General features: G+C 45.3%; 48 protein-coding genes and 1 tRNA gene (2 of these 49 cut by a window edge). 19 read left to right on the top strand and 30 right to left on the bottom strand.

Annotated features, from left to right (window positions below; translation table 11 throughout):
• From GVO63_RS10605 to fusA, 4 genes are all read left to right on the top strand, one after another.
• Positions 1 to 258: the 3' portion of an alpha/beta family hydrolase gene (locus GVO63_RS10605; protein ID WP_159579744.1), read on the top strand. It extends 450 nt beyond the left edge of the window; the window shows 258 of its 708 coding nt (coding positions 451–708); its start codon lies off the left edge, out of view; the stop codon is at positions 256 to 258.
• Positions 259 to 303: 45 nt separating this feature from the next.
• Entirely contained in the window at positions 304 to 771 is a 468-nt protein-coding gene (locus GVO63_RS10600; protein WP_159579742.1) for a DUF423 domain-containing protein, read from the top strand.
• The gene (rlmM, locus tag GVO63_RS10595; protein WP_159579740.1) at positions 764 to 1,861 is read left to right on the top strand and encodes a 23S rRNA (cytidine(2498)-2'-O)-methyltransferase RlmM; all 1,098 of its coding nucleotides are present in this window, start codon (positions 764 to 766) and stop codon (positions 1,859 to 1,861) included. Before GVO63_RS10600 ends, rlmM begins: the two co-directional genes overlap by 8 nt.
• Positions 1,862 to 2,043: 182 nt before the next feature.
• The gene (gene fusA / locus GVO63_RS10590) at positions 2,044 to 4,131 is read left to right on the top strand and encodes an elongation factor G (protein WP_159494113.1); all 2,088 of its coding nucleotides are present in this window, start codon (positions 2,044 to 2,046) and stop codon (positions 4,129 to 4,131) included.
• 102 nt (positions 4,132 to 4,233) lie between these two features.
• Here fusA and cynS read toward each other — a convergent pair whose 3' ends face one another.
• From cynS to GVO63_RS10560, 6 genes are all read right to left on the bottom strand, one after another.
• Positions 4,234 to 4,683, bottom strand: a complete 450-nt coding sequence (gene cynS, locus GVO63_RS10585; RefSeq protein ID WP_159579738.1) for a cyanase — start codon at positions 4,681 to 4,683, stop codon at positions 4,234 to 4,236.
• 18 nt (positions 4,684 to 4,701) lie between these two features.
• Positions 4,702 to 6,510: a protein phosphatase 2C domain-containing protein gene (locus GVO63_RS10580; RefSeq protein ID WP_159579736.1), complete on the bottom strand. Its 1,809-nt coding sequence runs from the start codon at positions 6,508 to 6,510 to the stop codon at positions 4,702 to 4,704.
• Between the two features lie 127 nt (positions 6,511 to 6,637).
• Positions 6,638 to 7,486, bottom strand: a complete 849-nt coding sequence (locus GVO63_RS10575) for a formate/nitrite transporter family protein (RefSeq protein ID WP_159579734.1) — start codon at positions 7,484 to 7,486, stop codon at positions 6,638 to 6,640.
• Between the two features lie 465 nt (positions 7,487 to 7,951).
• On the bottom strand, positions 7,952 to 10,018 hold the full coding sequence (locus GVO63_RS10570) for a DUF3488 and transglutaminase-like domain-containing protein (protein WP_159579732.1): 2,067 nt from the start codon (positions 10,016 to 10,018) through the stop codon (positions 7,952 to 7,954).
• Positions 10,015 to 11,163 carry a DUF58 domain-containing protein gene (locus GVO63_RS10565; protein WP_159579730.1) on the bottom strand — a complete coding sequence of 383 codons (1,149 nt, stop codon included), beginning with the start codon at positions 11,161 to 11,163 and terminating at the stop codon, positions 10,015 to 10,017. Before GVO63_RS10565 ends, GVO63_RS10570 begins: the two co-directional genes overlap by 4 nt.
• A gap of 58 nt (positions 11,164 to 11,221) precedes the next feature.
• Complete coding sequence (locus GVO63_RS10560; protein ID WP_159579728.1) at positions 11,222 to 12,169, bottom strand: MoxR family ATPase; 948 nt, start codon at positions 12,167 to 12,169, stop codon at positions 11,222 to 11,224.
• Between the two features lie 347 nt (positions 12,170 to 12,516).
• Between GVO63_RS10560 and GVO63_RS10555 the strand changes: the two genes are divergently transcribed.
• From GVO63_RS10555 to GVO63_RS10525, 7 genes are all read left to right on the top strand, one after another.
• Positions 12,517 to 13,281 (top strand): SeqA protein, encoded by a 765-nt coding sequence (locus tag GVO63_RS10555; protein ID WP_159579726.1) that lies wholly within the window; start codon positions 12,517 to 12,519, stop codon positions 13,279 to 13,281.
• 46 nt (positions 13,282 to 13,327) lie between these two features.
• The gene (gene pgm, locus GVO63_RS10550; RefSeq protein WP_159579724.1) at positions 13,328 to 14,980 is read left to right on the top strand and encodes a phosphoglucomutase (alpha-D-glucose-1,6-bisphosphate-dependent); all 1,653 of its coding nucleotides are present in this window, start codon (positions 13,328 to 13,330) and stop codon (positions 14,978 to 14,980) included.
• Between the two features lie 218 nt (positions 14,981 to 15,198).
• Positions 15,199 to 17,676 carry a glycogen/starch/alpha-glucan phosphorylase gene (locus GVO63_RS10545; protein WP_159579722.1) on the top strand — a complete coding sequence of 826 codons (2,478 nt, stop codon included), beginning with the start codon at positions 15,199 to 15,201 and terminating at the stop codon, positions 17,674 to 17,676.
• 248 nt (positions 17,677 to 17,924) lie between these two features.
• Entirely contained in the window at positions 17,925 to 19,229 is a 1,305-nt protein-coding gene (locus GVO63_RS10540; protein ID WP_159579720.1) for a bifunctional diguanylate cyclase/phosphodiesterase, read from the top strand.
• 176 nt (positions 19,230 to 19,405) lie between these two features.
• Positions 19,406 to 20,437 (top strand): succinylglutamate desuccinylase, encoded by a 1,032-nt coding sequence (gene astE / locus GVO63_RS10535; protein ID WP_159579718.1) that lies wholly within the window; start codon positions 19,406 to 19,408, stop codon positions 20,435 to 20,437.
• Positions 20,430 to 20,843 carry an HIT domain-containing protein gene (locus GVO63_RS10530; protein WP_159494102.1) on the top strand — a complete coding sequence of 138 codons (414 nt, stop codon included), beginning with the start codon at positions 20,430 to 20,432 and terminating at the stop codon, positions 20,841 to 20,843. Before astE ends, GVO63_RS10530 begins: the two co-directional genes overlap by 8 nt.
• Before the next feature lie 55 nt (positions 20,844 to 20,898).
• On the top strand, positions 20,899 to 21,225 hold the full coding sequence (locus GVO63_RS10525) for a heavy metal-binding domain-containing protein (RefSeq protein ID WP_159579716.1): 327 nt from the start codon (positions 20,899 to 20,901) through the stop codon (positions 21,223 to 21,225).
• A gap of 58 nt (positions 21,226 to 21,283) precedes the next feature.
• On the opposite strand, the gene GVO63_RS19610 is transcribed toward GVO63_RS10525, so the two are convergent.
• The 6 genes from GVO63_RS19610 to GVO63_RS10495 form a co-directional block, all read right to left on the bottom strand.
• Positions 21,284 to 21,568, bottom strand: coding sequence for a DUF2897 family protein (locus GVO63_RS19610; RefSeq protein ID WP_236552120.1), 285 nt, complete (start codon positions 21,566 to 21,568; stop codon positions 21,284 to 21,286).
• A gap of 5 nt (positions 21,569 to 21,573) precedes the next feature.
• Positions 21,574 to 22,254, bottom strand: coding sequence for a M15 family metallopeptidase (locus GVO63_RS10515; protein WP_159579714.1), 681 nt, complete (start codon positions 22,252 to 22,254; stop codon positions 21,574 to 21,576).
• 15 nt (positions 22,255 to 22,269) lie between these two features.
• Complete coding sequence (dapE, locus tag GVO63_RS10510) at positions 22,270 to 23,406, bottom strand: succinyl-diaminopimelate desuccinylase (protein WP_159494098.1); 1,137 nt, start codon at positions 23,404 to 23,406, stop codon at positions 22,270 to 22,272.
• A complete protein-coding gene (locus tag GVO63_RS10505; RefSeq protein ID WP_159579712.1) occupies positions 23,400 to 23,747 on the bottom strand; it encodes an ArsC family reductase in 348 nt (115 codons plus the stop codon). Before GVO63_RS10505 ends, dapE begins: the two co-directional genes overlap by 7 nt.
• Positions 23,748 to 24,101: 354 nt before the next feature.
• Entirely contained in the window at positions 24,102 to 24,602 is a 501-nt protein-coding gene (locus tag GVO63_RS10500; protein ID WP_159579710.1) for a PTS glucose transporter subunit IIA, read from the bottom strand.
• A gap of 4 nt (positions 24,603 to 24,606) precedes the next feature.
• The gene (locus GVO63_RS10495) at positions 24,607 to 24,996 is read right to left on the bottom strand and encodes an ACT domain-containing protein (protein ID WP_159494095.1); all 390 of its coding nucleotides are present in this window, start codon (positions 24,994 to 24,996) and stop codon (positions 24,607 to 24,609) included.
• Positions 24,997 to 25,652: 656 nt separating this feature from the next.
• On the opposite strand from GVO63_RS10495, the gene GVO63_RS10490 reads away from it, so the two are divergent.
• Positions 25,653 to 26,012, top strand: a complete 360-nt coding sequence (locus GVO63_RS10490; RefSeq protein ID WP_159579708.1) for a VOC family protein — start codon at positions 25,653 to 25,655, stop codon at positions 26,010 to 26,012.
• A gap of 63 nt (positions 26,013 to 26,075) precedes the next feature.
• Here the strand turns inward: GVO63_RS10490 and hppD are convergent, their stop codons facing one another.
• Together hppD and hmgA are read right to left on the bottom strand one after the other, a co-directional pair.
• Positions 26,076 to 27,149, bottom strand: coding sequence for a 4-hydroxyphenylpyruvate dioxygenase (gene hppD / locus GVO63_RS10485; protein WP_159579706.1), 1,074 nt, complete (start codon positions 27,147 to 27,149; stop codon positions 26,076 to 26,078).
• Positions 27,150 to 27,407: 258 nt separating this feature from the next.
• On the bottom strand, positions 27,408 to 28,703 hold the full coding sequence (gene hmgA, locus GVO63_RS10480) for a homogentisate 1,2-dioxygenase (protein ID WP_159579704.1): 1,296 nt from the start codon (positions 28,701 to 28,703) through the stop codon (positions 27,408 to 27,410).
• Positions 28,704 to 29,000: 297 nt separating this feature from the next.
• Here hmgA and GVO63_RS10475 point away from each other — a divergent pair, with 297 nt between their 5' ends.
• From GVO63_RS10475 to GVO63_RS10465, 3 genes are all read left to right on the top strand, one after another.
• Positions 29,001 to 29,429: a MarR family winged helix-turn-helix transcriptional regulator gene (locus GVO63_RS10475; RefSeq protein WP_159579702.1), complete on the top strand. Its 429-nt coding sequence runs from the start codon at positions 29,001 to 29,003 to the stop codon at positions 29,427 to 29,429.
• Positions 29,430 to 29,575: 146 nt separating this feature from the next.
• Positions 29,576 to 30,649 (top strand): patatin-like phospholipase family protein, encoded by a 1,074-nt coding sequence (locus tag GVO63_RS10470; RefSeq protein WP_159494094.1) that lies wholly within the window; start codon positions 29,576 to 29,578, stop codon positions 30,647 to 30,649.
• Positions 30,650 to 30,807: 158 nt separating this feature from the next.
• Positions 30,808 to 30,884, top strand: a tRNA-Val gene (locus GVO63_RS10465).
• A gap of 169 nt (positions 30,885 to 31,053) precedes the next feature.
• Here GVO63_RS10465 and GVO63_RS10460 read toward each other — a convergent pair.
• Entirely contained in the window at positions 31,054 to 31,707 is a 654-nt protein-coding gene (locus GVO63_RS10460) for a hypothetical protein (RefSeq protein WP_159579700.1), read from the bottom strand.
• Between the two features lie 445 nt (positions 31,708 to 32,152).
• Between GVO63_RS10460 and GVO63_RS10455 the strand changes: the two genes are divergently transcribed.
• Positions 32,153 to 33,871 carry an EAL domain-containing protein gene (locus GVO63_RS10455; RefSeq protein WP_159579698.1) on the top strand — a complete coding sequence of 573 codons (1,719 nt, stop codon included), beginning with the start codon at positions 32,153 to 32,155 and terminating at the stop codon, positions 33,869 to 33,871.
• A gap of 124 nt (positions 33,872 to 33,995) precedes the next feature.
• Here the strand turns inward: GVO63_RS10455 and GVO63_RS10450 are convergent, their stop codons facing one another.
• The 5 genes from GVO63_RS10450 to GVO63_RS10430 all read right to left on the bottom strand — a co-directional run bounded on the left by GVO63_RS10450 (position 33,996) and on the right by GVO63_RS10430 (position 43,331).
• Positions 33,996 to 35,930: an EAL domain-containing protein gene (locus GVO63_RS10450; protein ID WP_159579696.1), complete on the bottom strand. Its 1,935-nt coding sequence runs from the start codon at positions 35,928 to 35,930 to the stop codon at positions 33,996 to 33,998.
• A 370-nt stretch (positions 35,931 to 36,300) separates the two neighbouring features.
• Positions 36,301 to 39,351 (bottom strand): efflux RND transporter permease subunit, encoded by a 3,051-nt coding sequence (locus tag GVO63_RS10445; protein ID WP_159579694.1) that lies wholly within the window; start codon positions 39,349 to 39,351, stop codon positions 36,301 to 36,303.
• 3 nt (positions 39,352 to 39,354) lie between these two features.
• A complete protein-coding gene (locus GVO63_RS10440; protein ID WP_159579692.1) occupies positions 39,355 to 40,488 on the bottom strand; it encodes an efflux RND transporter periplasmic adaptor subunit in 1,134 nt (377 codons plus the stop codon).
• A 253-nt stretch (positions 40,489 to 40,741) separates the two neighbouring features.
• On the bottom strand, positions 40,742 to 42,679 hold the full coding sequence (locus tag GVO63_RS10435; RefSeq protein ID WP_159579690.1) for a monovalent cation:proton antiporter-2 (CPA2) family protein: 1,938 nt from the start codon (positions 42,677 to 42,679) through the stop codon (positions 40,742 to 40,744).
• 1 nt (position 42,680) lies between these two features.
• Positions 42,681 to 43,331: an NAD(P)H-dependent oxidoreductase gene (locus GVO63_RS10430; RefSeq protein ID WP_159579688.1), complete on the bottom strand. Its 651-nt coding sequence runs from the start codon at positions 43,329 to 43,331 to the stop codon at positions 42,681 to 42,683.
• Between the two features lie 299 nt (positions 43,332 to 43,630).
• Here GVO63_RS10430 and GVO63_RS10425 point away from each other — a divergent pair, with 299 nt between their 5' ends.
• A complete protein-coding gene (locus tag GVO63_RS10425) occupies positions 43,631 to 44,125 on the top strand; it encodes an acyloxyacyl hydrolase (RefSeq protein WP_159579686.1) in 495 nt (164 codons plus the stop codon).
• Positions 44,126 to 44,264: 139 nt separating this feature from the next.
• Here the strand turns inward: GVO63_RS10425 and GVO63_RS10420 are convergent, their stop codons facing one another.
• A complete protein-coding gene (locus tag GVO63_RS10420) occupies positions 44,265 to 46,562 on the bottom strand; it encodes a xanthine dehydrogenase family protein molybdopterin-binding subunit (protein WP_159579684.1) in 2,298 nt (765 codons plus the stop codon).
• A complete protein-coding gene (locus tag GVO63_RS10415; protein ID WP_159579682.1) occupies positions 46,559 to 47,050 on the bottom strand; it encodes a (2Fe-2S)-binding protein in 492 nt (163 codons plus the stop codon). Before GVO63_RS10415 ends, GVO63_RS10420 begins: the two co-directional genes overlap by 4 nt.
• A 451-nt stretch (positions 47,051 to 47,501) precedes the next feature.
• On the opposite strand from GVO63_RS10415, the gene GVO63_RS10410 reads away from it, so the two are divergent.
• On the top strand, positions 47,502 to 47,861 hold the full coding sequence (locus tag GVO63_RS10410; protein WP_159494618.1) for a helix-turn-helix domain-containing protein: 360 nt from the start codon (positions 47,502 to 47,504) through the stop codon (positions 47,859 to 47,861).
• Positions 47,862 to 47,921: 60 nt separating this feature from the next.
• Here GVO63_RS10410 and GVO63_RS10405 read toward each other — a convergent pair whose 3' ends face one another.
• Positions 47,922 to 48,218 (bottom strand): putative quinol monooxygenase, encoded by a 297-nt coding sequence (locus GVO63_RS10405; RefSeq protein WP_159579680.1) that lies wholly within the window; start codon positions 48,216 to 48,218, stop codon positions 47,922 to 47,924.
• Between the two features lie 283 nt (positions 48,219 to 48,501).
• Here GVO63_RS10405 and GVO63_RS10400 point away from each other — a divergent pair, with 283 nt between their 5' ends.
• Positions 48,502 to 49,779 (top strand): diguanylate cyclase, encoded by a 1,278-nt coding sequence (locus GVO63_RS10400; protein ID WP_159579678.1) that lies wholly within the window; start codon positions 48,502 to 48,504, stop codon positions 49,777 to 49,779.
• Positions 49,780 to 49,814: 35 nt separating this feature from the next.
• Here GVO63_RS10400 and GVO63_RS10395 read toward each other — a convergent pair whose 3' ends face one another.
• The 7 genes from GVO63_RS10395 to xdhA form a co-directional block, all read right to left on the bottom strand.
• Positions 49,815 to 51,098 (bottom strand): urate hydroxylase PuuD, encoded by a 1,284-nt coding sequence (locus GVO63_RS10395; protein WP_159579676.1) that lies wholly within the window; start codon positions 51,096 to 51,098, stop codon positions 49,815 to 49,817.
• A 44-nt stretch (positions 51,099 to 51,142) separates the two neighbouring features.
• Entirely contained in the window at positions 51,143 to 52,438 is a 1,296-nt protein-coding gene (guaD, locus tag GVO63_RS10390) for a guanine deaminase (protein ID WP_159579674.1), read from the bottom strand.
• A gap of 5 nt (positions 52,439 to 52,443) precedes the next feature.
• Positions 52,444 to 52,776, bottom strand: coding sequence for a hydroxyisourate hydrolase (gene uraH, locus GVO63_RS10385; protein WP_159494622.1), 333 nt, complete (start codon positions 52,774 to 52,776; stop codon positions 52,444 to 52,446).
• A gap of 81 nt (positions 52,777 to 52,857) precedes the next feature.
• Positions 52,858 to 53,361 (bottom strand): 2-oxo-4-hydroxy-4-carboxy-5-ureidoimidazoline decarboxylase, encoded by a 504-nt coding sequence (gene uraD / locus GVO63_RS10380; RefSeq protein ID WP_159579672.1) that lies wholly within the window; start codon positions 53,359 to 53,361, stop codon positions 52,858 to 52,860.
• Positions 53,348 to 54,295: a xanthine dehydrogenase accessory protein XdhC gene (gene xdhC / locus GVO63_RS10375; RefSeq protein WP_236552119.1), complete on the bottom strand. Its 948-nt coding sequence runs from the start codon at positions 54,293 to 54,295 to the stop codon at positions 53,348 to 53,350. Before xdhC ends, uraD begins: the two co-directional genes overlap by 14 nt.
• Positions 54,292 to 56,658 (bottom strand): xanthine dehydrogenase molybdopterin binding subunit, encoded by a 2,367-nt coding sequence (gene xdhB / locus GVO63_RS10370; RefSeq protein WP_159579670.1) that lies wholly within the window; start codon positions 56,656 to 56,658, stop codon positions 54,292 to 54,294. Before xdhB ends, xdhC begins: the two co-directional genes overlap by 4 nt.
• On the bottom strand, positions 56,651 to 57,671 hold the 3' portion of the coding sequence (gene xdhA / locus GVO63_RS10365) for a xanthine dehydrogenase small subunit (protein ID WP_159579668.1). The gene runs 425 nt beyond the window's last position; the window shows 1,021 of its 1,446 coding nt (coding positions 426–1,446); its start codon lies off the right edge, out of view; the stop codon is at positions 56,651 to 56,653. Before xdhA ends, xdhB begins: the two co-directional genes overlap by 8 nt.

Raw genomic sequence — 57,671 nt, 5'->3', positions numbered from 1 at the left:
AAAACGCGAACTGAACATCTGCAAACGGCGTCAAAACCTTTGCTGATTATTCAGGGGGAACGAGATACCTTTGGTACTAAGAGCGAAGTAGAAAGTTACAAAGAACACAGCGTGTTATCTACAGACATTGAATGCGTCTTTTTAGAAGACGGCGATCATAGCTTCAAGCCTCGCAAAGCAAGCGGTAAAACGCAGCAAGAACATATTATCAGCGCTGCCGAGTTAACAAGGGCGTTTATACACCGTGTCTTGACGTAATAATGGCGATGATCACACCAAAAACGAAAGCGAAAGATTAATTTAATGAAAAAAGTAAATCCCAGTTCAGCCAACGTTGCTAGGCCGTACCTTATTTCAGGTGCACTATTAGCGGGCTTAGCCGTTATGTTAGGCGCATTTGGCGCCCATGGATTAAAAAGCGTGTTAACTGCACAGCAGCTCAACACTTTTGAAATTGGCGTGCGTTATCAAATGTATCACGCGTTAGCTTTATTGCTTCTGCCTGCATTGTCAGAGGTTGTCGCATCAACGTGGATCAATCGTGTGGCGTTTTGTTTTGTTGCTGGTACGGTTTTGTTTAGCGGTAGTTTATACGCGCTAGCGATAACCGGTATTAAAGGATTCGGGCCGATAACACCCGTAGGTGGCATGTTCTTTATTATCGGATGGGGGCTGTTAGTGATTGGGCTAATAAAGAGACAGAGTGTTACAAAACAACAGCAGGAAGGCCAGAACGGCACCCATCGAGAATCGGAGACAGGTGATGTCTAGTACTAGTATTTTGGGTTATTGCCGACCTGGTTATGAAAACGATACGGCTAATGAACTGACCTCCAGATACGGTGAAGCCCAGTGTTATGGCTACCCTGTTTCTAAGAAGAACAGCGGCTTCATTCTCTACCACTTATACGATGCCGCTCAGCTAGAGCACACTATTAAACAGTTTGCGGTTCACGAGAGCATTTTTCCTCGCCAGCTAGTGGCTGTTTTTGCCACACTCACCGACATTGCAAAAGAGGATAGAGTGGGGCAAGTGCTTGAGGTATTGCAAGACATAGACAAGCCTTTTCCTATTTTTGGGGTTATTGATGTTGAATACCCTGACACCGAGGAGGGTAAAACCCTCGCTAAGTTTTGCCGCAAGTTTACCGTGCCGCTTCGCCAAGCCTTAAGAAAAGCAGGATGGCTTACCGCTAAAGAGAACCTCGGCAAGCCCAAACTGCATATTTTCTTCGAGTCATTTGAAACTTGCCATATTGGCTATACATTGCCTAACTACGCAAGCCCAGATCACTTAGGTATATGCCGATTAAAGTTCCCAAGTGATGCGCCAAGCCGATCTACCCTTAAACTGGAAGATGCGCTTGTGAATATGCTCACCGACAAACAGCAAACGAAAGTCCTTCGAGATGGCGGGCGAGCTGTGGACTTGGGTGCATGCCCTGGAGGGTGGACTTACCAACTTGTCAAGCGTGGCATGTATGTTGAAGCCATCGATAATGGCCTTGTTGCCGACAGTTTAATGAGTACGGGGCTGGTTGAACATCACGCCGCAGACGGGTTTACATATCGACCACAATTTGGTCGTGTAGATCTCCTTGTATGTGATATGATAGAGCAACCCGATAGGGTAGCGAAGTTAATGGGTGATTGGTTAGTAAAGCACTGGACCACTCATGCCATTTTTAATTTAAAGCTACCTATGAAGCAGCGTTATGAAACGGTCGTTGAGGCCATGACGGTGCTTAAAGGCCGATTGAATGCACTAGAAGATGCATTTGCGGTGAAGGTGAGACATCTCTACCACGACAGAGATGAAGTTACAGTAACGATTGTTCGCACTTCAAAAGATGAGGTGTGATTTTGTTGTTGCTCAAAAAATGTCATTAACTGATTAGTTTTTGATATTTAAGAAAAATTTTTAATGCTGGCGCAGATTTAAGCTAACGAATTTTAGGTTTATGCTAAAAAAGGTGTAAATCTGGTATAGAAATCCTTTATAATCTCGCCGTTTTTTTACTCTGAACCAATGAAAGTGAACTAATGTCAGACTTATCTTTATACAGAAACATTGGTATTTTCGCCCACGTAGACGCGGGTAAAACTACCACAACAGAACGTATCTTGAAGCTTACTGGTAAAATCCATAAAACTGGTGAGGTTCACGATGGTGAATCAACAACCGACTTCATGGAACAGGAAGCAGAGCGCGGTATTACTATCCAGTCAGCAGCAACAACCTGTTTCTGGAAAGACCACCGTATGAACATCATCGATACTCCGGGACACGTTGACTTTACAGTTGAAGTATATCGTTCACTTAAAGTTCTTGACGGCGGTATCGGTGTATTCTGTGGTTCTGGCGGTGTTGAGCCTCAGTCGGAAACTAACTGGCGCTATGCTAACGAATCAGAAGTTGCACGTGTAATCTTCGTAAACAAACTAGACCGCATGGGTGCAGATTTCTACCGTGTTGTTGGCCAAGTTAAGAAAGTACTTGCTGCTAACCCACTAGTAATGACGCTTCCTATCGGTATCGAAGACGAATTCAAAGGTGTTGTTAACCTTCTAGATATGAAAGCGTACATCTGGGACGATTCAGGTCTTCCTGAAAACTACGAAGTTGTAGACATCCCTGCAGACATGGTTGAGAAAGCGCAAGAATACCGTGAGCAAATGATCGAAACTGCTGTTGAGCAAGACGATGACCTAATGATGGCTTACATGGATGGCGAAGAGCCGTCTCTAGAAGACATCAAGCGTTGTATCCGTAAAGGTACTCGCGATATGTCTTTCTTCCCAACATACTGTGGTTCTGCATTCAAAAACAAAGGTATTCAGCTAGTTCTTGACGCGGTTGTAGACTTCCTACCTTCTCCTACAGAAGTAGATCCACAGGATCTTACTGACGAAGAAACAGGTGAGCCTACTGGTGAAGTTGCAACAGTATCTGTTGACGAGCCGTTCCGTGCGCTTGCGTTCAAAATCATGGATGACCGTTTTGGTGCCTTGACTTTCGTACGTATTTACTCTGGTAAGCTGAACAAGGGTGACACCATCCTTAACTCTGCTACAGGTAAAACTGAACGTGTTGGCCGCATGGTAGAAATGCATGCGAACGACCGTACAGAGCTATCATCTGCACAGGCAGGTGACATCATTGCTATCGTGGGTATGAAGAACGTTCAAACTGGTCACACACTGTGCGATCCTAAGAACCCTTGTACTCTAGAGCCAATGATCTTCCCTGAGCCAGTAATCTCAATTGCTGTTAAGCCAAAAGACAAAGGCGCTAACGAAAAGATGTCTCTTGCTATCGGTAAACTAGTAGCAGAAGATCCATCTTTCCAAGTTGAAACTGACGAAGATTCAGGCGAAACCATCCTTAAAGGTATGGGTGAGCTTCACTTAGATATCAAAGTAGACATCTTGAAGCGTACTTACGGCGTTGAGCTTATTGTTGGTCAACCGCAGGTTGCTTACCGTGAAACGATTACGCAAGCTGTCGAAGATAGCTACACGCACAAGAAGCAGTCTGGTGGTTCTGGTCAGTTCGGTAAGATTGATTACCGCATCCGTCCTGGAGAAACTAACACTGGCTTTAAGTTTGTATCTTCGGTTGTTGGTGGTAACGTACCTAAAGAATTCTTCCCTGCCATCGAAAAAGGCTTTAAGTCTATGATGGAAGTAGGTCCTCTAGCGGGTTACCCAGTACTAGACGTTGAAGTTGAGCTATACGACGGTGGTTTCCACGCAGTTGACTCATCTGCAATCGCGTTCGAAATCGCAGCGAAAGGTGCATTCCGTCAGTCAATGCCTAAAGCAGGTCCTCAAATTCTTGAGCCAATCATGAAAGTGGACGTGTTCAGCCCAGAAGACAACGTGGGTGACGTAATCGGTGACCTTAACCGTCGTCGTGGTATGATTAAAGACCAAGAAGCTGGCGCTACTGGCGTTCGCATCAAGGCTGACGTACCTCTATCTGAGATGTTTGGTTACATCGGTCACCTACGTACTATTACATCTGGTCGTGGTCAGTTCTCTATGGAATTCAGCCACTACACAGCATGTCCTCAGAACGTAGCTGATAAAGTAATCGAAGAAGCGAAAGCACGTAAAGCTGCTAAGTAATTAGCCTTTACGAACGTAAGCTGACGTAGGTCAGCTTACGCTTCAATAAAGATTTAAAAGCCGGTCGCATGACCGGCTTTTTTATATCTACAGCACTACGATTTAGTACATTTTATACGGCAGAAATTTCCCTGACATAACAACGCTGACACGGTCGCCTTTAGGATCGTTTTCGCGCTGTAAATCCATAGAAAAATCAATTGCACTCATGATGCCGTCGCCAAACTCTTCATGAATTAATTCTTTTAACGTTGTGCCATACACACTCACCAATTCATACCAACGATAAATAAGTGGATCGGTAGGGACTTCTGTAGGTAACGAGCCTTTGTAAGGCACGATTTGAAGCCAAGCAATCGCTTCATCGGTAAGCTCAAGTAGCTCACCCACGGCCTCGGCTTGCTGTTTTGTCATGGCCATTTGCCCTAAACAAGCGGCGGTGCTCCACTCTTTCGACTGACCAACAACTTCTGCAATATGGCTCCATTTTATGCCTTTCAAAATTTTGGCTGACTGGACCATCTCGGTAACTTGGGTTCTTGATGTAATCATTTGCATTTCCTTAAAGGGTTAGTTAAACACAATGAGCGTAACGAGATTGCTGAAAACAAGTGCGAGCACGAGCAATCTGTACACAAAAAGGGGATGTCGTTTCACTAATGGCTCATAGGCCGTTTGGTGTGATGGATTTGGGTAGCGAAGAGAAAAGATAAACTCAGACAGTGATGAGTAGCGTTTATCGGGGTTTACATGTAATGCCCGTTTGAGAGCGTTATCAACCCATGCCGGGATAGGCCGCATGGGGTCTAACGCGGTTTCGTATTTTAGTTTTTTCTGATCAGCTAGGGTGCGACAATGCGCGAGTTTTGTTGAGTAGGGGTAGCGTCCACACAAAAGGTAATAGGTCAGTACAGCTAAAGAGAATAAATCAGAACGCTCTGTGCCTATATTACCTAAGAAGTATTCTGGCGCAGCAAAAAGTGCCGCGCCAGGAATAGGTGTGTGACTGTAAAGGCTGGGGGCATCGACTAAAGCTGCTGAGCCAAGATCAATAAGGGTACAGTGCCCTTGCGCGCTTATTATTATATTCTCTAAGCGTATGTCTCGGTGAAGAATGCCTTGCCGATGTAATGCTTGTAAGCCTTTGCCTACTTGCTCAACAATAGTTCTAACCTGCTCCAAAGAGGGCGTTGGGTTATCAATGGCCCATTGAGCCAGTGTTTGGCCTTGTACGAACTCACTGATACTATAAATGGCTGAAGGCGCGTGTGGTAAACCTAAATCAGCGAACGTTGGGCTTTTTATAAGATGTACCGAGTTCACCCGTCTTGAAAACCAGCTTTCTATTAGAAAGCCGCTTAGCATTTCTTGAGATTGAGTAAAATCGGTAGCCGGTGTTTTAACCACAACAGTGCGGTGAGTACGCGTTTCTTCCGAAGCAGGAATGGTTGAAACAAAAGTATGGCTTCGTGCCGACGTATAAAGCTGTCGCTCAATTTTAATTCCATCAGTTTCATCACCAGTCTTTAGTTCTTTAAGTTCGGTGAGGACGGGGGCCCCGCTTTGGCGTAACGTTAGGGGAAAGTGCTCGCACTTATCAACATCACTAAAATGACCAGTTTGGATGTGAACAAGTATCAGCGTCAGGTTGTCTTCGCTTCCTTTATCAAAAGCCTCGTGTACTACCAATGCAGCTTGGTTTTCGGCCAGCGTCTCTTCGTGATTGATTTTCTTAAGAACACTTGGCAGCGCGACAAATTCGTAAACGCCGTCGGTACTTATTGCAATAGTGCACGGTGAGTCTAGAGTTAACGACATATAGTCGATATCAATACTCGCTTTTGCGCCCAAGGCGTTAGAAAGGTAAGTCTGAAAAGGGGCGCTACAAGAAGCATGACGATGAGGTTGCGTCAGCAAAACCGGGTCGTGTGCATCCTTAAATACAGCCTGAATTTGACTGTCGCCTACGTGAAAGACATCCACGTGATTACCGGTTATAACTGCCACTGATAGGGTGCAAACGTAACCTTTTTCAGGGGTATAACAAAAGGGGCTTTTCTGCGTACGGGTGTAAAGCAGCGCATTAATTTCTCTAATTATGGTCTCAGCGCTCGTTTTAATCGACCATTGCTCAGGCGCGATATCAAACAGTTCTATAAACTGACGAGTCGCAAAATCACTGGCAATCTGACTTACAGTGCTACTACTAACACCATCTGCAATAACAAAAATGCTACTTTGATTACGAGGGTTAGAAGAAAGTCGGTAAACATAAGCATCTTGGTTTATTGACTTAACGCCACGTGTTGAATAAGCACTCACACTCAATTTGTATGGTATCGAATAGTTCCCAATACTTGGCGTTGCTTGCTCACACATGATTGATCGCTTCTTTTCTGCTTACAACATCATCGACTTGATAACTGACATTTGAATAAACGGATAATGCCATCACGACGTGTTTTGTAGATGTTTGTCGTGATGGCTTAAGGATGAGATACCTTAATTAAATGGGCAGCGTTTGCGATGCCGCAGCCTTATCAATGGGGATTGTACGTTTTGGTAGCGTCTTAACGTGTGTGGTATACAGTGTAAGTCCAGTAAAGGCTAATCCACCCACTAAATTACCCAGCGCAGTTGGAATTTCATTCCAGATGAAGTAATCCATAACCGAGAACTCGCCGCCCATAATAAGGCCGAATGGGAAAAGGAACATGTTTACCACTGAGTGCTCAAAGCCCATAAAGAAAAACAGCATAATTGGCATCCACATGGCTAATACTTTGCCGCTTACGTGAGTTGAAATCATCGCGCCGACTACGCCTAATGACACCATCCAGTTACATAGCATGCCGCGAATGAAAATGGTGATCCAGCCCGCAACCCCGTGTTCTGCATAGCCCAGCGTGCGCGCTTCCCCAATACTGGCAACCTTAGTAGCGATAGCGCCACCATCAACGTTGTAGCCCATAGTGAAGATAAACGACATCATAAAAGCAACGGTGAGTGCGCCACCGAAGTTGCCTAAAAATACTAACCCCCAATTTCGCAGAATTTGTTTAGGTGTTACGCCCGGGCGCTGCGCAAGCCAAGCCAGTGGTGTGAGCACAAATACACCAGTTAAAAGATCAAAACCCATGAGGTACAGCATGCAAAAGCCTACCGGGAATAACACTGCGCCAAGAAGAAATACGCCGGTTTGAACGGCAATAGTCACCGCAAACACGGCGGCTAATGCCAAAATTGCACCTGCCATGTACGCGCGGATTAGAGTATCTCGTGTAGACATATAAATCTTTGCTTCACCTGCATCTACCATTTTGGTCGCAAACTCAGCGGGAAGAAGATAAGCCATGGTGTTACCTCACGTTGAAGTTATTAATAAGTTGTCAGTTGAGGTTTAAAAGTTAGCTATCTACATGCTTTTAGAAGATCAAAAAAAGGCGTCCGCAGTGCTCTCCTTAGAAAGAACTGGGGACGCCTTTGTCCAAAACTTGTTCATTGTAATTAGCTAACAGATAAACCTTCGTTTACGTACACGCTTTTGTGCACTCAAGTCCGTTGACAGCTTTCACTGAGCTAAGTACGACAGACTTGCACTATCGATAAGTGATTTGCCAAAAAAGTGCCAAAAGCTAGAAAATACGATGTGCTTGTGAAATTAATTATATAAAACATTGGGTTAAGCATTGGGTGGGGGAAATGGTTAACTGTGATGATGATAACGAGGTTTATAAAATTGCACTAAAACGGTGTGCTAATGAGAGCTTTCGGTGCAGTTTTTTTCACCATGCTTTTTACTTTTTGTTGGGTTGCTGTTTTATTTTAGCGTCTTTTTTAACGTGGTTAAGTGACCCTTCATAATTGCGTAGGTTCTTACCTGTTGGCTTTTTCCGGCATAGTGCTCATGTTCAAAGTGCTCACAAAGTTGCTTTAACGCCATGGCTGCATCTTTGTTTAGTAAAGGCGTTACCTCAGCCATATAGGCAGACAAAGTTTTATGGCCTCTGTCTTTTCCTGTTTTTGCCTTTACGTGTTCTAAAGCGCGTAGCAGAATGGCATGAGAAGGCGAAAGAGGGGCTTGGTGTCTTTTGGGTAGGAAATATAAGGCTAAAATGAGCCCAATAAGGCCGATGGCAGAAAGAAATACAGCCCGCATTTTTTGAGGTGTCAGTGCACCTAATAGCTCTTCAAGCATGTTGGTTTGAGCCGCATTATCAAAACCCAGCACCCACTTACTCCACGAGTAATCAAGCTGTTGAAACCAGCCTTGCAAGGTAGTAAAGAAAGCAGAGTTGCTGAAATCACTTAGTATTGTTGGTTGACGCGACTCCCCAAACTCTTCTAACGCGCGTTCAAGCCCAAAAGTTAAGCGAGACGGGGCCGCCATGCTGGTGGGATCATATCGTAGCCACTTACCATCAATTAATGTTTCAACCCAGGCGTGGGCATCGTACTGCCTAATTTGAAGAACCGTCTCATTAAGTGCATTTCCGCCTTGGTAGCCTGTTACCATTCTAGCGGGAACCCCGGCTGCGCGAAGCACGTAAACCATCGCGCCAGCATAGTGGGCGCAAAATCCCGCACGCTCTTCAAATAAAAAACGGTCAATGGGTTCGACAGGCATGGCGCTCGGGGAGAGTGTATAGCGAAAACCGCCATTTTTAAATTCGGTCATTACAGCGTTAACTATGTCCAGCGCATTTTCATGTTGTTTAGCCAGTTGCTGCCCCCATGCTCTTGCTTCAGCATTGCCGTTCATTGAAACCGACAAATTGAGCTGGGTTTCAAAGTTGCCGATACTGTTGGTTATTGGTGCCTCAGGAAAGTAACGAAAGTAAAAGGCTTTTTTGCTTGAAATAGGGCTATTTGCGCGCAGGGTAAAATCAAAAAGGCTTCTCACTGAAATACTGTTTTTTAAGTTATCGGGTGCCGAGGGCGCTAAAGCAAAAAGCCACGTTTGCTGAGTGGGTTCAACAATCAGCTCATAATTTGTCGCCTGTGGCATGGTTTTCTCCGTCAAATCAGACAAGGGCGTTGACCTGCCCATAAACGCTAGCTGTTGTTCTGCCTGCTTGCGTTTATCGCTGATTGACCACGTTTTCCCATCAAAGTGTTCTAGTGTCATGGCACGCCAGTATCTCGCCGGCGCATCAGGCACACTTTCGGGGCTCTCGAATGTGGCACTAAAGGCCAACTCAGAGGAGCTCGCAAGCGACGCGATATCACCGGGTGTGACCGTATCTGATAGCCCGGTTTCTGTAGATTTTGACGTTGGCATTTGCCAAAGCGGAGGAAGTTGGGGCAGCAATAAGAATAAAAGCAGTGCAATGGGAAGGGCTTGAGCAATTAGTACACCCACGAACTTGACACTTTTCGTTACGGGAGTGCCTGCACCATGATAAATCGCCGTAGCGACAAGCAATAGTGCGACTATTCCTGTGTAGCCAATCCAGGCAAATACGCTCAGGGAAGAAATAAAGCCACAGCCAATTAAAAATAAGCACGTGCAAATAAGTAAATGAAAATCACGTTTCTTTTCAACCAGCATTATTTTTAGTGCACAGGCGATGGTAAGCAAATTAATCATGCTGTCGAGAAGCCCCACTGATAAACCGAACCAAGACAAAGCAAATACCGCGAGTACGGCAAGCAGATTAACCGTGCGTGTTGTGGGCAACCTATGGAGCGTGCTAAGGCCTGCAACTCTGACGATTACCGCACATCCACTGAGCACGAGTACCCATATCATCAAAGGGGCGGTCAGCGTATAGATAATGAAAGAGAAGGCTGCGCAAAGTACCATCACAGCGAGAGCGTGAGGTTGTTGAAGCCCGTTTTTTAAAACGGTGAATGGTAAGAATCGATGCAGCAAGACGGGGCTCATGTGACTGACCTCACCGTCTTTTTGTACCTGGGGGATAGTGAAACGGGTTTATTCTCGGTCAGAGAGTTGGGTGAACTTTCCTTATTAAAACAAGCAAGTGCACTGAGGCACTCCTCCATATGCTTCGCGCCATGAGCAGGCGCAATGGTAAGCCCTCTATATTTTATACCAAACACACGATCTGCACCTGCCCATAATAAGGTCGCATAGGTGAGTGCTGAAATGGCCGTTTCTACATCTACGCTTAACGGTATTGAAAGCATAACGCTTTCACTGCGCATCGAGGTAAATGACTTCGAAACCCAATTACCGTTCTTAGCGACATGTTTCCAAGAAACCCGATTAAGTGGTTGTCCCACTTCGTAATCGTTTAATGCATAGAAGTCTTCGTTACTTGTAGGCTCCATTATTTGACTTACGCTATCTAATCCATCATTAACCGCCATTTTATCGATAGACACTGGGCCTTCTTGGGGCTTTGCGTATACGGTTACATGTTGGTCAAAATCGAGGTGAGTCCAGCACTTGTAAAGGCCAAGCGGAAAGTCGCAGGCAATGGTCATTCTGCCAAGAGCAAATCGACCCCGTCTAGGTATGTGTAAAGGAATGTGCAGTGTTTGCTTTTGTTCTTTTTGGGTATGGGCCCCTTCGTTTAACGAAAATAGGTAGTGTTTATCTATAACAGCGCTGTCATCTTTATGACTGCCTGCCTTTGCGTGCGCATCTGCACTGCGCACTACATTAAGCCATTTAATCGATAAAGTGCCGCTGCATGCTTTTGCCGAGGCGTTGACATGGGGAATAACCTGAAGCTGTATTTCACCGTCTACATTACAGTGAAATGAGCGGACGGGAAGGGCTTTGAGTGCCAACCGTGCGAAATTTTGATGAGTATAAAACAACGCTAAAAGCATAATGCTTAAACACAAATAACTGAGGATAAGCATCAAGTTGTTTTGGTAGTTGGTACCAAGTAAAAATAAACACAACGATAAAATGATAAAAGACCAACCAAACCCACTGGGCAACACAAAAATGCTGTTCAGATTGAGGTGGTGTTCTTGAGAAGCGGGTACCCGTTTATCGAGCCACTTTAATAGCCGACGCTTTACGTACTGAGACAAAGATAATTTTGCTCTATTCATAACCCACTTTACCTTTGCGAGCTTTACCCACTCGTAGTGCTCCACGACCCTGTCAATGTCAGGCTGCCAAAGGATCAACGCTATCAAGTAACTTTTGACTGAGCTTTTCACCATCAAACCCATTAGCCTGCTGTCCCTGAGAGAGTGAATGGGAAGATAGTGTTAGCCTGTGGGCGGTAATTGCTATGAATACGGCCTGTACATCTTCTGGGGTAACGTAATCCCTATCAGAAACAAATGCCCATGCTTTCGCGCCTTGAAGAAGCGCTCGGCTGGCTCTTGGGGAGAGAGGGTTCGGATAGTCATGGCTTTCTCTGCTTTCACTAACCAGTCGCAATATGTAATGAAGAATGGCATCGCTGGTGTGAATTGCAGATACGCGTCTCTGCATCTCGTGTAAATTCGCTTCACTTAAAATTTGCCCAAGCGGGGCTGACGCATCCCGTTGCATAAGCATCGCCTTTTCCGCCTCCCACGCCGGATAGCCTAAAGAAATTCGCATAAAGAAACGGTCTAGCTGTGACTCTGGTAGCGGATACGTGCCCGATTGATAACTAGGATTTTGCGTGGCAATGACAAAAAATGGAGAGGGCAGCGCATGGGTAACCCCGTCAATACTCACTTGGCGTTCCTCCATTGCCTCTAACAGTGCGCTTTGTGTTTTTGGGCTTGCTCTATTTAGTTCGTCGGCCAACACCACTTGGCTGAAAATGGGGCCGTGTCTAAAAGAAAAGCGTTTTTCGTCGTCACTTTCGTGAGAGTGAAAAATATTAACACCTAACATGTCTGAGGGGAGCAGGTCTGAAGTAAATTGAATGCGCGCATATTGAAGCCCAAAAACCTGCGAGAGCGCGTGGGACAGGGTGGTTTTACCCATACCAGGTAAGTCTTCAATGAGTAAGTGACCATTGGCAAGTAAACACGTAATCGCGAGTTTCAACTGGTGATCTTTACCAATGATCTTCTGACTAAGGGCTTGCTGAACACGAATGATTTCTTTGTGCATAAATTGGTCACTTACGTTTAAAAAGTTTCTGTCACACTTAAACTTAGCAGATTGAATGTGATTCTGTTCTACCTTTAATACTAGCAACGATAGCGTGGCGCTTTCTATTGTCTTACCTGTGTTATTTTATACGCAGGTATATTTGGTTAACGCGCCCAAGCGCTCGTTGCGCAAAGCGGCAGACCGCACAGCGGTTCATCAGCGAATAGAAACTTATAAATAAATGAAAAGTGGGTAAAGGGAGTGAATAAGGGATATCTATACATAAACCTTAAAACAAGTGTTATTTAGTGCTGCGGAGTTTATCTGTGTTGTCTATAATGGTGCATCTTAAAAAGGAAGTAGTTATGAAAAGCATTGAAATAGATGACGATTTATATGCCTTCATCGCCAGCCAGACTAAACATATTGGTGAGAGTGCATCGCAAATTTTAAGACGTTTACTGTTACCTGAGGATGGCGCTATATCTCATGGCATCTCGGCACGAGCGGACAACAATGAAATAAAAAATACAAGTGCAGAGGGGGCTACTGAAGAGTTTGCTGTTGAAGCTAACGTAAACGCAGCCACTCAAGCACCCGTTAAACGTCAGTCTGTAAGTGGCGCTAAAAAAGCACCGGCCAAAAGCACCGGAACTACCTCACCGGTAAAAGCCGCGGCTAAAAAATCGATGGTTAAAGCGGCCTCACCAGCGAAAACGGCGCCTGACACCGCGTCTACAACATCTGCTTTTGTGGCTGAGAGTGAGACGCACACTAAACGCGATATTCTTGATGCAGTAACAAAAGATGCGTTAGCGACGTTCACGAAGCGCGTTGACCAGTTTTTGTTTGTTTTAAGTGCAGCGCACAAGCTTAATGCAGACAATTTCTCTAGCGTGGAAAGCATAAAAGGTAAAAACCGTACCTACTTTGCAACAAGCAAAGAAGCGCTACTTGAAAATGGCAGCAGCACAAACCCTAAAGCTATTCCGGATAGCGCTTTTTGGGTAGTAACAAACAATAATACGGCTAAAAAAACAAACATGCTGGAACAAGTTTTGCGTATTTTGGGTTACCAGCCAGATGTTGTTGAATCCGTTATCGCACGGTTCACATCAGAGGGTAAGTAAAAAAAGGCATTAGGCCTCAACACGACTTCTAGATAAGGACTTTTTCATGGCATTACATCCGCAAGCTGGTAAGCATGCAGCAAAAGAACAACTTATTAATGTAGCGCAATTAGTAAGCCAGTATTACAGCTTTAAACCGGATATAAACGACCCGGGCCAAGGGGTTTCTTTTGGGACCTCTGGTCATAGAGGAACGGCCTCTGACGCGACCTTTACTGATACCCATATCAGTGCGATTTGCCAGGCATTGGTAGAATATCGTAAACAAGAAGGTATTAACGGGCCTTTATACATCGGTAAGGATACCCACGCGCTATCTGAGCCAGCCATGATTACCGCTATAGAAGTATTGTGTGCAAATGGCGTTGATGTTGTTGTGCAACGAGAAGATAACGAAAGTATGGGGTACACGCCCACCCCGGTTATTTCTCGCACTATCATCCGGTATAACCGAGCGGATAATGCTGACAAAGCCGACGGCATCGTTATCACTCCTTCTCATAATCCTCCTTCAGATGGTGGTTTTAAATATAATCCGCCTCATGGTGGTCCTGCGGATAGCGACGTAACGAAGCAAATTCAAGACCGTGCTAATGCATTCATTGCTGACGGCAACAAAGATGTTCAGCGTATTGATATTCGCCAAGCTAAATCTCGTAAATTGGTTCGTGAAGAAGACTTTATGGAACCTTACATCGAAGACTTAGCAAACGTTATCGATATGGAAGCCATTTCTAAAGCGAACTTAAAACTCGGCACAGATCCGTTGGGTGGTGCCGGAGTAGGGTATTGGTCACGTATTTCAGAGAAATACGGCTTAGATATCACTGTAGTGAATGACGCCGTTGACCCCCAGTTTGGTTTTATGCGTCGTGACAAAGACGGTAAGCTCCGAATGGATTGTTCGTCAGCCTACGCTATGGCAGGGCTTATTGAGCTTAAAGATAATTTTGATTTAGCCTGGGGCAACGACCCGGACTTCGACCGTCACGGTATCGTGTGCAAAAGTGTAGGGTTGATGAACCCGAACCATTATCTGGCTGTTGCAATAAACTATTTGTATACACACCGCTCAGAGTGGCCAAGCGATTTGAAAATAGGCAAAACCCTAGTTTCAAGCAGTATGATAGATCGCGTTGCGAAAAGCTTAGGCAAGCCGCTTGCGGAAATGCCCGTAGGTTTCAAATGGTTCGTTGACGGGCTGTCAAACAGCACCATCGGCTTTGCAGGCGAGGAAAGTGCAGGCGGTATTTTCCTTGAACGAAATGGCAGCACGTGGGCGACAGATAAAGACGGCTTTATTTTGTGCTTGTTAGCGGCAGAGATCCTTGCGGTTACCGGTAAAGATCCTGGTGAGCATTATATTGCGCTTACAGAAAAGTTTGCAGCCCCTGTATACAGCCGAGTTGATGTGGCTGCGACACTTGAACAGAAGCAGAAGCTATCTGCCATGGATGCGTCGGTAGTAACGAGCGATACCCTGGCAGGAGAGCCCATCACTGCTGTGCAAACCCATGCACCGGGCAACAATGCCGCTATCGGTGGCGTTAAGGTATCAACGGAGAATGGTTGGTTCGCAGCGCGACCTTCTGGCACCGAACAGATTTATAAAATTTATGCTGAAAGCTTTAATGGTGAAAGTCACTTACAAGAATTGATTGCTGAGGCTGAAGTGTTAGTGGGCAGAATTATAAAATAAGCTCAAAATTAAACCGCTTTAAACGAGTTTATGTAAATAAAATGTTAAAAATCGCATGAATGCATACGAATTCATGCGATTTTTTGTAATTTTAACAAAATTATTACAACATAATCGTTTAAGTACTGATATATTGCTGTCATATTCGTAAGATATTTTGTAATTAAATTACTTTTCGGTGTGAAAACGCCATTTCTTATTTAAGAGTGAGACGCAAAATGAACGCAAAAGCGACCAAGACGCAACCCTCTCCAGTCATCGATAAAGCGGCTTTTAAATCTGCCGTTATTAGACACCTGCACTGCACGCTAGGTACCGACGAAAATAAAGCAAACAATCACGCTTGGTGGAAAGCGACGTGTGCAGCAATTCAAGAGCAAGTGCTAGAAGGATTGCGCAAGACGCAGAAAACCCACTACCTAAACGATACGCGTGCCGTTCATTACTTTTCTGCTGAATTCCTAATGGGGCGTTTGCTATCAAACAACCTGCAAAATTTTGGCTTATTTGATGTAGCAAGTGGTGCATTGAAAGAGCTTGGCGTGGAAATTTCAGATATTCTTGAAGAAGAGCCAGATATGGCGCTGGGTAACGGTGGCTTAGGTCGTCTAGCAGCGTGCTTTATTGACTCTTTAGCGACAATGGAATTGCCTGCTATCGGCTACGGAATTCATTATGAACACGGCTTATTCCGTCAGGAAATTAAAAGCGGTGCGCAAATTGAGCGCCCAGACAGCTGGCGTGATTACGGCAATCCATGGGAGATTTGCCGTCCAGAATCTACTCAAGAAGTATCGTTATACGGCTACGTAGAGACCAAATATGGTGAAAACGGTCGTGTACTAAAAGAATGGCATCCAGGTTCTATCGTCAAAGGTGTACCGTGGGACATTCCTGTAGTGGGCTACGAAGGTAAAACCGTGAACGTGCTGCGTTTGTGGCAGTCAGAAGCATCTGGCTACTTCAATTGGGACGTATTTAATGCAGGTGGTTATGTCGATGCACAGCGTGAAAATGTGCAGGCAGAAACCATTTCTAAAGTACTTTACCCGAACGATGAAACAGAAGCGGGTAAAGAACTACGTTTAATTCAGCAGTATTTCTTCTGCTCATGTTCACTGAAAGACATTATCCGTCGCTACAAGCGCGCGCACGGTGATGATTGGAGCCGTTTTGCAGATCAGGTTGTTATTCAGCTAAACGACACGCATCCTGCTATCTCTGTACCAGAGCTTATGCGTATCTTGGTTGACCGAGCTGAACTGGGATGGGACGAAGCGTGGGGCATCTGTACTAAGGTGTTTGCGTATACGAATCATACCTTATTGCCAGAAGCATTAGAAAAGTGGCCTGCTCGAATGATTGAGAAAATCCTTCCTCGTCACTTAGAAATAATTTACGAAATTAACCATCGCTTTATGGCCGAAGTCGATAAGAAATGGCCGGGTGATAATGCCATGAAGGAAAAGCTTTCTATTATCGAAGAAGGCAATGAGAAAATGGTACGCATGGGTCACCTTTCGGTGATTGGCTCTTTTGCGGTTAACGGCGTAGCAGAAATGCACTCTCGCCTTGTTAAATCATCATTGTTCCCTGAGTTCGATGAACTCTATCCTGGCAAACTCACTAACGTGACTAACGGGATCACGCCTCGTCGCTGGTTGAAAGCATGTAACCCCGGCTTGTCTAAGCTCATCGATAAGAAAATAGGTGAAGACTGGCCTCGTGACCTGGACAAGCTTCAAGGCTTGGCAAAATTCGCAAGCAACAAAACGTTCCAGAAGCAATTCATGAAAGTGAAACTGGAAAACAAGGAACTGTTGGCTGATGAAATTCGCAAATCTCTGGATTTAGACGTAGATGTCAACGCTATTTTTGACGTGCAAATTAAGCGTCTGCACGAGTATAAGCGCCAGCACTTGGCATTGTTGCACATCATGGCGTTGTACCGTCGTATTCTTGAAAATCCTGATTACGATATGCACCCTCGCGTGTTTGTTTTCGGCGCGAAGGCGGCACCTGGCTACAAGCTAGCTAAAGATATTATTTATGCTATCAATAAAGTGGCAGACAAAATTAACAACGATCCACGCGTTAACAACAAGATAAAGATTGCTTTCTTGCCAAACTACCGCGTATCGCTTGCTGAGAAAATGATCCCTGCTGCTGATGTGTCTGAGCAAATCAGTACGGCAGGTAAAGAAGCGTCGGGTACCGGAAACATGAAACTAGCGCTAAACGGTGCGGTGACAATCGGTACGCTAGATGGCGCAAACGTTGAAATTGCTGAAGAAGTGGGCGACGACAACATCTTCATCTTCGGGTTAACTGTTGAAGAAGTAAACGAGCTTAAGGCGAAGGGTTACAACCCATACGATTACTACTACAAAGACTCAGAAATTAAAGCGGTGCTAGATTGGTTAGAAACCGATTACTTCACGCCAGGTAAGCCAGGTGCACTTGTGTCTATCAAGCAAAGCTTGCTAGATCATGGCGACCCGTACATGGTATTGGCAGATTTCCGCGCCTATTCTGACGCGCAAATCGCAGTTGACGCGGCATATCGCGACAAAGAACGCTGGGCGGAGATGGCTATTATCAACACGGCGAAAATGGGTAAATTTACCTCAGATCGCTCAATACGTGACTATGTAGAGCGTGTTTGGAAGCTTTCACCGTGTAAGATTGAAGGCTAATCGTAGAACGCGATATAAAGAACCCGGCAGTGCTAAACTAGCCGGGTTTTTTGTTTTGTAATACAGTTTGAATAGAATTGCGCTTTAAATAATAAAGGCGTTTTCTGACTATTTCAGCTATTGTTGTTTAATGATATAAACAAGTATTCAAAATAATACGTTAGCGCCGTTGCGCCTATTGCGCAGTCATGCTTTTATATAAGTAGTTGTTTTTAGTACCTCGAAGCGTAGAGCTCAAGGAAAACATCATGAGCCACCATACATCACTGGCAACCATTCCGAATCGATTTTCGTTTATCGATAGCATTGCAAAACAAGCATCTAATAGTGCCTCAATTTCCTTGATGTTGGTGGATGTGGTGCGTTTTTCAGACGTAACCACGAGCTTGGGGATCCACATCGGCGACCGCTTTTTACTTGAAATTGCAAACCGTATTCAGCTTCTTTTTGGACATACCGCTTTTGTAGGTCGTATTAGCGGCGATGTATTTGGCGTTGTTTTTAGTAACACGAATAATGAAGAATATATGCGTCAAATGTTTGAGCGTCTTGTCGAACATTTTAAAACACCTATGCATTATGACGGTACAGCCTTTATTGCCGATTTTAATGTGGGTGTCGTGTGTAGCGATCAGTCTGAATTTGACATTACAAGCTTTGTTTCCCGAGCGGAAACGGCCCTAAAGCAGGCAAAAGAGAATAAATACGAAAACTATTTTGCATTAGCCAAGTCAGATAAAACTGACACGGGAAGAAGTTTGGCGCTCAAAGCGGATTTAAAACGCGCCTTAGCCCAAAATGAACTAGAGCTTTATTATCAGCCTAAAGTCGATTTAACAACGCTCAGCGTGATAGGTGCTGAGTGTCTGTTACGCTGGAATCACCCCTTAGATGGCGTGCTATTTCCGGGCCCGCTCATCGAAGCGGCTGAATCTTACAATATGATGAATGAACTTGGGTACTGGACGTTGGAGCAGGCTTTCAGGGCGCTGGTTCAGCTTAAAGCACTTAAAATGCCTATTGTGTTGTCAGTCAATATTTCGCCAACGCAGCTATATGACAATCAGTTAGTGCCCACACTTACCATGTTGAGTGAAACGTACGACATGCCCTTATCGCTGATAGAGCTTGAATTGACCGAAGATGTCGCTTTATCAAACTCACTGATGGTTAAAAAACAATTAGATGAGTTGCGCAGTTTAGGCGTATCTATTTCCGTTGACGATTTTGGGAAAGGTTACTCAAACCTAGCCTACATTAGAGATCTCAATCTGGATGCGCTGAAAATAGATAAGTCGTTTGTCATGGAGTTAGAAGGGGACCCTGTGAACAAAGCCATCATCGAAGCGGCTAAAATTATCGGTCAAGCGAAAGGATGCAGTGTTGTCGCGGAGGGAATTGAAACGATAGCGCAGCTCCATATTTTACGGGAAATTAATGTATCGCAAGGCCAGGGGTATTTGTTTTCTAGGGCTATCCCGTTTAATGATTTCGTTAACCTTGCCCAACAAGAAATTATCATCGGTAATTCACCCACAAGACTCAAGGCCTAGCTAGCCACTCCTGAAGTAAATTTGTTTTCACCTTCGTACGTTCTTTGCTCTTCGTTATCTATGCGGATTGGTTTTACAGCTAGCAACAATAAAATACTGAGTTGACGTGATTTTTTTTGCCTGCCTCGGTACACTATCGGTCATTTATATCAGACAGAGTCGTTAAGCAAAAGCTCATGCAAGAACTCATCGAAAATGGCAATTTTTTAAGCTTATCTCGTCGCCACCCCGAGTTATTCGAAAAACCTCAGCAATTCAAACTCTCTAATGGGACATGCGTCGATATAACTGCACCAGGCATCATCAGTTTTTCAGTGCAATCATCTTCAAAACCAAAAAAGCGAATTGTTCTGTCGTGCGGCGTGCATGGTAACGAAACCGCACCAATCGAAATTTGCGACGATTTGGTTAGCTCAATCCTCACAGGCGCGATTAGCTTGTCGCATGATGTGTTGTTTTTATTTGGCAATTTACCGGCAATGGATATTGCCGAACGCTTTGTCGAGGAAAACATGAATCGCTTGTTTAGTGGCGCTCATTCAAAAGGCGAGGGGTTGGTGAATGCAGAGCGGATACGCGCAAAAGAACTTGAGGATGCTGTATCCTCGTTTTTTAATGCAGCTGAAGGTACTCGCTATCACTACGATTTGCATACCGCTATTCGCGCTTCAAAAAATGAAAAATTCGCAGTATACCCTTATTTACACGACAGAATTCACAGCAAAGGACAACTTGCGTTCTTGGCAGCCTGTGGGGTGAAAACCATTTTGTTGTCAGAAAGCGCTACCACCACATTTAGCTACTTCTCGTCCTATCAGCACAATGCGCATGCATTTACTGTCGAGCTGGGTAAAGTTCGTCCATTCGGCCAAAACGATATGCGTCGGTTTGAAGATGCGAAGAACGCGATAACACAGCTTATTACTCAGGATAATTATGCGCCAACTGTCGACATGAATGACCTCGATATTTATCGTGTAAATCAGGTGATCAACCGCAATGAAGAGCAGTTTGAGCTTCACTTTGATGATGATACCCCGAATTTTACTGATTATCCCAAAGGCACGGTATTAGCTTCTGAGCCCGGCAAACAATATGTCGCTGAACAAGATGGTGAGGCTATTGTATTTCCCAATGCTAAAGTGGCGATAGGGCAACGCGCGCTGCTAACCGTTGTGCCGACTACGTTGGATACTCTCGATGTTTAAATTAGATAGCCGTTTACACAATGATACATTTTTTGTCTGTGATCTTTCGCTCTGTCGTGTACTGTTAATGAATGACAGCCAGTTTCCGTGGCTTATTTTGGTGCCGATGAAAAACGACATTGCCGAGATTATTGACTTAACGGAAGACGAGCAAATCAGGTTGTTAAAAGAATCGGCCCTTGCGTCCAGAGCAATACAGCACTTGTTTGCGCCATTTAAACTTAACGTGGCAGCTATCGGCAACGTAGTGCGTCAACTGCACGTACATCACGTGGCGCGTTTTGAATCTGATTGCGCGTGGCCAAAACCAGTTTGGGGAAATCAGCCAGCGGTAGCCTATGATGCTAGCGAAGCTGAAGCGCGTATTGAATCTCTTAGGGCATGGTTTAAAAGCAATACCCAGTGAGCGCCACAACCGCGCCAACTTTTAAGATTAACGCTTATATTAAAAGGAGTTATTTATGATTGTTTCAACTACCCCAACCCTAGAAGGGCACAAAATTGAGGCCTACTACGGCATAGTCGTCGGTGAGGCCGTTATGGGCGCAAACGTTTTCAAAGATCTTTTTGCCTCGATTAGAGACATCGTGGGTGGACGTTCGGGTTCGTATGAAGAAGAGCTAACCACGGCGCGTAAACTCGCGTTTACTGAACTCGAACATGAAGCAAGAAGCATGGGAGCGAATGCGGTAGTAGGTATCGATTTGGACTATCAAGTCATTGGCGATAAAGGCAGTATGCTTATGGTAAGCATTAGCGGCACTGCGGTGAGAATAAGCCCGCTGTAAGTAGGTCTACGCGGGAAGCCCTTAAATAAGGGCCACCAAAGAGGCATTATCGGTAATATTAATTTGTTGTTTTACGGTTATGCTCCTTAGTTTCGTCACTAGTTTCCTTAGTTACGTCTGTAACGTTGCCGGTTTCTTCAGCCCTATGTGAACGGTTTGCGTCGGATTCATCAGTCTGTGATCCGGCGAGATGGTCTTTATCACAAGCGGCATCTTGATCGTCGTCATAGGGCTTCGATGGGGTTGGAAATTTAAATTTGGCACTGTATTTAAGCAGTGTAATGTTTCCAACGACCACACCCAACACTAAAACAATGATCACAATTACCCAAGTCGTACTCATAGTGTTTATACCCCGTTATTTAAAACATACCGATTAAAAAGGCTTGGTAAGTTTCGTAAAACACTGGCTTTGCCTAATATATCGCTTTTTTCAATGGCGCCTGTTAAGTCGCTAACGTTTCTAGAACGCTCAAAAACCATTGCCGTTGACTTAAAACTTAAATGCCATGGTTCGACAGCTACGCCGCCTTTATGTTCTGAGAACGGGCGAAAAAAGCCAAAGCGCTGCATGTTTTCATCCAGCCAGCATGCCAATGTGTGACAAGGTCCGTTCCCTTGGTACTCACTTTCAACAAGGTTGAAATCGCCCCCCCAGCGTTTAACTGATGCGCGATCATAAACGTCGATATCGGTTCCCCAGTGGTGACGGCTCCCCCCTGGTAATGCCGACCACGTTAAAATAGCGTGGAGCTTGTCATCATCACTGAGGTTGCTAAACCGTAGGGGAACGCCATGAACATCAAGAAGCGGCGCTTGGCCTAACCACTTTCGATTAAAAATGGCCGTTTGTTTATCGAAATCGCGGTAACTACTGACTAATTGTAGGTCAATGCCTTCTTTTTGCGCGGCATCTTGCATCGCTAAAAAAGGAGAGATAACGTCGCAATGAAGTCTATGGCCGTTGCCAGCATCAACGAGGTGATCGTTGCGCTGCCCCAGCCATTCTTCTTTTGTTACTGATTTCATATTCACCAGATAGCGCTACTTGGCGAGTAAACGTTCTAAAATGCCATAGTACATATCAGCAAGCTGTTCTAAATCAGACATTTTTACGCATTCGTCTATTTTGTGGATCGTAGCGTTCACCGGGCCTAGTTCTATTACTTGTGCGCCTGTTGGTGCAATAAAGCGTCCGTCAGACGTACCGCCAGCAGTAGAAAGTACGGTAGGGGTACCTTTCACTGCTTCAATAGCACCTTGCGTTGCCTCCAGCAATGCACCGGTGTCGGTTAAAAAAGGCTGACCGTTGAATGTCCACTTTATGTCGTATTCTAACTCGTGGGCATCGAGAATGCGGGTTACCCGCTCAATGAGAATCTGATCAGTAACCTCTGTTGAAAAGCGGAAGTTAAAGCAAACGTGCAGTTCACCTGGGATCACATTACCTGCACCTGTTCCCGCGTGAATGTTAGAGATTTGAAAACTCGTCGGCGGGAAAAAGTCATTGCCGTTATCCCAATGAGATTTGGCCAGTTCGTCTAGGGCCGCCATGGCACTGTGTACTGGATTTTTTGCCAAGTGAGGGTAGGCAACATGCCCTTGAATTCCTTTAACAACAAGATCGCCCGTTAACGAACCACGACGACCGTTTTTAACAATGTCACCAACTTCATCGGTTGATGACGGCTCACCAACTATACACCAGTCAATCTTCTCATTGCGTGCTTCAAGGGTATCGATAACGCGAGTGGTACCGTTGATAAAAGGTCCTTCCTCGTCGCTGGTAATGAGGTATGCAATACTGCCTTTATGGTCGGGGTATTTATTCACAAACTCACGGGTAGCGACGAGCATAGCAGCAAGGCTGCCTTTCATATCTGCGGCACCGCGTCCATGCAGGTAGCCCTCAACTTCAGTGGCAATAAATGGCGGCGTTTTCCATGCGTCTTCAGGACCGCTGGGTACTACATCGGTATGACCTGCAAAACAGAATACTGGGCCTTCTTTCCCGCGACGAGACCACAGGTTAGTGGTGTCCTCAAACACCATGGATTCATTATCAAAACCCAACGCGCCTAAGAATTCACTCATTGCGTCTTGGCAGCCCGCGTCCTCTGGCGTTACAGAGCGGCGATTAATCAATTGCTTGGCGATATCAATAACAGAGTCGTTTAACAAAATATTTCCTCATACTGTGCCGGTTTAAAGCCAATGTGAAACGTGTTGTTATGGAGAAGAATAGGGCGTTTAACCATAGCCGGGTGAAGCTCAAGCAGTGCAAGTGCTTTATCTTTATCCAAAAAAGCCTTTTCCTGTTCGTCTAATTGACGAAAAGTGGTACCGCGTTTGTTAAGCATGGCTTCCCAGCCTAACTCAGCCTCTGCTCGCACAAGAAAATCGCTATCAATACCGTCTTTGCGATAATCGTGAAATGAAAACGACACGTCGTTATCAGTTAACCATTTCTTGGCTTTTTTTATGGTGTCACAGTTTGGGATCCCGTAAAGGATAGTGCTCATGATGAATTCTTCCGTACTACTTTTGTTTTTTTAAATGCACGACACTGTTTTACACAGTACCGGCAAAAACGCCGTCTTAGAGATGAGCGATACATTATAGAAAAGCAAAGCTGCATCAAAATCAGCGAATAAGTGATTCGTGAACCTTTGTGTCACATCATACAAGCTGTTGGTACGTTGATAAACTCACTTGCGGTGTATTTTTAACGCGAAGTCTTAGGTATGTTGAACTTTGAAATACCTATTTGAAGTGGTCACAGCCCTTTGACGCAGAACAACTATGCCTGCGGGGCTGTTTCGCGATTAAAATGCTTTCATATAGACCGAAATTCGTACAGTAAAAATCAACACGCCCTAGAGATACAGCGTAAAAAGGGCGTCAGTTCCGGCTTCTACAAACCGTTGATGTGTGGGCACCACACCGAGAAGTGCCTGTGAGTTAAGCACCGTTATCACACAGGTAGTGTTTATACCCCGCTGTTTTAACCACGCAGCGTTAACCGTGAACAGCGTTTGTTTGGTCGATATGCTGTCGCCGGGTTTAAGTGAACACACAAACTGTGCGCCGTGAAGATGGCTCGTGTCGCCGCCATATTTCACTCTGCACTTGAGACCCGCTTTTGACTGTATATCAACAGCATAGTCTAATGGGGCTATACCTAATACTTTGCCATCAAATGGCGACACAATGGTATTGGATGTAGAGGTGACTGCGGCACCGGGCCCCATGTAACCTCTTTTGAAAAACGGCTCATCGAGTTCACAGATAGGCACTACCTGGCCTGAAAATGGGCTTAAGGTGTAAAACTCTTTTTTGAATTTTTCCGGTGCGAACTGAAGTTGTTTAGTATTCACGGCTCTAGTGATCCTCGTTTACCGTGTAACCCGCCTTTTTTAAAGCATTTATCGCGGCTTTCAGCTTTGTATCTTTGACCAGAAAAAAGTCGGTTTCAAATGTTGATACAACGAAGATCGCCACTTTTGCTGACGCCAACACTTCACCAATTTGTGCCATGATGCCTACCATCGACAGATGCAACGGACCGAGTAGTTCGAGTGCTCGCCATCCTTCATCACTGTCTAGTGAGTCTACTTCTACGGAATCAGGTACCACAATAGACAGTTCATCCTCAGTTTTTCCCAGAAAAAAAAGCGGGCTATTAAGAACGGAAGCCGGAATAGCACTTTGGGGATCGAGGCTATGAATAGTGAATAATGACTCTCTGACTAAAAGCGTTTGTTTGGGCATGAGAAACCAAGAAAATGAAAACTTCGAAGATATTCACATTAAACCACTAACTGTGGCTAACTTCTACGTGTTATCCACTTAATCTGTGGATAAGTTTGTTGAGTAGTTTGGGGTCTTGTTATAAGTATATGAATAATAATGATAAATTAAACTGTACAAACAATGTGCAGTGGATAACATTCTTGAATTCACAAGCATTTTCCACAGGCTGTGTCTACCATTAAAATAAAAAATGTTTAGGATTTTTGCAATTTCTTCCCTTGACAATAGTCGCTTTTTTCAAAAAATCGCAACAGAAAATCACCCGTTGCCTTATTGATCTTGTATAAAAAAAACGTCGTAAAGCCAACCCAAACTAAAAAAGTTGTCGAGCGCGATCCGTGAACAGTGACTAAGTGGTGAATAGTTGTTGGATTATGCATTTTTATGCGTAAACGAAAGACCTTCCCGAAGGGCGAGTTTAAAATGTCCGTACTCTTTGTTGTGTCACCTTGATGTAGAACCACTATATCTGCGGTAACACGCAGCGATTACGAACATTTTAACTCTGGCTGATTGGGTAATGATCTATGCGGATTGGTATGATACATGACGGCTGTTCTTGGACTATAGTTACCCTTGGTAAACCTGATTATTGGTTGAAGGAGACAAAGGATATGGCTGATGCATCATGGTGTGATATCACCACTAAAAATGCAGACGAACTGGTAAGCTTTTATGAAGCCGTTATGGGCTGGAAAAAAGAAGCAATAGACATGGGTGGTTACAGTGACTACGTAGTAATGAAAAGCGACGGTACGCCAGTGGGTGGCATCTGTCATAAACGAGGCGTCAACGCCGATTATCCAAGCGGGTGGATAAACTATTTTACCGTTGAGAATTTAGAGATTGCGCTTAATGCAGTGACAAAGCATGGCGGAACTCAAATCGGAACAATTCGACATCATGGAAACGATAGCTTTTGCGTCATTACCGACCCTAGCGGCGCCGCATGTGCACTTTACGAGAAAGGGTAAAGTGGAAAGCAGGGCAAAATAACGTAAGCATTACTTCCCCTGCCTTCGATTTTGTTAATACGGTTATTTGTTTAGTACGCCACGGTTGACCTGGTCGCGTTCAATTGATTCAAATAACGCTTTAAAGTTTCCTTCTCCGAAGCCTTCGTCTTGTTTACGTTGAATAAACTCAAAAAATACGGGGCCAAACACAGTTTCAGAGAAGATTTGAAGCAGTAATCGAGGTTCACCATTTTCTGTGGTGCCATCTAATAGAATGCCGCGTTTTTGAAGTTCGTCTACGTTTTCACCGTGCCCGGGAAGACGGTCCTCAAGCATGTCATAATACGTGTTTGGAGGAGGCGTCATAAACTTCATGCCTTTAGCTTTAAGCTTATCTAAACACGCTACCAGGTCGTCGCAAGCGAAGGCAATGTGCTGTATACCTTCGCCATTATATTTCATCAAAAACTCTTCTATTTGGCCGCCACCACCGACGGCTTCTTCGTTTAACGGTATACGAATTTTGCCATCAGGCGCGGTCATTGCCTTTGATAGCAGCCCGGTGTACTCGCCCTTAATATCAAAATAGCGAATTTCCCTGAAATTAAACAGCTTCTCATAAAATCCAGCCCAGAAGTCCATGCGCCCACGGTAGACATTATGGGTAAGGTGATCAAGCGTATGAAAACCACAGCCTTCAGGGTGGCGATCAACCCCTTCAATCCAGTTAAAATCGATATCATAAATGGTGTTTTCGCCCTCATATCTGTCGATAAGATAAAGCATAGCGCCGCCAATACCTTTAATAGCCGGCAGCTTTAACTCCATCGGGCCAGTGTGCGTGTCCATTGGCTGTGCGCCACGAGAAAGCACTTCTTTATAAGCGTGTTGCGAATCTTTAACGCGAAATGCCATGCCGCATGCAGATGGACCATGTTCTTCAGCGTAGTAGCCAGCGTGGCAATTTTTCTCATAATTGCTCAATAAGTTGATATCGCCTTGACGCCATAACTCTACGTCTTTCGACTTGTGGCGGGCAACGCGGGTAAAACCCATTGCTTCGAAAATAGGTTCCAAAATTCCCTTCTTTGGTGCCGTGAATTCTAAGAACTCAAACCCATCTAAACCAATTGGGTTATCAAATAAATCAGCCATAGCGTTACATCCTCAACGTAAGATACATTTTATAATTGTTGCTTGATTGTAAGTGTGCAGTGAAAAACCAAGCAATAGCAGGTATGACAACGCTTTTTTTGCGCTGGAAAGCACAACTGTAACGTTTTGTTTTCAGTTGTTGCTCTAAAGCGCAATTAACGATTGGAAAAAGCATCCAATTAATTGAAATAATTGGAAAAAGAGTGGTGCTGCTCGTATGTTTAAGTGTCCACCAAACAGTACATAAAACGCTGGTTGTTACTTTTCACCGTTGTAGTACTTTTTCAGGCCTTTCCAACAAGCAAGATAGTCGCGCTGACGTATATCACTATTCATAGCAAATTCGGTAGGGGCAATGGCATATCGCGACTCGAACATAAACGCCAATGTATTCTCATAGCGCTGGGGAGATAGCGAAGCATTTGACGCTTTTTCAAAGACCTCTGCTTCAGGGCCATGAGGCGTCATGCAGTTGTGCAGGCTCATGCCGCCTGGCACAAAGCCATGTTCTTTAGCGTCGTACATACCTTCTATCAACCCCATAAACTCACTCATAATATTTCTATGGTAGTAAGGAGGACGGAACGTGTTCTCTGCAACCATCCATCTGGGTGGAAAAATAACAAAGTCCACGTTAGCAGTGCCTTCAAACTCTGACGGTGAGGTAAGCACAGTAAATATAGATGGGTCTGGGTGATCAAAGCTCACCGTGTTTATGACATTAAACCGGGATAGGTCGTATTTATAAGGTGCCGAATTTCCTACCCAAGCCACGACGTCAAACGGTGAGTGATCAAGGTGCGCTTCAAATAGGTTGCCGCAGAACTTATTTATCATGGTGTGGGGGGTGTCATTATCCTCAAACCAAGCTGTCGGATAACAAAAATCCCGTTGATTGGCATAACCGTTTGCCCCAACCGGCCCACGTTCCGGTAAAACAAAAGGATGGCCGTAGTTTTCACAAATATAACCACGTATAGGGCCATTTAATGGCTTGATAGCAAAGCGCACGCCTCTAGGAATAACGGCTATCTCACCCACCGATACATGAAGCTTCCCAAACTCGGTAGTCATCTCCATATCCCCAAGCTGTGGGACAAAAAGCATTTCACCGTCAGACGAGTAAAAAACGCGATTATGCATATTGGCATTGGCACTATAGCAGTGTATTCCCATACCTGTTTGTGCTCTGGCATCGCCATTTGTGGCAATCGTAACAAGTGAATCGACAAAATCTGTATCTTGCTTAGGAAGTGGAACCGGATCCCACCTGAGTACGTTTGGCGGACAGGGAACATCAGTCTCAGGCGCCGTGCGCACTAGGCCATTATCAATTTTAGCGAAGTCACCCATGGCGATTGAAGGGCGGAGTCGGTATGTCCAGCTTCTACGATTTTCAGCCCTTGGTGCCGTGAAAGCCGTACTGCTAAATTGTTCAGCGTAGAGGTTGTAGTTGACTTTTTGTGGGCTGAATTGACCTACAGGAAGTGCCCCAGGTAATGCTTCGGTTTCATGTTCATTATTAAAGCCGGTCAAATACGATAAGTTTTCCATAGCGCTGTCCACGGTTGAGCCCTATATAGGCTGAATTTAGTTGCAAATGAAACTATTTGTTCTAGGCTAGTGATAAATGCTGGGTAAATCAATAATGATGGGAAGGCTGCACCAATGCGTAAAGACAGTTTTGGTAAGCTAGGTTTACAGGCATGACACCCACAGCAGCTATCTCAATCTCTAACGGGTTAAAAACAAAAGCATCAACGCCATATTCGTTGGGCCCTCACAGTTCCCAGCTTGCCTACGAATACCGGAGCCAAGAGTAATTAAAAAATAAAGGTCAGGAGTAAATACGTGCAGTTAAATGACATGCTTGCCTATAAAGTTGCCATGTTGGCGAGTGATTTAAGCAGCTCTCTTGCAAAAGAGTATGAAGCATACGAGCTGACTATGCCTGAATGGCGTATTTTAGCAACGCTGGGAGCATCTCTTGAACACTATCAACAGCACTATAAAACTGCGAAAGACATTGCATGGGCGACTCGCCTAGACAAAGTGCAGGTATCTCGTGCACTAGAGCGCTTGCTTAAGAAAAACGCGGTGATAAAGCAGACAAGTCCAAAAGATAAAAGGGCGAGCCTTATCGCCTTATCGCAAGAGGGAAACGCTATGTATCAGAAGATCATACCTCGTGTTATCGAATGGCAAAAGAAACGTTTACAAAATATCACTGATGATGAGTATCGCGTATTTCTAAAAGTGATAGACGCGCTTACCCCTTAGTTTATAGAGGATATAGCTAGATAGGTGTGGTCTGAACAGGTCATCAAAAAAGGCCGCAACGGTTACTTTTACCCATTTAGCTGTTAAATTCCACCGGATTAGACAAAATAATGGGTTTATCGCCCAACGATGAGCAAGGAAATGAAGTGGCACCGTTAGAAATATACGCAGGTAAAAAAGCACGAGAAGTCATAATGAAAAACGGTTTTTGCCCAGCAATATTCAATTACTTTTTAGGCGCCTCTGGCGGGCCGAAATGGTTTTCCCTTGCAGGTCTAGATCGCGTGTTATTTCCCGAATGGTTTGCCAATATTGATCATCAAATACACGTGATAGGTTCTTCAGCGGGTGCGTTTCGCGCAATTTGTGCAGTGCAAAACGATCCGCTTGCCGCAATTAATCGTCTAGCCTCTTCCTATTCAACAACAACGTATAGCGATAAACCTACGCCACGGGAGATTACTGCTAAAGCAGAAGCATTGTTGGAAGAAATGGTAGATGAAAAGGGGAAGCAAGAAGTACTGTCTAACCCTAGGTTCAAAGCGCACCTTATTGTGGCGAAATGCTTGGGGGCGACCCGTTTTGAAAATAAGTTCAGGCAGCTTTCTGGCCTTGCAATGAGTGCCGCAGCAAACACGGTAAATAGAAAGCACCTTTCTCGCTTGTATACGCGATATGTGTTTTCAACGCCTGATACAGATTTTGCCATCAAAGATCCCTATGCATTGCCCACTCAATACCACGATTTAACGCAGGGGAATATCCACAGTGCCCTGTTGGCGTCGGGCTCGATTCCGGTTGTTATAGAAGGGGTTCAGACTATTGAGGGGGCTCCGCCTGGAATGTACAGAGATGGCGGAATAGTGGATTATCATTTTGATTTGTCATTTGGACCGGATGAAGGATTAGTTCTCTATCCCCACTTTTACGATAGGCCAATACCAGGTTGGTTCGATAAAGGCTTGAAGCGCAGGATGCCTCATCAATCTAGCTACGACAATGTAGTGATGCTTGTACCGTCAGCCGCATTCGTAGCGAGTTTGCCCTACAGCAAAATACCTGATAGAAAAGATTTCGAAGTGCTTGATGCAGATACCCGTATTAAATATTGGCAAACGGTACTCAGTGAAACCGATAGGTTAGGGGAGTATTTTATGCGCGCTGTGAACGATGGCACGTTGGTCGACTCAATAAAGCCATTACCGTTTGCTATGCGGTAATTTAGGTGGGTAGATTTGCAAAAAACAACCGAATTGCTGTCAAATTAGTCACTTGAACGCGGTTTTGTTAAGTTTTTCTTGCAGGCAACGTTTTCGCTAAGTATGATACGCGGCGTTGAAAGGCAATCGCCCACCGCTCTGGTGATACAACATCTAATGCGTCTATAGCTCAGTTGGTTAGAGCGCTACCTTGACATGGTAGAGGTCCCCTGTTCGAATCAGGGTAGACGCACCATCTATTCTTCTTCCAAAAATTCGTTTTAAAGTTTTTTGAAATTATTCGTTGCTCAATAGCATCGAGTAAGTAGACTTTAATTGAAATATAGGGCGTTGCTATTATGGCTTATATTAGTACTAAGCTAGATTGATTAATGTCCAGCGAATTAAATAAGCATCCGGCTAATTTATTTATGCTTTAATCGCAATAGCATAAACAAACTACAAGCAACCAACAACAGTGCCGACGAAGGTGCATTCACCGAAGCTGTATTCTCGAATTGTATTTCGCTGATGAGGACCCACGGTGTATTTCGATTAAATTGTAGTGTGAGTGTGTCGGTCTCTATTGATTCAAAATCAAGCACATAAGTATTGGGACCAGCATTAGCAACGTTACCCAAGATAAAAGACCGCGATAGTTCTGAAATAAAGACTGATGTTGGAGCTGTCAAACCTCCATAACCGAACGCACCCTCGGTAACAGTTTGCGTTATTGGTGAATACTCTGAATCATCTGCGTAAATATAGAGGCGGTTTATTATCGTATCCGATGCAAATGAAAAAGTAATAGTTGGATTAAGGTTAAACCATCCCACATAAAGCCCATTAATATCTTGACCTAATGCATTACATGTCCCTGTGTTTTCAGTATTACACCAAATTTGGTTAGCAATAACGCCATCAGTAAGTTTTCCAACACCTCCCGAAAGTAAAGCGTTCACCACTTGCGTATTACCTGAACCTGTGTAGTTATCATCAAAATAGGTGAAGCTTCCCCGATTCCCATTAAGCATTGAATATGACTCAACGGAAATAATACTGGCATGTGCCGTACTCATAATTAACGAGCATAGTATCAAAGCTGTAAAAGAATACGTTTTAGTCATTCTATTCGACCCTCATAGTTGATAGAACGAGTTAAGCAAAATTCTAGCCAAACAAAAAAATCATAAAAAGTAATCGTTTGCAGACTTGACTGTAATGTTACAAGTCTTTTTGTAAAAACTTTTGACACCTTACCGTAGTTGTACACTCTTTCTATTTTTATCAAATGTCCCCAACAACACAAGCAGGCGTAAAGTGGCCAATAAACATGTCATCTTAATCACTAACAACTCAATATTTTGCTTCGATTTTTTCAGGTATTTGAAGGACATGTTTTGCGGTATTTTCATTGGAAGACTGACCTTGCCAGTTTTTTTAGACTACACTTAAGCGGTGGCAATTACTTTTTTCTATAGATGCTGTTGAGTCGTTAAGGATTTCAGCACGCGAGGGAGTAAGATGAGCTTAACGGAATATAACGAGCCCACTTTATTTGCAAAGCACGGGTCTGCTGAAAGGCGGTTCTTAGAGTTAATTAGTGCCCTACCAAAGGTTTCAGTTCAAGGTTATGACAAAGAACGCAACGTCATCTACTGGAACAAATCAAGCGAAGACATCTACGGTTACAGTGCACGTGAGGCGCTAGGCCGCAAACTTGAAGACTTGATTATTCCTGACGTTATGAAAGCCGATGTTATTAAATTTCATAAACGCTGGATTGAATTTGGTGAAGCGATCCCCTCTGCAGAGTTGGTTTTGGCCAAGAAGGGGGGCGAGCCTGTTCATGTCTTTTCTTCTCACGTGATGTTAAAAGAGGGTACGGATTCCCCCGAAATGTATTGTGTCGATATCGATTTAAGTGAGCAGCATGCCGTTCGTCAGGAGCTAGAACGAATGGCATCTACCGATCTGTTGACTGATCTGCCAAACCGCCGGCTTCTTAAGCAGTTTCTCGCCAATGCGATAAATGAAGCATCAACAAAGCACGTTGGCTTTGCTCTCTTTTTCATCGATTTAGATATGTTTAAAGAAATTAATGACACACTTGGGCACACATGGGGCGATGAGCTACTTCGCGCTGTGGCTGAACGCCTATCTGATTGCATAAGTAAAGAAGGGATGCTTACACGATTTGGTGGCGATGAATTTGTTTATGTTGCTACTAATGTGAAAGGCGAAGATGATTGCGAACATATCGCTAAGCACCTTTCACGTTGTTTTGAGCAAAGCTTTCAGTTAAGTACGGAGAATATCTATATTACCTCCAGCATCGGCATAAGCTTATACCCTAAGCATGGCAGAGAGATTGACGATCTGCTCAAAAATGCAGACGTTGCCATGTATCAAGCTAAGGCCGAAGGGCGCAATCGCTATCATTTCTTCACCCATGCATTAAGCCAGCAACTTCGACAACACAGAAGTATTGCAGCAAACCTGCGTGCATCCTTAGAAAATAACGAGTTTGAACTTCTTTACCAACCTCAGTTTGATGTAAAAACGGGAAAAGTTGCTTCGTGTGAAGCGCTGTTACGATGGCGGCCACAAAACGAAGCACTAGCTGTACCGCCGAATATTTTCATACCTATTGCTGAGCGCAGTGATTTAATTGTGCAGATAGGCAATTGGGTGTTAAAAAGCGCCTGTCAGCAAGCGAAAACGTGGAAACAAAAAGGTATTGAGGTTCGCATTGATGTGAATGTTTCTGGCAAAGAACTAGAGAAAGCAGCGTATTTTGAGCGTTTGGCGACATGTCGACATCAATACCATTTAGTGCCTAAGGATATCGGCCTAGAGCTCACTGAGAACATTCTAATTAAGTCAGACAATACAATTTTAGAGAACCTGCGAGTTCAACGAGACTTAGGTGTGGAAATTTCTCTTGATGATTTTGGTACGGGGTATTCATCGCTGAGTTACCTCAAGCACTTCCCAGTCAGTCACCTGAAAATAGACCGTTCATTTTTAAAAGGCGCGCCTGAAAAAGCCTTTGATAGTGCTTTAATGGAAGCGATTGTGAATGTTGGCCATAAGCTAGATCTGTCTATCGTTGTTGAGGGCGTTGAAACCGAAAAGCAGTCTGACTATTGTAAGTCGTTAAACGTAGAATTTGTGCAAGGCTATTTGTATTCAAAACCCTTAAGCGCTGACGCGATGGAGGCGTTACTTAAAAAGCAGTAATAGTGTGTTAGCGCTAAGGTAGCGCTAACCTTCCAGACCCCATGAGTTGTATAAGGTGCAGTATCGTTAATCAAAAAGCGCGGCCTCACCACATTGTTTGCGTAATCTAATAATCTTGTAAGTACTAGTACACATTCCAGAGCGCGGGCTTGGCAAAATAATAGCCTTGTTGGTGCTCAACACCCAACTTGGTAAGCGCTATCGATTCAGCCTCATTCTCTACCATTTCCGCTATGACTTTAATGTTCAGGTTGCTGGCGATACTGATAAGACTTGATACAAAAAGTTGATTATCTTTATTGGTATGAATGCCTTGAGTGAGTCTTCCCGAGAGTTTGACGAACTGAGGTTGAATGGCCCGTAACCCTGAAAGGGACGCAAAGTGGTCACCAAAATGCTCGATAGTTATTCTGCAGCCAAGACCGATTAAATGACGGCAAAGCGATTCGGTGTATTCTCTATGCTGTATTAGTGCAGCGTCTTCAATTTCAAAAAGCAGCCTTGAGCACAGCGCCTCACGCTGGGTGAGTTCTTTTATCAACCATTCTCTAAATTCACGGTTAGCGATGGACGTGATACTTAGGTTCACGGCTACTTGTTGAGAGGTTACTTCCATCTTCTTAAAGACAATATTTGTCACCAGTTTATCAACTTGCGGAATGAGATCTAATCGCTCAGAGGCAGGAATAAGCTGTGACATGGGAATAACGTCGTTTGTCTTTTTATCTTTAAACCGTCCGGATGTCTCATAGTAGGCAGGTACGTTTCGCTCGATATCCATAATAGGCTGTATCATGATGTCAGCATACTGTTGAGATACAATATAGTTAAGGCGTTCACGCCACTGTGTGTTGCTGTGTACATGTGAAATATCAGAAGCCAATTGCCAACCGCTTTGTGTCTTCATGGCAGCGATCAGTGCGCTATCTACACTCTCCATTACCTGTTGCATAGACATTGTGCCGGTAAATCGGGTAACCCCAATCCACGTTGACTTGGTGCCGTCTCTTAACGGTGAAGCGGTGGTACACTGCTTTGCAATGTTTGTAAGTACTAAATCTCTCGTTGGCTTATCCATTGGCTCACTGATCAACGCAAAATCACCGCCTGATAAGCGAAAAACAAAACGAATGCTGTTGTTATTCTTTGTTTCTTCAACAAGTATATTTGATATGGCTTTGACAAAGTTGTCACCGGGCACCATGCCTAACTTGGTATTTATACTGGCAAGTTGCGCTAACCTAACAACGATGAGTTCTTTTTCTTGCGATGTAGCGTTTTCATTCAAAATCGCTCGCATATGTCGCTCGAACGCGCCTCTGTTAGAAAGCCCAGTCAATGCATCTTTATTTGCCTCTTTTTTAAAGAGCTCAGATTGGCGTGTTAAGTCATCGAATTTTGAGGCGAGCGCGGTAGAAAGGCTATTGACTGCATTACTCAGCGATGCCAAATCTTTGGTTGAGGCTGTAACTTGAGGTGACGTGAAGTTATGGCTGCCCATGTCATTGAGCTTTCGAATAATGTCGTGGATAGGGTGCTTTGCAAGTTTTGTTAATACCGTGACGAGTAAATAAATTAAGAGGGTCAGCGCAGCGAATATAATGCCATGCTTAATAACAAACGCAGAAAATGTAGTGTAAGCATAGTGCTTGTCTGATGTCACAACCAAAAAGCCTTCATTATTCGGTAACGTGACACGTTTACTTATTGCAGGCGCAGAGTCGAGTAGGGCGAACCAGGACGGGATAGAGCCTGCAGACGCATTTTTATACTCCACGCTTACATTGCCTTGATTATCCGTAATGTTGGCCGATGCGATATAGGGCTTAGATGCGATGCTCTCTGCCAATATCGCTAATAGTTGTGAAGTTTTTTGTGAAGAGTCGGGCAGAGACTGCCCTACCGCTTTGGTATAACTTGCTAGCGCTTGCTCTGTCTCATCGGCAATCAATGCTGACGTATTTGACTGCAATGCGCGTAATTCAGCCATAGACACAATGACAAACGCAAAGAGCATGAGGGCAATAATGCCCCAGTTAATTTGATTAGATAGCTTCATTACTAGCAGTTATCTCCTTTAACTGAGAGAGTTATTTACGGTCTCAATAAACGGGCAAGGTTAATTTTTATCTTATTGTAGCGTATGCACAGCTTGCGTGCTATTCGCGCCAGCTTCATGACAAATGTATAGCAAAACAGGAAGTTAAGCGAGTGTTAAAATGTCCGTACTCTTTGTTGTGTCAGCTTGATGTAGAACCACTATACCTGCGGTAGCACGCCGCGATTACGAACATCTTAACTCTCGCTGAGTGGGTAATTCTGTATGCGGACTGGTATAAAAAAGCCAGCGTTCTGAAATGACCGAAGAACGCTGGCTTAAGCAAGTTTATTAGGCCGAGCACGTCGACATTTAACGTGCTTGTAGGGGCCTATTTGTCGGACTTAATCCCATGAAACGTGCAATGTAGCACGGGCAATATCAACAGGGTTAACACAGTGGCCACGGTTAAGCCGAACACAATGACGACGGCCATTGACGCAAAGAAGGCATCGGAGAAAAGGGGGATCATGCCCAGTATAGTAGTGATTGCTGCCATCGACACAGGGCGTACACGAGAAACTGACGCGGTGACTACGGCATCAAAAGCGCCACTATTGCCTTTGGCCTGCACGTTTATCTCCTCCATTAACACAATACCGTTTTTAAGCACCATACCAATGAGACTCAGGCTTCCAAGCAGAGCCATAAAAGTAAAAGGTGCGCCTACGAGCACTAAACCGCCGATAATTCCAATGGTAGTAAGGGGAATAACACCCCAAATGCCTAACGCTTGGCGAAGCCTGCCGAAAAGCAGTACGGTAATAATGAACATACCCAAAATACCCATAGGCATGCTGGCGAAGAGAGCGCTTTGTGCGTCTCGAGACGTTTCATATTCTCCGCCCCATTCAATGCGGTATCCATCAGGTAGCGATAGCTCGTCGACAAGGGGACGTACTTTCGCTTGAACACTGGCTGCGGTCTCACCCGAAAGCGGCATTGGCTCTGCGTATACTGCGAGCATACGCACTCGATTGCGGCGTTTGATGATAGGGTTATCAAGCGAGACATCTACATTGCTGATCACGTCAGCCATGCTGATATACTTGCCCTGTTCTTGGCTCCAAACGTTCAGAGAGGCAAGGTTGTCAATGTCATAGCGCTGGTTTGGATCGTTGCGCATGACGATAGGAATTAAATCACTACCTTCGCGGTAAAGGCCAACGGTTTCACCTTCGTTATTAAGCAAAAATGCTGTATGCACTGCGTCCCTTGTGACGCCGATGCGACGAGCCTGTTCTTCTAAAAACACAGGTTCAACAAAAGGCACTTTATTACTCCATGACAGGCGTACGCTGTCCATGGTTTTTTCAGCTTGAAATATGGCTTCAATGTCACTGCTGATTTCGCGTAAAACCTCAGGTTCAGGCCCATAAATTCGCGCTTCAATCGCTGCTTTTGCTGACGGGCCTACTTGAAGGGCTTTTACCTTGTACTGAACGTTAGGGAAATCTTCACGCACGAGTTCAATGATGTCTCGCATGCGGGCATCGCGTGATTCAACCGTATTGGTCTCGACAATAAGTTGACCATAACTGGCATATCGGTCCTCGGGCGCATAAGTAAGAGTAAGGCGTTGTGCGCCGCCGCCTATTACGCTGGTAACGTTGGCAATGTCTTGCATGTTTAACACGGCAGACTCTAAACGGCGTATCGACTGTTCTGTGGTAAGTATGTCACTGCCTTCAGGTAACCATAAATCGACAAAGAAAAGCGGCGTTGAGGAGTCTGGGAAAAAGGCGTTTTTCACGAATTTACCTGACGCCATACTGCCTACCAAAGCAACAAGCACCAGCACTATTGTCACGTAACGATGATTGATAGCAGCAGTAAGCACACGCTTATAAACAGTAAAAATAATACCTTTGTATGGGTCGTCATCTTCATCACTATTGCCGCGCTCTTTTTCAGTTCTAAACAATAAGTCGAAAAAGAATGGCGTAATGGTGAGAGCGGTGATCCAGCTTAAAAAAAGCGAGAAACATAGCACCCAAAAGAGGGAGCCAACGAATTCACCTGTGGCATCTGGTGACAAACCAATGGGCGCAAATGCAGTAATGGCGATAACCGTCGCGCCAAGAAGGGGTAAACCGTTTTGCGATACCACGTCCTTTGCCGCCTGAAGCTTGGTTTGCCCTTTTCTAACGCCTATTAACATGCCTTCGGTTACCACGATGGCGTTGTCGACGAGCATACCAAGGGCAATAATCAGCGCCCCTAGAGAGATTTTTTGCAGTTCAATGCCTTTTATCGACATCAAAATAAAGGTACCGAGAATGGTCAGCACAAGAATAAGCCCCATCAGTACCCCGCTCCGCCAGCCCATGAAGAGCAGCAGTACGAAGATTACGATAGCAACCGCTTCCACTAAGTTAATAAGGAAGCCCGTCACAGAATCATCGACCACCGTAGGCTGGTTATAAACGGTGTTGAGGGTCATACCTAACGGCATGCGCTGCTCTAATTCAGCAATTTTGCTATCTAATCGCTTTCCTACATCGACTACATTGACCGCTGACGCGAACGATACCCCAATAGATAGGGCAGGGGACCCTGAGCTGTGATAAAGAATAGAAGGTGTATCGTTAAGGGTGCGCTCGATGGTTGCGATGTCCGTTAAGCGAATGAGACCGCTTGCGGGCGATCCAATGACTACCTGGCCTAACGCCTCCAAGTTATCAAACTCACCGGTGGGCTGAATGGACAGTCGTTTGCCCTGGACCTTAATTGAGCCGGCATTGCCTACTACATTTTGAGCGGTTAAAAGGCCGGCAATGGATTCTGCAGATACATTCAGAGTTTTCATTTTATCGTGATCTAATGACACGATTATTTGCTCGTTGACCGTACCCGCAATAGAGACCTTCTTTACCCCCTCGACCAATTGGATTTCTCGCTGCATTAAGTCGGCAAAATCTTCCATTTGCTTAAGCGAGTAGTCTTCACTTTTAAGGGTAAGCAGTAGACCAAACACGTCGCCAAAATCGTCATTTACAATCGACGTGCTGGTGCCAGGAGGCAGCGATGCTTGTGCGTCACCAACTTTGCGCCTTAGGTTATCCCAATACTGTTCTAAGTCTTTTGCTTGAACGCTACTTTTAAGCTCAACCGTGATCTGTGAAAGACCCACCATGTTGACGGAGCTAATACGCTTTACATTCGGTATTCGCTGAATGGCTTTTTCAAGTTGAAGCGTAACTTCTTCTTCAACCTGTTCTGGTGTCGCGCCGGGGTATTGGGTCATAACCAGTGCGTTTCTAATAGTGAATTCAGGAAATTCCAGCTGACCCAAACCTAGAAAGGTGACGACGCCGCCAACACCCAAAATGATGGCGACCATCCAACTAATAACTTTTTGACGAAAAAAATACTCGACCATTGCTTACAGGCCTCCTTCTTTCGTCCATTCTGTAACTGCTTGGCCCTCTGTAACAAGGTGAGCACCGGCGGCAACGATTTTATCGTCATCATTTAACGGGCCTTCTACCAGTAAACCATTAGAGATGCCGCGGGCGATCATCACGTTAACGGCTTCCACCGTTCCTTTTTTACTGTCGCTACTATCGGGTTTAAAGCGCCATACTATTGCTTCGTCTGGCTGGGCATTATCGGTAACCACTGCGCCAAAAGGGACAAGCCAAAGCTTGGCGTCAGACTCGATAAGCTTAGACATATCCAATAAAACGGTTGCGCTCATACCTGAGAGTACGTTGATGTCATCAGGTTCTGGCAAGGTGATGGTCACTTCATAGCTAAGCTCGCCTTGTCGTGTTGTACTTTCGTGGTCTTTATACATGGCCGGGTAGCGTTTTTCTGGCATACCGGAGAATGTCACCCAAGCCATTTCAGACTTACGGTTTTCGCGTGCTCTTGACCGGTCAATCATACGCATTTTTTGCTCAGGTAATTGAAACGTTACGTCGATGGCACCCGGTAGGTGAAGTTCAGCAATGGTTTGCTGAGGCACAATGACTTGATAGTTTTCAACAGGTACGGAGGCAATCAGCCCCGCGAATGGCGCGCGAAGTTCGGTGTAGCTTAACTGATCTTGTGCGTTTGTAAGGCTTGCTTTGGCAGCTAAAAAGTTGGCTTTGGCTTCATCAAAGGTTGAACGGCTTACCGCGCCTTTTTCTACCGAGGCTTCCATGCGTTCAAACATAGCGGAAGATACATCAAACTGAGATTGTGCGGTGGCAAGTTGTGCTTTGGCATCTCTATCATCAAGTCGCGCTATCAGCTGGTTTTCCTTTACTTCCTCGCCGGCTTTAACATTGAGCTCTTGGAGTTTTCCGCCAATGCGAAATGAAAGGTTTGAATACTCAGCCGCTTCCACTTGCCCTGGGAATTTAGCAATAGTTTCGTCTGAATGTTGCACCTTGTACAGCGTCACTGGGCTAGATGAAACCGCTTTTGGCGGTGTAGGCGCTTCTTGACAGGCACTCAATCCGATAAGCGCTAAAAAAGCAATCACAGTTCGTTTGTCTAGGCTGTGAAAAAGGCTTTGTTCAGACCACATGGTATTCTCCATTCTAATAAATTACTTATGTTCCCTGATATGTCGCGGGCAACATTTTATTTCTCGGCCCATTCTCTACTAGCACGGGCAAAAAAGGCATTACGAACAATGTTTGATGTGCTTACTGGTTATAGCGTTTTTTTCTAAATTCGATCAGGTAATATTAATTTTTATACACCTTTTTAAGCTCTGGGTTAGCTTTATTTCGCTAACGCAGGAAAAAGTTAGCGCTTTTCTTCTATTACCTTTCAGCTTAATTGGTTTTTTCAACTGGCTTTTCATCGGGTGCAAGCTTATCGGCGTAACCTTTTGGCGGTGGTGTCCAGCCGCGCATTCTAGAATGCTTGTCGTGTAAATCGGCTTTAAGAGCATTTTCGATTAGTGACTCGAGCTCGATAAAAAGCTTTAGATAGTTATTGTCTACACGCTCACCGCTCGCGTCATCAGCCCAAGCGTGATAAAGCACATCGTTTTGCTGAGACTCAATGTTTTTGTAAGCCATTTTTTGGCGCTCAACGAGAAAAGGGTGAATATTCAAAGAACGCAAGGCTTCCGCGCCCATCTCTAATGCGCTGTGGTAGGTCTCCGACACCACATAATCTGCACCAAGCTGCCGTAATCGATATCCATGACCTCGGTCGAAGGCACGGGCGAGTACTTTCACGTTTGGATAAGCATGCTTTGCGTACTTCACCATCTCTGCTGCGGTTTCCCGGTCGTCTATGGCAATAACCAATAATGCGGACTCGTGCGCGCCGGCGGTATGCAGAATATCGGGTTTAGATGCATCGCCAAAATAGGCCTTAGTACCAATACGGCGAATAAGGTCAATTTGCTCAGAGCGGATATCGAGTACAACCGTGTTTACGTCGTTCGCAACTAGCAACCGGTTGATGATTTGCCCAAAGCGCCCTATGCCTGCAATGACAACGGTACCTTTTTCATCAATCTCATCGTCAGCGCGTTGTGATGTCGCATTTTTATAACGGGGAATAATGGCTTTATCGAACAAAATGAAAAGCCCTGGCGTTAAGAACATGGAAATGGCCACAACAAGGGAAAGCACAGAAATGATGTCGCTGGGCAGAACATAGTTTTGCGAGGCGAAACTTAACAGTACAAAACCAAATTCCCCCGCCTGAGCAAGGCTAAGTGTAAACAACCACTTGTTGGTGCCTTTTATTTTGAAGATAAGCGCAATGACAAAAAGCACAAACGCTTTTACGACCATAACGGCAACGGTGAGCCCCGCAATCAACATCGGATTTTCAGAGAGCACAGAAAAGTTAATGCCAGCGCCTACGGTGATAAAAAACAACCCTAATAAAAGGCCTTTGAATGGCTCGATATTGGCTTCAAGTTCATGCCTAAATTCGCTGTTCGCTAATATCACGCCCGCTAAAAATGCGCCCAGCGCGGGCGATAAACCCACAAGCCCCATAAGTGCTGCGATGCCAATGATTAACATGAGCGCGGTAGCGGTAAATATTTCCCGTAAACCCGATGCCGCAACATATTTAAATAGCGGACGGCTGAGGTAATGAGCGCCAACGGTTAAAAGCGCGACTGACCCAATAATTACAAGGCCAGAAGCCCATGGGGCAAGCCCTTCAACGAGGTTGAAATTATCGTGCGACCCCGTATCGCCACCCTGTGTACTTCCTGCAGCGATCAGTTCGGGTATGGCAAGAAGAGGAATAAACGCCAGCATGGGGATGACCGCAATATCTTGAAACAGCAACACAGAGAAGGCGCTTTTGCCTCCTTCTGTTTTCTGAAGGCCTTTTTCCTGCAGGGTTTGTAACACAATGGCGGTAGAAGAAAGTGCAAAGATAAGCCCAATCGTGAGCGATATTCCAAAAGGTTGATTCAACCCAATTGCAGCGCCGGTGATAAGGGCCGTTGTTAAGCCTAATTGCAATCCACCCAGCCCAATGAGTTTTGATTTCATCGCCCAAAGGGAGCGCGGTTCAAGTTCAAGGCCCACCAAGAACAGCATCATCACTACACCAAACTCGGCAAAATGCTGAATAGCGACTGTTTCATCGCCTACAAGGCCAAATATGGGGCCAATAACCAGTCCTGCAATTAAGTAGCCCAATACGGAACCCAGGCCCAGGCGCTTCGCAATAGGAACTGCAATAACAGCCGCAACCAGATAGATAAACGCGTATAAGAAATAACCCGTCACGTTATTCTCCTTTTGAATTACAAAGGTCTGCGAGGTTCTCGACGCGCTTTGCTTTTTCTAAATCGAGGGTGTGAGTGGTCAGTTTATTCAATAGGGTGGTCCATTTTCCCCTGTGCTCATGTACCCGCGCTTCTTCTTGCGCAGTCCGAGAACCAAAAAGGGCAAACGGAGCGATGTAGGTCATATGCGTGATCTGGGCCATTTGCTCTAGAGGCTGAAGAAGTTGCTTGATGGTATAGTGATTGAAACCGTCAGTTTGATAAGCCTCTTCTTTGCCGCCCGCGCTTAATGCACAAAGAAACAATTTATCTTTAAGTGCAGTACCTTCATGACCGTAGGCGAACCCATATTCAAGCACCAAATCTTGCCATTCTTTTAAAATTGAAGGCGTGGAATACCAGTAAAGCGGAAACAGGAAAATAATGACATCGTGGTCAATTAAACGCTGCTGCTCCCGCTCAATATCAATATTAAAGTCAGGATATTCTGCGTATAAATCGACAGCGGTAACATGCTTATTCAACTGGGCTTCATGAAAAAGGGGCACGTTCACTTCGGAGCGGGTTTGGGCAGGGTGAGCAAAAAGAACCAGTACCTTTTTACTGTTCTTAGTACTCTCAATAGCATCTGCGATGGTGTTTTCGTCGGTCATACATCTCTACTCAGTGTTACTGACAGCTCTTGTTGAGCTATAAGAAGCCCGTTGGTTTTTGATGTGTAAAACACAGAAAAGGTCAACAGCCCTCGTTCATTGGTTAATACAATAAGTACGTATAGAGTAAATAAGAATGTGTTTTTCCACAAAGTTATAAGGTTACTAATGTTTATTAAGTTGAAAAAAGTTACCTGATTACCATTGTGTACTCATGAATTAAATAGCCATTGAATATGGCGTTAAAAACAAGTGTCGAAGAAGCGCATCTTTTAACTTTTGCTTAGAACAGTATAAACATGAAAACACCAGTAAAAACACTCGTACTTGCTTTATCGTTACTTTCTCTTTTTGCATCGCTTTCCACTCAGGCTCTGCCCCAAGGCAGTGAACTCAAAGCTGGGGCTGCGGTTTGGAATCTGTTTGATGACGCAGACCGTCATGCATTGCATGTGGCCTATGTTCACAGACCGCTCAAATCATTCTTCGGAGTCCGACCAACTGTACTTTTGGTAAATGCAGATCAAGGCCAACACTATTTCGCTGCGGGGTTGGCAAAAGACGTCTACAAATACAATGACTTTTCTTTACGTGTTGCTTTTCATGCAGGCATTGTTGATGAGTCTGAAAATTTAGGCGATACCATTGAGTTTTACTCATCACTTGCTGGGCTTTACACGTTAACGGATTCATTCTCACTTGAAGCTGAAATTGGGCATATTTCCAACGGCGGCTTGGGAGATAAGAACCCAGGTTCAGAGTCTTTCGTGTTTAGCGCGCACTATCATTTTTAGTCAAGCCTTAAGCTACTGCTATGCCAATTAACGAACAACCCGCTAGCTAGCGGGTTGTTTCATTTTCATTTTATCTAAAAGCACAACCTTTTTTCGTACTCAGCCATGAGCTTAAGCGGGTGTAAAAAGTTGCAAGCCATTAGGTATTGAGAGCGTCAGTTACATGAGAAGACAGCATGGGAAGATGACGCAATCGAACGCCCACAGCCTGATAAACAGCGTTACCTACAGCAGGCGCAACACCGATTACTCCCGGCTCGCCTAAGCCGACAGGGAACTCATCACTTTCAACGAACTCGATATCCATTTCAGGTACATCTTTCATTCGAAGCGGCAGATAAGTGGTGAGGTTTTTCTTCGCAACGTAACCATTCTTTATTTCGTTGTGTTCGAACAAGGCCAGGCTAGTGCCCCACAATAACGCCCCTTCCATTTGCGCCATGGCACCGTCTGGATGAACCACAATTCCAGCGTCTGCCACTACCCATAGTTTTTTGAGCGTAATGTTGCCCGACGCTTTATCTACATGGACATGCGCTGCGGTAGCTAACCACGCTGGCATCGTCCGTTCTTGCCCGGCCGTCACGCTGTAACCGATACCTTCGTTCTCACCTAAGTTCACATTCGATGTCTTTTTCTTGAGAATTTCAAGGGTGTTGGCCAAACGCGTTGCACCCCCAACACTCTCAGGCGCTTTCCCCGCTTGCTTGCCTTTACCGTCGAGCATGGCAAGTCTGAAATCCACAGGGTCTTGCTTTTTCTCATGGGCAATTTCATCGATAAAGCTTTCAAGGCCCCATACTATCCAACCTTGTCCTACTGAGCGCAGCCAGCCTGGAGTGAAGGTTTCTTGCGCCACTTTGTTATTGATAACCCGTGCTCGGTGATGCTCCATGGTGTACCAGTGGTCCGCGCCTGATGCTGAGAAGGGGTCAACCTTTCCGTTACCGTCCACGCCATCGGGCATGAAGCTGGGAGCCATAGCGAGGGTAGGCCAGCCAGCGGCTAGTGCATGCTCCATACCCAAGAACGCACCTGACTCATCGAAAGAGGCGTTAAAAAGCGAAGTGGACGCAGAGCGTGGTTGATCGAACATAGCGTCGTCAGGTCGCATAAAGAGCATTTTAACCGGCTGGCCTGCCGCTTTTGCTGTAAGCACGGTAGGAATAATCCAGTCGCCAAAGAGGCGACGTCCGAAGCCACCACCTAAGTAATATTGATGAATAATAACCTCGGAATCGGAGACACCTGCTGCCTTGGCAACGACCCCCAGCGTTAGACCCTGCCACTGATTTCCCGTATGAATATGCCACTTTCCGTCTTTAAATTCCGCAACGGCATTAACTGGTTCAAGTTGAAAGTGGCTTGCTGTGGATGTTGTGTACATTGCCTCAATGGTGTTAGCCGCTTTTTGTTGCGCCACAGTAATGTTACCTTCATCAACGAAAAGCGTTCCTTCACTGCGGTCGCGACAAATTCGCTCGCCTTCTTTTTGAATATCGGCTTCATTGACGTTAACCGTTTTACCCGCGTTGTAGCTTACTTTCACCATGTCCACAGCTTTTATGGCCGTTGGGTAATCGCTGGCGAGAACCGCTACCCAACCTTCAACTGTTTTCGAGGGGTCGCTGAGGACTTTGTAGCCTTTATAACCAGGTAGTGCCTTAGCCTGGCTATCGTCGACGTTGGTAACTGAACTTCCATATCGCGTGGGCGGTAAAATAGGGCGGGCATAAAGCATGTTGTCGACCTCAACATCAATACCATATACCGCGGTTCCGTTTGTTTTTGGTGGGATATCTAACGCTTTATAATCGTTTCCTAAACCAATGAGATGCTTCTTATTCCCTGGTTTAATGGGCATTGCCTCTAATTCATCGGCTGAGAACGTTTTGTCAATATTACCTTTAGCGACAATGTCGCCGTAGCTTATCTTTTTGCTTCCAGAGACGATGAACCCCGATTTTGCTTCACAGCTAGACTCTGAAACGCCTAGCAGCGCTGCTCCAGCGCGAACGAGCACTTGTCGTCCAGCCGCACCTGCTTGAGACATTGGTTTGTAAGTTTGAAAAACAGACCATGAACCGCCGGTTACCATGTATCCCCACTTAGGATCAGTATCAACATGAACAATAGATACTTTGTTCCAGTCGCATGCCAGTTCATCGGCTAAAATTCGGGCAATGGCAGTGCCAACGTGCTGGCCCATTTCAGCTTTGGCAATATTCACTGTAACCATGCCTTGGGTGTCCATTTCAAACCAAACATTAGGTGAAAAGGTTTTTGTTGCCAGTGCTTCTTTTGCTGATAACGCTGAAGGAAGCACGGCGGAACCAAAGGCCATAAGTAAAGACGTGTTAACGGAGCCTACTAAAAAAGAGCGGCGTGAAAGGTTTACCATGTCTTTTTTTTCTTTCGAAATATCTCTTATGCTCATGCGTTTTCACCTTCTTTCGATGGGGTTGGATCATAATATTCTACGGAAGAGGTTGCGGCGCGCTTGATCGCCTTTTTAATTCGCGTGTAGGCCATACAGCGACAGTAATTTGAATTCATATGGTTAACGATTTCTTCATCGGTCGGGTTAGGGTTGCGCTCAAGAAGAGTCGCAGCCTGCATAATTTGACCAGATTGACAGTAACCACACTGGGGGACTTGTTCTTCTACCCACGCAGACTGAAGGGGATGTTCGCCATTCAAACTTTCAATAGTCTTTACGTCTTTGCCGCTAGCCGCCGACACGGGATAGGAACAGGAACGCATGGCGTTACCGTCAATGTGGACGGTACAGACTCCGCACATGGCTACACCACAACCAAATTTTGTGCCTTTAAGTCCGAATTCATCCCGAATTATCCAGACGAGAGGGGTGTCTGGGGCGGCATCCGTCTGTACTTTGTTTCCATTTAATGTAAATTCAATCATGGTTTTATCACCGTGAAGTTAGGGTTAGTGTCGTCTCACCAAGATTGACTTGGCTTGAACGGTTTGCTTGGTGTACTGGTTTTACTATAGTGCTTAATACTAATTTCGTAGTCTTTGTCGACTTTAAATATGCAAAGTCATAAAAAGGCCAAGGTTTGCGTCAATATTAAGAGAGCATTGAAGATGCGTTACTTTCTAAACTTCTGAAAAGATCTCTCTTGATGCTAGCACCGGGGCAAAAGCATGCATAGATAACGTCTTGTTGTGCGTTTAAACGAGAGTAACGGTTTTTTAACCATGGTTTAGTATGAACCTTTTACGTTAACAGTAGACTAATTGCGAAAGCACTGACGCTGTAAGCGAGTGCGTATTGATGGTATAGTTTAGTAACCTTGTTTAATTTAGCAATTAGTATACTTTTGGTTACTGGTGCTTTTTTGAAAGGACATGAATGAAAACTGAAATAAAAACAGACGCAAAGGGTAGAAAAACCGTATTAAATACGTGTACAGAGCCGTGCGCGATTGAGCGTGGCATGCGTTTGATAGGCGGTAAATGGACAGGTTCTATTATTTACCATCTTAAAGATGAGCCTGTTCGTTTCAACGACTTGTGCAGAATGCTTGGCGGAGCAAGTCGAAAAATGGTCGATCAGCGACTCAAAGAATTGGAAAATAATGGTATGGTTTTGCGCAGTGTCATCGAGACTCGGCCTATCGCCGTTACCTATAGCCTTACCGAATTTGGCCGTTCGGCTTTGGATATACTGGAACAGCTTCGTGTGTGGTCTGAAAGCCACACGAATGATTAAAGTGTTCTGAAATAGCGCTGGCGATGAGCATGTTGGTCACCGCTACGCGTCCTTGAAGCGCTAGACTGACACTAGCGGTAATCTAAGTACTTTCTCAACAAGACTCCCCGCTTTTTCTTGGAAATCGACGAAGTGTGTCGTTGCTTCGTGAGCATCAAGTGCGTTTTGAGACGCCCATTTCTCTGTAATCACGAACATGCCATCGCTCGATGAATGAAGATCGTACATTATTGCTCCTGCTTCATCTCGACGCGCTTTTACCAAAACGGTGAGGGCTTTAATACCAATTCGCATAGATATCAGAAGGGGGGGGGGGTGCTTTGGCAAAGAATAGAGAATTACTGAGAATTCGATCATTGGATGCTCCAACAGGAAAGTCACAATCATAGTCAACAGCTCACCGAATGTAGAGTGAGAAAAGCCGATGACATACTTTTTTGAGATGGATGCACTTCGCGTATCGAATGCCCTAAAAAGCCTGGGCTATATAAGATTTATCTAAGCCTTTTTCTTAGATGCGTTTTTAGCGAAAAAAGAAAGTTAAACTATACTAAACTATACGAAAGTTTAAAGTGTACATATTGTGTGAGCACCAATCTTAGAGGCGATGGAATGCAGTTACGAAAGGGGGCGAGGCCCCATGTTTGAAAAGACTTTTCACTTCTGCCCCGTGGGGTTAGCCCATGTGAGTGTGGACGGAAGTTTTATACGTGTGAATAAAAGGCTTTGCGACTTTTTAGGTTACACAGAGAACGAACTCAAAAAACTTACTTTTCAAGAATTGACCGCACCAGATTATCTCGCGGAAGATTTAGATTACCTCGAAAGCTTATTGAAAGGGAAAATCGATAACTATTCCCTCGAGAAACGCTACATACGACGAGACGGTCAGCAAGTCTGGGCGAAACTGACGGTTTCTCTTGTTAGAGACAAGAGTAACAACCCGGATTATTTTATTTCGGTTGTAGAAGATATCGATGATAAAAAGCGTATTCAGTCTGAGCTCTTTCAGATTGATGCGCTATTTAGCAAAATAGTAAGTGCGTTTTCAGATAGAACCTTTATTTGGGTGGCAACGCCCGATTTCAGCAAGATGCAGTACGTTAACGATGGTTATGAAAACATTTTTGGCCGCAACGAATATGAGCTTTACTGCAACCCAATGCGTTTCCTCGATTATGTTCACGAAGACGATAAAGCCCGAGTGTTAAAAGTATTCAATCGTCGTCCGCTTCAAAACTGGGACATTCAATATCGCATTATTGATGCAAAAGGTGAGGTGAAATATCTTCACGACCGAGGAAGCTTGATTTTCGATGACAGGGAGAATGAGTCACGTATTTTAGGTACGGCCGATGACATAACGCGAGAGAAAGTTCAGCAGCAAGCACTAATGAGTGCCGTGACCAAGTTAGAGCATCTTTCAAAGACCGACTCACTGACAGGCCTTGCGAACCGAAGAGAAATATTCAGCCAGTTAAGTGATGAAATAGCGAGAATGGACAGGGGGCAGCAAACTTCGACGCTCGTTTATATAGACCTGAATAAGTTTAAGGAAATTAACGATAAGTACGGGCACAAAGTGGGAGACAAAGCCCTTGTCGCGTTTTCTCAATCGATGAGCAGTTTACTTCGAGAAAGTGATAGATTTGGTCGAATCGGGGGCGATGAGTTCGTCGTTCTGCTATACGGAACGACGAGCAAGGAGGCTGAAGCGTTTTTCGAGCGCGCGGTGCATAATGAATTTCAAGTCAGGGTAGACGAGAACGAAGTAGTCCCAATTGAGTTCAGCGTGGGGTGGGTGGAATGGCAAGAAGACATTACTACCGTTCAAGAATGGCTAGACCGAGCTGATGAGGAAATGTACGAAAAAAAGCACTGTCAGCTAACCGAGGCAACAATTGATAAAGCGGTGTAGGTATTCGCATACCTACACCTGTAGCCGCGGCTAGCTTAACGTTTTTGAGCAAACCATCTGGCGATTTCCTGACGTTCAGCGTCAGTCATCTTGGTTTTGTTCAAAAACGGCATGTCCTTCGTTACTGTGGTTCTGCGCACGAGCTGAGGCGCAAATCGCTCAATGTCTTCCCACGTATCTAATACCACCCCTAACGGGGCGACGTTAAAAATATCGTCCGTTGGCGTTCGCGAATGGCAGCTTACACAGTGTGTCGTCACCAAACTCGCCACTCTCTTATCACTCACCATCATGCTTGACTGTGCATTATCACTATCACTGTTCACTGTTCCTGCAAGGTTGTTACCCGGCTCTTCGGCATGCAGAGTGTCATGAGCTGAATGGGCAGCACCGTGGCTTAACTGCGGCGTTGAGATAGTTTGTGGCCAAGACACCCATAATGCTATGGCCAGCATTGCTGCTGCACCTGACACTAAGATACTGGGTTTGGTTGTGCCCACATGTCGTAAGTTGAAAAAGTGCCTTATCCACGCTGCAGTCGCCATGATGGCAATGAGTACCAGCCAATTCTGCGAATGCTGGTAGGTCATTGGATAGTGATTTGAAATCATGATAAAAAGCAGGGGCAACGTGAAATAGTTATTGTGCACCGAACGCAGTTTCGCGCTTGCTCCCCAGCTAGGATCAATATCTTTTTTATCCGCAACAGCCGCCACCATTTTGCGCTGGTTCGGCATAATATTGAAAAAGACGTTACCTGCCATGATTGTACCGATAAGCGCGCCAACATGAATATAGGCACCGCGACCGCTAAACCACTGAGTAGAAAGATAGCTAACAATACAAACAAGCGCGACAAGGCCAATGCCAAACGCGAGTGGATATTTTGCTAACGGGCTACGACAGGCGAATTCATATACAGCAAGGCCACCAAAGATCAATCCAAGCCCTAACGAGATTGCCGTGGCGGGCGACAGGGCGTTGACCGATGGGTCGATAAGATAGGCGCTGGCTCCAAAGTAGTAAACAATGATAAGCAATGCAAAGCCCGATAGCCAGGTCGTATAGGCTTCCCATTTAAACCAGTGTAGCGTCTCGGGCATTTTTTCTGGGCCATAAGCGTACTTGGCTACCTCGTAAAACCCGCCGCCGTGAATGGCCCATAAATCACCTTTTATTCCCTTATCTTGCTTCCATTTTGGCGGTGTACGTAAATTATTGTCTAGCCAAATAAAGTAAAACGACGCGCCGATCCACGCTACGCCGGCAACGACGTGAAACCAACGTACAAATAAACTAATCCAATCTAGCCACGGCATTGTTATTCTCCTTATTCAGGGCCGTCGGGCCCTACTGTAGCTCGCTATTCACTTTTTTCTTTACGATGGCGACAGATACCGCTTATCCACGTTTGGTCAATAGCGCGGTCGTCACCCAACATACTTAAAGCAAAAAACACGTCATCAAACTCAGCGTCTTCTTTGATTCTGAGTTGTGTCAATTCATCAAATCTAGGCTCAACGACAATAAAGTCTGCGGTTGACCCTGGGTTTAAATTCCCAATTTCATGATCAAGGCCGTGGGCAACAGCCGCGCCTTGGGTCATAAGATAGAACCCTTCCAGTGGACTGATGGGAGCGTTTTGTAACTGACTGACCTTGTAAGCATCGCCGTAAGTTTTAAACATATTAAACGTCGTCCCGGCGCCCACATCGGTGGCCATAGCCACATGCACTTTGTTTGCGCGTGCTGCGGTCATATCAAAAAGACCACTGCCTAAAAACAAGTTAGAGGTAGGGCAAAACGCGACTGTTGCGCCACTTTCACCAAGGCGTGCCCACTCATTTGGCGTCAGGTGAATGCCATGGCCAAACACAGCGCGTTCACGCACAAGATTATAGGTGTCGTATACATCTAAATAGCCATCAGCGCTTGGGAATAAACGTTTTACCCATGCAATCTCGTCCAAATTTTCAGACAAATGGGTTTGAATGAAAACGTCAGAATACTGCTTTGCAAGCTCACCTAGCGCGGCAAGTTGTGCTGGTGTGCTGGTGGGCGCGAAACGAGGCGTAAGCGCATAGCGGTTTCGGCCTTTATTGTGCCAGGTTTCAATTAACTGTGCGCTGTCTGCTTGGGCGGTCTCAGCGCTGTCGCTAAGTTCGCTTGGACAGTTTCTGTCCATACACACTTTACCGGCGACAATCGCCATATCAATGTCACTTGCGGCGCTAAATAGTGCTTGGCAACATGCTTTATGTACGGTGGTAAATACAAACCCCGTTGTGGTGCCATTTCTCATTAGCTGATTTAAAAACACGGTCGCAACGGTATGGGCGTGCTCACTGTCGGCAAACTGCATTTCAGTGGGAAACGTATAATTTTCAAGCCAGCTTAAAAGCTGTTCACCATAGTGCGCAATGCTTTGCGTCTGTGGATAATGCAGGTGGCTGTCTATCAGGCCTGGTAAAATCCACTTTCCCGCTAAATCTGTCACTTTTGCCGCGGGAAAGCGCTCTGCGATCTCCTTAAAGGGGCCGATATCTATAATTTCTTTGCCATCAATGAGTAAACCACCGTCTTTAAATATGGCGATGTCATCGGTGAACTGCATGGTAGGTTTAGGAAAGTGCGCAATACTTGCACGAAAAAGCTGCATATATACTAGCTGCCTCTGTAGCTGCTGAACCCAAAGGGAGAAATAAGCAGGGGCACATGGTAGTGGCCGCCATTCTCATTGAGTTCAAAGGTAATATCAATGTGTGGATAAAAACTGCTGCCGTGGACTTCAATTAAATACGGTTTGCAGTGAAATCGCAGGGTGTAAACCCCCGCAGGAAAGCCATTGGCACTGTCTATCGCCCAGTTCTTGAAACGACCATCGCTATCGGTTTCTCCCGTCAGCGCGCTTCCGTCAGGCAGCGTTAACGTAAGCTCAATGCCTTGAGCCGGTTTACCTAATGTGGTGTCGAGTACGTGGCTTGAAAGCGTATTCATACTTTATTCCTTAAATTCTGTTCAATTCGTATCAGTGTTGCGTTTGGCGTGGACGTTTTGGCTGATTAATGCCATTGCCAATCAATCCAACGCTTTATTAATACGTAAAAGTGTTATCTGTATTTGCTGGGCGGCCGCATTATTGATTTCTTGCTGAGTGGTATTTTGCAGCCTTGCTTGTAATGCTTCTAACATGGTTTCTGCAGAAAGCCCGGTGGCGCAGATAATAAAAATGAACCCGTGCTTATCTAAATACGCGTGATTTGCTTCTTTTAACTGATGCAAAACGGCTTCAGATGCGCTGGCCGTGCCCGACTGTTCTCCCGCAGCAATGGTTTTAGTGTTAGCAAACTTTTTACGCAACGAGTCTACGTCTCCAATCATGGGATGCGCCGTGAAGGCTTCAAGGTAATCCTTATCACTGCATTTTGCCCATGCGTTTTTCGCTTGACGAATAAGTGCGTCTATATCGTTGTAGGGGCGAGCCTCTACCATTTGATAAATCCAGTTATGCGCTGCACAGCATTGTTCAAACCAAGAAGACGCGTCTTCAGTGCTCAAACTATTTAAATCATTTAATGTCACTGGTTGCGCCTCTTTTTTCGCATTGGGTGAATGTTTGTACTTTGTTTTCTCGTATTTTGCCATCTGCGAGTAGGGGAGTACTTGCCTCGCTTTGTGAGTTATTCGTGCTTTTTTGGGAACCCGTTAATTCAGACTTATCGCTATGGAGCATGGCAATAAGCTGCGCAGAAATAGAGACGGCTACTTCAATCGGTCGTTTTCCGGGAATGTCGCGATCGCCAATGGGCGTGACAAGACGTGATAGCGCATGCTCATCGAAACCTCGTTGTGTCAGCTTTGTCACAAAGCGTTTAGCTTTCGTATCTGAACCTATCAAACCCACGAATGGCAAAGTCGGGCGCTTTAACGCTTGTTCTGTGATAGAAAAGTCAAGCTGGTGGTCGTGGGTTAAAATCACAAGCCAACTGTTTTCATCGAGATGCCTAACTTCGCTCTCTGGCGCTTCTTCTACCACTTTTTTCACATTCGCTGGTAGCGATGAAGGAAATAAATCCTCTCGACTGTCTATCCATGAAATTCGCACTGGCAACTGGGCCAAAATAGGCACCAAGGCTTTTGCAACATGGCCTGCGCCAAAAATGGCAATGTGTTGTTGATGCACGTTACACACATCAAACAGTACCTTTACTGCGCCTCCACAGCATTGTCCTAAGGCACTGCTTAACGGGTAGCTGTGTAGTTCGGTGCACGCTTCACCTTTAGCGAGATATTGGCGAGCGCGGGCAATGGCATCAAATTCAAGGTGTCCACCTCCAATCGTGTCGATGCTGTGCGAAGCGGTAACGACCATTTTGCTACCCGGTTCTCGGGGCGTTGAGCCTGCTGTATTTACTACAGTAACGAGCACATAACCTTCGTTGCGCTCTTGGCATTCAGCTATCCCCTCGTGCCAGTATCGAGCGCGAAAAGACGTGGCCATCGTTCTACGTGTCATAGAGCACCGCCTCGGCTATCCGCTTGTTGGACAGCAGCAACCGCATTTAAAACACGTTCGGGTGTGGCAGGCGTGTCAAGCTGTGGGTCAATGGTGTAGCCCGATAAGCTTGAAATCGCATCCTTTAGCGCACACCATACCGAAATCGCCAGCATAAAGGGAGGTTCACCCACGGCTTTCGAGTTGTAAATGCTATCTTCAGCATTCTCTCTACCGAACAGCTTTACGTTAAATTCCTTCGGCGTATCGCCAATAGCAGGGATTTTATACGTGGCCATATTTTCGCTGATGAGCTTTCCGTTTTTGTTCCACTTTAAGTCTTCTGTGGTAAGCCAGCCCATTCCCTGGATAAACGCGCCCTCAATTTGGCCAATATCAATAGCGGGGTTGAGGCTGTTACCCACATCGTGGATCACGTTCACTTTATCTACCGTGTACTCTCCGGTTAGGGTATCGATAGATACCTCGCTCATTGAAACACCGTAGGCAAAGTAAAAGAACGGCCTACCTTCGCCTGTTTCACGGTTGTACTGTAGCTTAGGGGTCTTATAAAAGCCGCTTGAAGACAATGACACCCGTGCGAAGTACGCTTGTTGAACTAACTCTGCAAAACTTATGGAGTGTTCACCTAACACGACAAAGCCACCTGTGAACTGAACGTGTTCAACATGTGCTTCTTCGCCAAGGCTTTTCGCAAAACACTCAGCTAAACGTTCTTTAAGCGTAATACAGGCATTTTGCACGGCTTTGCCGTTCATGTCTGTGCCGCTAGATGCTGCCGTTGGCGATGTGTTGGGGACCTTGTCGGTGCGCGTTGAGGTTACTTCAATCATATCAAGCGCTACGCCGAATTCGTTCGCTGCGATTTGGCCGATTTTTGTGTGAAGACCCTGACCCATTTCGGTACCACCGTGGTTTACCTGAATACTTCCGTCAGTATAAATATGCACAAGCGCACCGGCTTGGTTAAGGTGTTTAGAGGTAAATGAAATGCCAAATTTAACCGGTGTTAATGCGAGACCTTTTTTAATAACCGGGCTTTGTCGGTTAAATGCACTAATCGCTTCTCGGCGCTGCCAATAGTGTGCACTTTCTTCTAGCTCGCTGATCATTTCAGGCAAAAGATTATGCTCAATCTCCATGCCATAGGGCGTGATGGTGCCCGTCGTGGAGCCATATAAATTGCGCTTTCTCACCGATAAGGGGTCACTGCCGATAGCACGAGCAATCTTATCCATCATGGCTTCCGCCATGATCATTCCTTGCGGGCCACCGAAGCCGCGATAAGCGGTATGAGACACCATGTTCGTCTGAAGTCTGTGACCAATTATGTCGCTATCGCCCAAGAAATAGCCGTTATCGGCATGAAACATGGCTCTATCTACAATCGCATCAGATAAATCAGGAGAGTGGCCACATATTCCGTTGATGGTCATTCGAGTGGCGGCAATTTTCCCCGTATCGTCGAACGCTACACTAAACGCATTTTCAAAAGGGTGGCGTTTCCCCGTTACATGCATATCGGTAAAGCGAGGTAAACGAAGCTTTACTGCACATTTGTTTCTAGAGGCTAGCAGTGCTGCGATACACGCCCACTGTGCTGCTTGGGTTTCTTTTCCGCCAAAGCCGCCACCCATTCTACGCATGTCCACCAATATACGGTGTAATTTAACATCAAGTACCTCTGCAACAAGCTTTTGTACTTCACTGGGGTGCTGACTGGAGGTATAGATTTGCATGCGATCTTCTTCATCTGGGATCGCAAGACTAACTTGGCCTTCCAAATACATATGCTCTTGGCCACCAATGTTTAGCGTGCCAGACGCTTGGTGTACAGCATTGGTAAAGGCGCTGTCTACACGCTCGGCGTGTTGGCCAAATCGATGTGAAGGACGCACGAAGGTCTGCTGTTGATGAGCTTCATCAGCATTGAGCACCGGCGCAGCGTCAGTGACATCAATGTGCCCTTTTAAAGCCGCTTGGCGCGCTAACGTAACCGATGTCGCAAGCACCGCAAAAACCGGTTGGCCAAAAAATTTTATTTCGCCATTTGCAAGTAAGGGGTCACCTTCAAACACAGGGCCAATATCTTTGTGGCCCGGAACATCGTCGATGGTCACCACATCAACAACGCCTTCGCTTTCTCGAACAGCATCAAGGTTAATACTATTAATGGTGCCTTTAGCACATTGACTTAGGCCAACCGCTGCGTAGAGCGTACCTTGCGGTTCAACGATATCATCCACATAGTTCGCACTGCCTTGTACTTGACGCTCGGCACTTTCGTGTTTTTTCGATACGTGAACCACACTCTGCGCGGCATTTTCTTTTGCTGGAAAAGGGGCATCAATTAATTTACGCATGTTGCACCACCCGAGTTTCTATTTTGCTCACCGATTGATTTTCTAACCAAAAGCGGTGCCACAAGTTGGCCAATACCTTTTTACGGTACTCAGCAGTGGCACGCACATCGTCGATAGGTGTAAAGGCATCAAAGAGAATCTGTTTGCCCAGATGTAAGCATTCCGTACTAGAAAATTGTTTGCCCTTAAGTGCACGCTCTAACGCATCACAGGTAGTTGGTGTTGCAGCTACGCCCCCAAAGCCACTGCTAATTGCCTCTACTTTGCCATTTTCAATGGTGACGTTAAAAACGGCACACACGGCTGAGATGTCATCTTCAAAACGCTTCGAAATTTTGTAGGCGGCCAAAGCTTGGCTGGGCTGTTTTAACGGAATTTCTATGGCGCTAATCCACTCGCCCTTTGCCAATCGCGTTTCGCGATAGCCAGTAAAGAATGCGCTAATGGGCATGGTGTTCACGTCATCACCATTATCTATATGTAGAATGGCGTTTAGGGCGAGCAAAAGCGGCGGCATATCTCCGATAGGTGAAGCATTGGCTACGTTTCCACCAATGGTTGCCTGGTTACGAATAGGAAGCGACGCAAAGCGAGTAATAAGTTCCGCCACTTGTGGAAAGGCGTTTAACAAAGCAGGTGCCATATCGGAAAGCGGAATAGCTGCACCAAAAGTAACGGAATGCTCATTTATGGTGCATTGCTTTAGTGCGTCAATGTGAGTCAGGCTGATTAAGCTATTCACATTCTTAAGTTGCTGCGTGAATTGCAAGCTTAGGTCAGTGCTCCCTGCCACTAACTGTGCCTCTGGATAAGCTTTAATGAGCGCTTTCAGTTCTTCGCGCGTGGAGGGCGTGTGAATGTTGCCTGTACCTGTAGGAGGGGTAGCCCCTAAAGATAACAATGTGGCCAACGTCTTTTCTTGAAGCGCAGAAAATTTATCGTTGGGTGCTTGCTCGCATACTGCTAACGTCGCGTCAATAATAGGGCGATACCCAGTGCAGCGGCAGAGGTTT

The sequence above is a fragment of the Alteromonas sp. KUL106 genome (genome assembly GCF_009811415.1).
Classification (GTDB): domain Bacteria; phylum Pseudomonadota; class Gammaproteobacteria; order Enterobacterales; family Alteromonadaceae; genus Alteromonas.
This window is presented reverse-complemented; position numbering and strand designations above follow the sequence as displayed.

Excerpts from the sequence above, each read along its gene's own strand:
- xdhB (WP_159579670.1), bottom strand. The coding sequence starts at position 56,658 with ATGCGTAAATTAATTGATGCCCCTTTTCCAGCAAAAGAAAATGCCGCG.
- GVO63_RS10600 (WP_159579742.1), top strand. The coding sequence starts at position 304 with ATGAAAAAAGTAAATCCCAGTTCAGCCAACGTTGCTAGGCCGTACCTT.
- GVO63_RS10410 (WP_159494618.1), top strand. The coding sequence starts at position 47,502 with ATGAAAACTGAAATAAAAACAGACGCAAAGGGTAGAAAAACCGTATTA.
- xdhC (WP_236552119.1), bottom strand. The coding sequence starts at position 54,295 with ATGACACGTAGAACGATGGCCACGTCTTTTCGCGCTCGATACTGGCAC.
- GVO63_RS10495 (WP_159494095.1), bottom strand. The coding sequence starts at position 24,996 with ATGCCCAAACAAACGCTTTTAGTCAGAGAGTCATTATTCACTATTCAT.
- GVO63_RS10545 (WP_159579722.1), top strand. The coding sequence starts at position 15,199 with ATGAACGCAAAAGCGACCAAGACGCAACCCTCTCCAGTCATCGATAAA.
- GVO63_RS10515 (WP_159579714.1), bottom strand. The coding sequence starts at position 22,254 with ATGAAATCAGTAACAAAAGAAGAATGGCTGGGGCAGCGCAACGATCAC.
- pgm (WP_159579724.1), top strand. The coding sequence starts at position 13,328 with ATGGCATTACATCCGCAAGCTGGTAAGCATGCAGCAAAAGAACAACTT.
- fusA (WP_159494113.1), top strand. The coding sequence starts at position 2,044 with ATGTCAGACTTATCTTTATACAGAAACATTGGTATTTTCGCCCACGTA.
- GVO63_RS10425 (WP_159579686.1), top strand. The coding sequence starts at position 43,631 with ATGAAAACACCAGTAAAAACACTCGTACTTGCTTTATCGTTACTTTCT.
- guaD (WP_159579674.1), bottom strand. The coding sequence starts at position 52,438 with ATGCAGCTTTTTCGTGCAAGTATTGCGCACTTTCCTAAACCTACCATG.
- GVO63_RS10505 (WP_159579712.1), bottom strand. The coding sequence starts at position 23,747 with ATGAGCACTATCCTTTACGGGATCCCAAACTGTGACACCATAAAAAAA.
- GVO63_RS10560 (WP_159579728.1), bottom strand. The coding sequence starts at position 12,169 with ATGCACAAAGAAATCATTCGTGTTCAGCAAGCCCTTAGTCAGAAGATC.
- GVO63_RS10420 (WP_159579684.1), bottom strand. The coding sequence starts at position 46,562 with ATGAGCATAAGAGATATTTCGAAAGAAAAAAAAGACATGGTAAACCTT.
- hppD (WP_159579706.1), bottom strand. The coding sequence starts at position 27,149 with ATGGCTGATTTATTTGATAACCCAATTGGTTTAGATGGGTTTGAGTTC.
- GVO63_RS10440 (WP_159579692.1), bottom strand. The coding sequence starts at position 40,488 with ATGTGGTCTGAACAAAGCCTTTTTCACAGCCTAGACAAACGAACTGTG.
- GVO63_RS10580 (WP_159579736.1), bottom strand. The coding sequence starts at position 6,510 with ATGTGTGAGCAAGCAACGCCAAGTATTGGGAACTATTCGATACCATAC.
- uraH (WP_159494622.1), bottom strand. The coding sequence starts at position 52,776 with ATGAATACGCTTTCAAGCCACGTACTCGACACCACATTAGGTAAACCG.
- GVO63_RS10565 (WP_159579730.1), bottom strand. The coding sequence starts at position 11,163 with ATGAATAGAGCAAAATTATCTTTGTCTCAGTACGTAAAGCGTCGGCTA.
- GVO63_RS10405 (WP_159579680.1), bottom strand. The coding sequence starts at position 48,218 with ATGATCGAATTCTCAGTAATTCTCTATTCTTTGCCAAAGCACCCCCCC.
- GVO63_RS10460 (WP_159579700.1), bottom strand. The coding sequence starts at position 31,707 with ATGAGTACGGCACATGCCAGTATTATTTCCGTTGAGTCATATTCAATG.
- GVO63_RS10415 (WP_159579682.1), bottom strand. The coding sequence starts at position 47,050 with ATGATTGAATTTACATTAAATGGAAACAAAGTACAGACGGATGCCGCC.
- rlmM (WP_159579740.1), top strand. The coding sequence starts at position 764 with ATGTCTAGTACTAGTATTTTGGGTTATTGCCGACCTGGTTATGAAAAC.
- GVO63_RS10555 (WP_159579726.1), top strand. The coding sequence starts at position 12,517 with ATGAAAAGCATTGAAATAGATGACGATTTATATGCCTTCATCGCCAGC.
- GVO63_RS10575 (WP_159579734.1), bottom strand. The coding sequence starts at position 7,486 with ATGGCTTATCTTCTTCCCGCTGAGTTTGCGACCAAAATGGTAGATGCA.
- GVO63_RS10430 (WP_159579688.1), bottom strand. The coding sequence starts at position 43,331 with ATGACCGACGAAAACACCATCGCAGATGCTATTGAGAGTACTAAGAAC.
- GVO63_RS10445 (WP_159579694.1), bottom strand. The coding sequence starts at position 39,351 with ATGGTCGAGTATTTTTTTCGTCAAAAAGTTATTAGTTGGATGGTCGCC.
- GVO63_RS10400 (WP_159579678.1), top strand. The coding sequence starts at position 48,502 with ATGTTTGAAAAGACTTTTCACTTCTGCCCCGTGGGGTTAGCCCATGTG.
- GVO63_RS19610 (WP_236552120.1), bottom strand. The coding sequence starts at position 21,568 with ATGAGTACGACTTGGGTAATTGTGATCATTGTTTTAGTGTTGGGTGTG.
- GVO63_RS10395 (WP_159579676.1), bottom strand. The coding sequence starts at position 51,098 with ATGCCGTGGCTAGATTGGATTAGTTTATTTGTACGTTGGTTTCACGTC.
- GVO63_RS10530 (WP_159494102.1), top strand. The coding sequence starts at position 20,430 with ATGTTTAAATTAGATAGCCGTTTACACAATGATACATTTTTTGTCTGT.
- astE (WP_159579718.1), top strand. The coding sequence starts at position 19,406 with ATGCAAGAACTCATCGAAAATGGCAATTTTTTAAGCTTATCTCGTCGC.
- GVO63_RS10455 (WP_159579698.1), top strand. The coding sequence starts at position 32,153 with ATGAGCTTAACGGAATATAACGAGCCCACTTTATTTGCAAAGCACGGG.
- GVO63_RS10540 (WP_159579720.1), top strand. The coding sequence starts at position 17,925 with ATGAGCCACCATACATCACTGGCAACCATTCCGAATCGATTTTCGTTT.
- GVO63_RS10490 (WP_159579708.1), top strand. The coding sequence starts at position 25,653 with ATGGCTGATGCATCATGGTGTGATATCACCACTAAAAATGCAGACGAA.
- cynS (WP_159579738.1), bottom strand. The coding sequence starts at position 4,683 with ATGATTACATCAAGAACCCAAGTTACCGAGATGGTCCAGTCAGCCAAA.
- GVO63_RS10525 (WP_159579716.1), top strand. The coding sequence starts at position 20,899 with ATGATTGTTTCAACTACCCCAACCCTAGAAGGGCACAAAATTGAGGCC.
- hmgA (WP_159579704.1), bottom strand. The coding sequence starts at position 28,703 with ATGGAAAACTTATCGTATTTGACCGGCTTTAATAATGAACATGAAACC.
- GVO63_RS10570 (WP_159579732.1), bottom strand. The coding sequence starts at position 10,018 with ATGAGCCCCGTCTTGCTGCATCGATTCTTACCATTCACCGTTTTAAAA.
- GVO63_RS10450 (WP_159579696.1), bottom strand. The coding sequence starts at position 35,930 with ATGAAGCTATCTAATCAAATTAACTGGGGCATTATTGCCCTCATGCTC.